This window comes from Micromonospora sp. MP36 (genome assembly GCF_008119785.1).
Classification (GTDB): Bacteria; Actinomycetota; Actinomycetes; order Mycobacteriales; family Micromonosporaceae; genus Micromonospora.
This window is the reverse complement of the sequence record NZ_VSFA01000036.1, coordinates 1-57671: the sequence shown is the minus strand read 5'-3', so window position 1 is coordinate 57671 and position 57671 is coordinate 1. Positions and strand designations below refer to the sequence as shown.

Here is a 57671-nt window from a genome sequence, read left to right as displayed (position 1 = left end):
CAAGATCAACCTGCCGAACAAGGTGATCACCCTGGCCGAGCCGCACAGCGGGGCCAACATGTGGTACTCGGGAGCCGACCAGGACTGGGCCGATGTCAAGCTGAGCCGCACGGTGAACGTCCCGAACGCCGCCGACGCGAAGTTCTGGATGTGGAACAACTACACCATCGAGGCCGACTGGGACATGGGCTTCGTCGAGGTCTCCACCGACGGCGGCGCCACCTGGACCGAGCAGAAGGTCTACGACGAAGCCGGCAAGCTGGTCACGACCAACGACGGCTACGGCGACCCGAACGGGCGGATGGCCGACTACGGCAACAAGAAGTACGGCCTGACCGGTGACACCCACGGCTGGCGGCACGACTACGTCGACCTGTCGGCGTACGCCGGGAAGACGGTGCAGGTGCGGCTGCGCTACTGCACGGACGCGGCGTTCGTGGAGCGCGGCTGGTTCGCCGACGACCTCTCGGTCACCGGCGGCGGGACCACCACCTGGAGCGACGACGCCGAGAACGGCACCAACGGCTGGACCCTCACCGGCGGCACCTTCACCGACACCACCGGCGCGGGCTGGCACACCGACGGCGGCAGCCAGGTCAAGGCGCAGTACTACCTGGCCGAGTGGCGCAACTTCGACGGCTTCGACGCCGGCCTGAAGTACGCCTACGACACGGTCTACTCGCGAGAAGCGTGGAAGGTCGACAAGGTCTCGTACAACGCCCCGGGCATGCTGGTCTGGTACCGGGACACCGTGCTCGGCGACGTCAACCACGTGACCGCACAGCTGACCTCACTGCCGAGCTACGGCGCCAAGGGTGGTCTGCTGATCGTCGACTCGCACAACGAGCCGCTACGCCGGCAGGGAGAGGCGGCCGTCAAGGACCCGTCCGTGCTGGACAACCTGCCCAGCCGCCCGCAGTCCTCGAACGCGGCCTTCTCCCTGAACCCGACGTACCCGTTCAAGGAGTGCCTGGAGGCGGCGGGCGAGCCGTACAGCGAGTACTGCACCAACTTCCGCGCACAGGCTCCGGTGCCGGCGTTCAGCGACGCCCGGGGCTGGTACCCGGGCATCGAGATCCGCGGCGGGGCACTCTACGCTCGGGACAACGACGCCTCCGTCGTCATCCCGTCGCGTGGCAACGCGCCGTACACCACCCGGGTGACCAACCCGGATGGCAGCCCGGCGACCGCGCTGTACGGCACGAATCTCGGATTCACCGTCCTCGGCACCGGCAACCCGGGTGACGCGGGCGTCGCGTACGGCGTCTCGATCACCATCAAGCAGGCGGCCAAGGACAACTCGTACGCCACGGTGTACGTGACTCCGGCTACCCGGTGACCTGATCGGCGCGTCGCAACATCCTGGCGGGGTCCGTCTGGAGCACACTGCTCCGGACGGGCCCCGTCCTTCTTACGCGCCACAGATTTGTCGGTCATGCCGTGTGACATTTTCCCCGGCCCCGGCGCTCCCCTTGGGGGACTTCATAATCGCCGCCACTCTCGGTGATCGTGGCCAAAACGCAATGTGAATCGCCGTCAAATCCGTGCGCCAGTTAGCACCATTTTGCCCCGGTAAGAAGTGCCCACACCGGAGTGATTGACCAGTGACAACGATGGAGGCCTCTGTCATTGTGAGTGACGCATGACATGACGGTGATGGCTTTGGCTGCTCCTGTCATGTAACAGTTCCACAAAGGAGGAGGACCTTTGAGGAGACGAGTCACAGCGGGCCTGGCCTCGGCCGCGGCCGCGCTGCTGGCAGCCGGTGTCGTCACGGCGCCAGCCTCCGCCGCCCCGGCAGCGGAGCCCACCCCCGGCGTCGACAAGGCGAAGCACGGCAAGGACAGCCTCCCGGATCCCAAGTCGGATCAGCAGCGGGAGGTCCGAAAGCAGGCCATCGCCGACCTGCTGAAGGGCAAGGCCAAGCTTCAGACGCGCAACGGCTCGAAGGTCATCCAGGTGAAGGACGACCTGTTCGTCGAGTACCAGCAGGCGCCGAAGGTAGACCCCATCTTCACGATGCTGGTCAACTTCGGCGACAAGACCGACCCGCGCACCGGCGGCACCCCAGGCCCGGTGGTCAACCAGATCCCCGAGCCCGACCGCAACTGGGACGGCAGCCCCACCGACGACAACAGCACCCTGTGGCGCTCCGACTTCCACCGTGAGCACTACATGGACATGTTCTACGGCGAGGGCGAGTCGTTCCGGGACTTCTACCTGAAGCAGTCCGGTGGCCGGTACACCGTTGGCGGCGACGTCAGCGACTGGATCACGGTCCCGTTCAACGAGGCGCGGTACGGCAGCAACAACATCTCCGAGGCCGACGGCTACTGGAACTTCATCAAGGACACCGCCACGTCCTGGTATGACACCCAGGTCAAGGCCGGCAAGTCGGCCCAGGAGATCAAGGACTACCTGAAGCAGTTCGACGTCTGGGACCGCTACGACTTCGACGGCGACGGGAACTTCAACGAGCCCGACGGCTACATCGACCACTTCCAGGCGGTGCACGCCGGTGAGGGCGAGGAGGCCGGCGGCGGCGCCCAGGGCGAGGACGCCATCTGGTCGCACCGCTGGGCGGCGTTCCCCAACCTCGAGGGCAAGGCCGGCCCCGCCGGCAACCTGGCCGGTGGTGTCCAGATCGGCGACACCGGGCTCTGGATCCGTGACTACACCACGGAGCCGGAGAACGGCGGCCTCGGCGTCTTCGCCCACGAGTACGGTCACGACCTCGGTCTGCCGGACCTGTACGACACCGCGGGCGGTGACAACGGCGTCGGCTTCTGGAGCCTGATGTCCTCGGGTTCGTGGCTGAGCCACGGCACCGACGACATCGGTTCGACCCCGGGCTACATGGACCCGTGGTCGAAGCTCTTCCTGGGCTGGCTGAACCACTCGACCGTCGACTACGGCTCGGGCACCACCCAGGTGACCCTCGGCCCGGCGGGCGACAGCGACGGACCGAAGGCCCAGGCGGTCGTGGTGAACCTGCCCCCGACCACCCAGACCACGAACTACAACACGCCGTTCGGCGGGTCGTACGAGTGGTGGGGCGGCAGCGCGGACGACCTGAACACCACGCTGACCCGCACCCTGGACCTGACCGGCGCGACCTCCGCGTCGATCACGGCGAAGGCCCAGTGGGACATCGAGGAGGACTACGACTACCTCTACGCCGAGGTGTCGACGGACGGTGGCGCCACCTGGTCCTCCCTGCACAACTCGCTGATCGACGCCGGCGAGACCGGTGTCGACGGCTCCACCAGCGGCAACTGGGTCGACCTGACCTACGACCTGTCGGCGTACGCCGGCAAGAGCGTGACGTTCCGCTACCGCTACGCCACCGACGGCGGCGTGCACCTGGCGGGCCCGTTCCTGGACAACATCGCGCTGACCAAGAACGGCACCGTGGCGTGGACCGACGACGCGGAGACCCTGGCCGCCGAGTGGACCGCGAAGGGCTGGACCCGGATGGGCGGCTCGGTGACGGCCACCTACCCCCGCTTCTACATCGCCGAGAACCGGACCTACTTCGGTTACGACGACACGCTGCGCACCGGTGGGTACAACTACGGGTTCCTCAACACCCGCCCGAACTGGGTGGAGCGGTTCTCGATTCACCCTGGCATGCTGGTGTGGTACGTCAACTACGCGTACGGCGACAACAACACATCGCAGCACCCGGGCTACGGCCTCAACCTCCCGGTTGACGTCCGCTCGCAGAAGATCAACGTCCCGGGTCAGGGCGTGATCACCAACCGGCGCGGCGGCTACGACGCGACGTTCAGCCTCTACGCCAAGCCGGCCCAGACCTTCCACAAGAACGGTGTGGCGGTCACGGTCCCAGCGCTCGACCCGCAGCCGGTCTTCGACGACAGCGGCATCGGGACGTACTGGAACTCGGGCAACGCGTGGAACTCGGTGAAGGTGGCCGGCACCGGCACCAAGATCCAGATCCTGCAGCAGGGCACCACCCCGACCAGCGACATGGTCGTCAAGGTCACCAACTGATCGGGTAGCACCAGACCGGAAGGGCCGGTGGCGGCAACGCCACCGGCCCTTTCGCGTACCCTCGCCTCGGTCGATTTGCCCGATCGACCGATGCGGATGTGACGGTGAGGAGTATTCCCATCAAAAAACTGCTACATATCGACGTGCCTGTCTTCCCACCCGTCACGGGAGTGTTTATCTTCACCAGTGGTCCCACTAGTGGGACGTCTCACCGGCCCGTACCCCCGTTGGGCCGGTTCCCTCACACCGGAGGTACCACGTGCGCAAAGTCGCAGTGGGTCTGCTCGGGCTTTCGCTGACGGCGACGGGACTGGTGGCAGGCACGGCCGCCAGCGCCGCGCCGCAGCCGAAGTTGCCGGCCGCCGCTCCGTCGGTGGCCGAGCCCGCGCAGGCTGAGCATGATCTGCCGGACAAGTTCGAAGAGAAGCGCCGCGCGCTTCGCCAGGAGGGTCTCAGCGAGGTCCTGTCCGGCAAGGTCACGCCGCAGAAGATCAACGGCAGCACGGTCGTCAAGGTCGGCGAGACCGCCGGCGGCGCGGCGACGGCGGCCGGCGCCCGGACCGCAGCCCCGGGCAAGGGCGGCAAGAAGAACCAATACGTCGAGTTGGCCCGGGAGCGGACCGACAAGATCTTCGTGATCCTGGCCGAGTTCGGCGACGAACGGGACCCCGCCTACCCGGACAAGGACATGAACCCGGACATCCCGGGTCCGACCCGGTTCGACGGGCCGCGGCACAACGAGATCCCGGCGCCGAACCGCGCGGTCGACAACTCCACCGTCTGGCAGGCCAACTACAGCCCGGAGCACTTCCGCCAGCTGTACTTCGGCACCAAGCCGGGCGACGAGTCGCTCAAGCAGTACTACGAGGCCCAGTCGTCCGGGCGGTACAGCGTGGACGGCATGGTCACCGACTGGGTGAAGGTCAAGTACAACGCCGCGCGGTACGGCCGCTCGGACGACCCGATCGCGGACGACGACGTCGACAACCCGGCCAACGACCCGGCGGTCTGCGACAGCAACGTCTGCCAGAACACCTGGGACCTGATCCGGGACGCCGCCACTCAGTGGGTCGCTGACCAGAAGGCCAAGGGCCGCACCGACGCCCAGATCAAGGCCGACATGCAGTCGTTCGACCAGTGGGACCGGTACGACTACGACGGCGACGGTGACTTCAACGAGCCGGACGGCTACATCGACCACTTCCAGATCGTCCACTCCGGCGGCGACCAGGCGGACGGCGACCCGCACCAGGGCGAGGATGCGATCTGGAGCCACCGCTGGGCGGCGTACAACACCTCGCAGACCGGCCCGGCGAACTTCCCGATCGGCGGCACCGAGATCGGCGACACCGGCGTCTGGATCCGCGACTACACCATCCAGCCGGAGAACGGTGGCCGCAGCGTCTTCTACCACGAGTACGGCCACGACCTCGGCCTGCCGGACGACTACAACGTCCTGAGCGGTGGCGACAACAACAACGAGCACTGGACTCTGATGGCCCAGAGCCGGCTCGGCGACAAGAAGGACCGCGGCATCGGCGAGCGCGGTGGCGACCTGGGCGCGTGGAACAAGCTCCAGCTCGGCTGGCTCGACTACGAGGTGGTCAAGGCCGGCCAGAAGCGCACCCTGGACCTCGGGCCGCAGGAGTACAACTCCAAGAAGCCCCAGGCCGCGGTCGTGGTGCTGCCGCCACGGACGTACACCTTCGACAACGGCAAGCCGTTCGAGGGCGCCAAGCAGTACTTCTCGGGTAACGACGACGACCTGGACAACACCATGACCAGGACGATCGACCTCACCGGGAAGTCGACGGCCGCCCTGTCGATGAAGGGCCGCTACTCCATCGAGTCCGGCTTCGACTACCTCTTCTTCGAGGCGTCGACCGACGGCGGCAAGACCTGGTCGGCGCTGCCCGGCACGGTCAACGGCAAGGCGCTCCCGCCCGTCTCGGGCAGCGACCCCCGTCCTGCCCTCAGCGGCAGCAGCGGCGGCAAGTGGGTGGACATCAACCTCCCGCTGGACGCGGTGGCCGGCAAGGTGGCCCAGTTCCGGTTCCACTACGTCACGGACGGCGGGCTCTCCGCGGGCGGCTTCTTCGGTGACGCGATCACCGTGACCGCCGACGGGCAGACCCTGCTCAGCGACGGTGCCGAGAACGGTGCCGGGGACTGGGCGCTCAAGGGCTGGAGCATCGCCGAGGAGACCTACACCCGAGACTTCGCCAACTACTACATCGCCGGCAACCGGTCGTACGTCTCGTACGACAAGTACCTGAAGACCGGCCCGTACTACTTCGGCTACCTGAACAGCCGGCCCGACTGGGTGGACCACTACGCCTACCAGACGGGTCTGCTGATCTCCTACTGGAACCTCCGGTGGGCCGACAACGACACGTTCGCCCACCCGGGCGAGGGTCGGAACATGATCATCGACGCGCACCCGAGGCCGATCTACAACCTGACCGGCAGCCCCTGGCGGGCCCGGGTCCAGGTCTACGACGCCCCGTTCAGCCTGCAGAAGGCGGACTCGTTCACGCTGCACATCAACAGCCAGCCGCAGTACATCCGCGGTCAGGCCGCGCAGCCGCTGTTCGACGACACCAAGCAGTACTGGTACCCGGAGCTGCCGAACCACGGCGTCAAGCTCCCGGCCACCGGCACCAAGATCAAGGTCCTGCAGCAGAAGGGCACCTCGATCAAGGTGCAGTTCTCCTGAGCCACTGATCACCGCAACACACGACGCGATGCCCGGGCAGGTCACCCGCCCGGGCATCGCCCGTTCCCGGCCCGACCCGCAGCGGTCGGCAGCGGCGCAGCTCGCCCGGGGACGCCGGCAGCCCTGAGCAGCGCCGGCCCGACGGCGCGCGGCGGCCGGATCGTCGCAGCGCCTACGCTGTGGCACATGACCGACCAGCGTGGCGGACCCGTCGACGAGTCCTGCGTCCTCCCCGACGGGCCGTGGACGCACCGGTTCGTCGGCGCCAACGGCAGCCGCTTCCACGTCGTCGAGGCCGGCGCCGGGCCGATGGTGCTCTTCCTGCACGGCTTCCCCGAATACTGGTACGCCTGGAAGGACCTGCTGCCGACGGTCGCGGACGCGGGGTTCCGGGCGGTCGCGGTCGACCTGCGCGGGTACGGCGCGAGCGACAAGCCACCCCGGGGGTACGACGGCTACACCCTCGCCGCCGACGTCGCCGGCCTGATCCGGGCGCTCGGCGAGCGGTCGGCGACCCTGGTCGGCTCCGGGGCCGGCGGCCTCATCGGGTGGACCGCCGCCTCGTTCCACCCCAGCCTGGTCCGACGGCTGGTGGTGCTCGGGGCGCCGCACCCGCTCCGGCTGCGGGCCGCCATCTTCGCGGACCCGCGCGGCCAGTTCGCCGCCTCCACGCCGACGCTGAAGTTCCAGCTCCCCCGGTACGAGCACGTGCTGACCCGGGACGACGCCGCCGAGGTGGAGGCGATCCTGCGCCGCTGGGGCGGACCCCGCTGGGTCGACGGCCCGGAATTCGCGGCGTACGCCCGGTGCTGCCGGGAGGCGATGCAGATCCCGCAGGCCGCCTTCTGCGCCATGGAGGGCTACCGGTGGGCGTTCCGTTCCGTGCTGCGGCTGCACGGCTACCGGTTCGTCAAGCTGATGCAGAAGCCGCTGGTCACGCCGACCCTGCAACTGCACGGCGCGCTGGACCGGGCGTCCCTGCCGCGTACCGCCCAGGGCTCCGGCCGCTACGTCATCGCGCCGTACGAGTGGCGGCTGCTCGACGGCGTCGGCCACTTCCCGCACGTGGAGGCCCACGACGTGGTGCTCGGCGAGATCCTGCGCTGGGCGAAGTCCTGACTCAGACCCGCTGCTCGCGCAGGTCGGAGACCTCGTGCGCCGGCGCCCAGCCCTGGTAGACGCCGAAGTCGAAGGCCTCCAGACCCATCGCGCGGGCCACCGGCCAGCGGCCGCCCGTGTACTCCACCCGCAGCCAGCCCTCGTGCTCGGCCAGCACGATGAACGGCTGCCCCTGCCAGGTGCAGGTGGTCCGGACGTACGCCAGGTCGTCGACCTCGGCGGCCGGCACCACCCGGACGTGGCGGCCGGGGCGTACCTCCGCGAAGCCCTCGCCCGGTTCGGGCTGGTAGAGGCGGACGTCGTCGCCGTCCGGGCTGGCCTGGTATTCGCGGCCCCGCCAGCGGGCCACGTACCCGTCGCGGCTCACGACTCGTCACCGACCCGGCGCCAGCGCAGCGCGTCGGTGTCGAGCGCCGCGACCACCCGTTCGCTGCCGTCCGCGCCGATCCGCCACAGCTGCGCGCCGTGCGGCAGCCGGGCACTGTCCACCTTGAACTCGGCGACCACGTCGCTGCTCTCGCCCGGCGCGAAGCCGTTGCCCCGGAACGGGGGCCGCTCGATGACCCAGCCCTCCATCGCCCGCATCGCCGCCTCGTTCTGCCCGCCGTAGGGGATGCGGTAGAGGCTGGGCCGGTACGCCGGCCAGCGCAGCACGTAGATCTCCTCGGCATCCCGGGTGAACGGCGAGTCGGGATGGCCGAGGCCGAGCGCGTCGTACAGCTCGGCCGGGGTGCTCAGGTGAGCCAGCTCGCTGGCCCGGTGCACGAAGCCGGACACCCGGTCGTAGCCGCGCTCCAGGTAGTAGGCGAGCTGGCTCGGGGCGACCGCCTTCTGCATGGTCACCGGGCGGGTCGGGTCCACCGGCGGCGCCGCGGGTCGGGACGGGGCGACCGCCTCCGGCTCTGCGGCCGGCGGCTCCGGCTCGCCCTCGGGGTCGTCGCCGAGCCCCACCTCGGCGGCCCAGTTGGCCAGGGCGAGGACCTGCTCACCGGGGTACTTCGCGCCGACCGGGGTGCCCGGGTTCACCGCGAACGACCAGTTCTCGTCCGGCCAGCGCCGGATGAGCTGCACGAACTTGACCCGTACGGTCTCGACCGGCCCGTCGACCCGGTCCGCCAGCCGCTCCGGAGAGGTGTAGACCACCACGTACGTCTCGCCGTCGAGCTCCTCGGTGCGCCAGACGAACGCGGCGTCGCCCGGTCGGCTGCCCGGCGCGGAGTCGGCCGCGACCGGCAGCAGCACCCGGGCCAGCAGGAGGGTGGAGAGAAAACCGTCCGTGCTGCCGCTGCCCACGGCACCGAGGAGTTCCTCCTCGACCTCGTTGGCCGGCACGAAGTCGGCCGGCACCGGCCCCGGCGCCGTACCGGCCGGGGCGGCGTCCGCGCCGCCGGCGGGTTCCCGGCCGGTCGCCGTGGTCGCCTCGTCCGGTGCCGCCGGTACGCCCACCCGCGCGGTGGCCTCGTCGGGCACGTCGGGCGAGACAGCCGGCGTGGTGCGCTGCTCCGGCGAGCCGGCGGGCTGGAACAGCGACCCGGTGGGCGGCTTCGCCGATGCGCCGGGCTGGAACAGCGACACGGTCGGCTCGGCGGACGACGCGGCCGGCTCGAACAGCGAGGCGCTCCGCGCGCCGGCGGCGGCCTGATCGGTCCGTTCCGCGGCCGAGGCGGCCCGGGCGGTCCCTTCTGCGGCCTGGGCGGCCTGGCCGGCCCGTTCTGCGGCCGGAGCTGCCCGGTCAGCCGGGGACGCGGGCGGGACCGCCGGTCCGGCGGACGACGACGGGTCGACCGTGAGCGGCACGGTGAGATCGGCGGGGCCGGCCCAGGGCGCGGGATTTCCGTCGCCGTCGGCCCGGTACGCCAGCGGCACCGTCGCGGACGCCATCGCCGAGGCGGCGGCCGGGACCGTCGGCACCGCGTACGGCTCCGGCACCGCCGACGGCGGACCGCCGGCCGGAGGTGCCGAGGGCTCGTCCGGCTCGGTCAGGTCCCGGGCCTCGATGACGGTGCCCTCGATGACGATCGGCGAGAAGCCCCGGCGCGGCGCGGGCGGGCCGGAGACCGGTTCGGCGATCGACGGGGGCAGCTCCTCCGCGGCTGGCCGCTCGACGCCGGTCCGGTCAGCGGATTCGGCCGGGTGGGCGCGACCGGGGATCGGCTGGGTGGGCTCCTCCGGACCCGGACCCGGACCCGGACCCGGGCCGGGGCTGGGGCTGGGGCGCCGGCGAGGCAGCGCCTGGGTGGCCTCCTCGGCGCCGACCGGGCCGGCCGGCCGGAACGGTCGGGGCGGCTCCGCCGGACGGATCGCCTGGGTGGCCTCGGCGGCGTCCAGCCGGAACGCCTCGGTGGGGTCCGCCGGCACCGGCTCGCTGAGCGGGCGGCGACGCGGGAACGGCTGGCTGCCGCCGGCGAACCGGGACGGCGGCACGGCCCGCTCACCGCTGCGTGGTGCCGGATCCGGCGACGGGCGCCGCACCGCCCGATCCGACGCGGGCTCGAAGAAGGACCGGGCGGGCGGCGGCGGTGCGGGCTCGCGGCCGGCAGGGACGGTCGAGCCCTGCTGCTCCTCCGGGCGGCGACGCGGGTCGGTGCGCCAGCCGGACCGGCCGTCGGAGCCGGGGTCGGCGGCCGGCCGATCGCCGACGCGGGCGGAGCCGGCCGAGTCGCCGGGCCAGCCATCGCGAACCGGCCCCTCCGCCGCGCCGGGCCGGCCGAGCGGCGCCGGGGCACGGTGGCCGTTCGCCGGCTCCGGCCGACGGGCGATCGGTGGTCCGGGCGGCGCCGCCGGGCTCGCTGGCCACGAGGCGGGGGCCGGGACCATGGGGCCGGTCGGCCGTCCATCGGGCGGGGCCGGCACGCGGCCGCCCGGGAGGGGTGTCGCCGCAGCACGTCCCTCGGCAGTGGGAGCACCGGCCACACCCCGACCGGGCGCGGTGGCCCGGGCCCGGGCCGCCTCCACCCGCTCCAGGCGGGCGCGGGCACCCATGGTCCGGCCCGGCAGCCGGACGTCGCCCCGGGCGAGCTGCGCCACGAACCAGGCCGGCAGGTAACCCTCGATGGGCAGGCCGGGATTGACCGCCAGCCACCACTCGTGGTTGGGCCAGCCGGTGGCCAGTTCGGCGTACGGGACGCGGCGGGTGGCGCCGGCGTTCTCGCCCAGGCAGGCCCGCAGCGCGGTGGTCGAGGTGAAGGCGAGGATGTGCGTCCGGCCGCCGGTGGTCCAGGTGCCCCAACCCGTCGAGGGCTGCCCGGCGACCGGCTCCGCGGCGACCGGCAGCAGCAGGTCGACCCGGGTCAGGATGCGGAAGTAGAGCTGCTGGTCCTGAGCCCGCAACGCGTCCCGCATCGCCACCTCGGCCTCGGTGGCCGGCTCCCATCCGGTCACGGCCACCTCTCCTTCCGTGCACAGGCCACAGGCATCGCCTACAACCTACAAGGTGGTAACAGGATCACAATGGCTGGCCGTCGGCGGTCCGCCGGACCACGAGCGAGGCGTTAACATCCGGTTCCGGAGTCGGCACGATACGGAGGCGGTCGATGTCCCGGCCACTGCGCACCCGGCCTGGCCGTCCTGGCGACCGTTCTCGCGCCGTGCCGCCAGCCGTTCTCGGCGCCGCGCCACCACCCGCCCTCGCCGCGCCGCCACCCGCTCTCGCCGCGGCGCCGTCCGCGGTCCGCGCCCCGCAGGGCTGCGCCACGCCCCTCACAGCGGCCCGCCCGGTGGCCGACCAGCCCTGGCCGCAACAGCGGTACGCACCTGACCGCCTCGACCCGCTCGCCACCGGCGCCGGGGTGGTCGTCGCGGTGGTCGACTCCGGGGTGGACCGGACCCACCCGCAGCTCGCCGGACGGGTGCTGCCCGGAGCCGACTTCCTGGACCGGGGCGGCGACGGCACCCGGGACTGCGCCGGACACGGCACCGGGGTGGCGAGCATCATCGCGGCGACACCCCGCCCGGGCGTGGCGTTCCGGGGCTCGCGCCGGGCGCCCGCATCCTGCCCGTACGGGTCAGCGAGCAGCAGGTCGTCGAGGGGCGGGAGTCGGGGCGTACGGTCGGCGCGGCCGATTTCGCCCGGGCCATCCGGTGGGCGGTCGACCACGACGCCGACGTGCTGAACCTCTCCGTCGTGCTGTACGCGGACCATCCCGCCGTCCGCTCCGCGATCGCCTACGCGGTGCGCCGCGACGTCGTCGTGGTGGCCGCCGCCGGCAACCTGCACGGCACCGGCGACCCGCGACCGTATCCGGCCGCGTACGACGGGGTGCTCGGGGTGGGTGCGATCGGGGCGGACGGCACCCGCTCGCCCTTCTCCCAGACCGGCCCGTACGTGGACCTGGTCGCGCCCGGCGGGGACGTGCTGATGGCGGCGCCCGGGCAGGGGCATCACCGGGCGGAGGGGACGAGCTACGCCGCGCCCTTCGTGGCCGCGACGGCGGCGCTGCTGCGGCAGTACCGCCCCGGGTTGAGCGCGGTCGAGGTCGCCCGGCGACTGGTGGCGAGCGCCGACCCGGCCCCGGGGCGCGGGGACGGCTACGGCGGTGGCGTGCTCAACCCTTACCGGGCGGTCACCGAGTCACCCGAGCCGGTGGCGGACCGCCCGGCTCGGGGCGCGGCGCTGGCGGTGGACCGGCCGGACCCGGCCGCGGCGGCCCGGCAGGCGCGCCGGGCGACGGCCCGAGAGCGGGCGCTGCTGGTGGCCGGCGCGACCGGAGCGGCGGCGACGGCCGTGCTGCTGCTCGCCGTGGTGCTGCCCCGGGGTGTCCGGCGCCGCTGGCGCCCCGCCGACCCGGCCTGACCCGCCAACCGCCGCAGGCCCTCACGCCCCGACGCCCCAACGCAACAACGCGTCCACGCCCCACGTGGCATGTCCCACGCCCCACGCGCCAACGCGCCAATGCGCCAATGCGCCAATGCGCCAATGCGCCAATGCGCCAGGATCCGCACAACCTCGGGGAGAGCGTGGCCTCGGTCGAGCCGGGGAGGCCCCGATCTCCGGGACGTTGTGCGGATCCTGGACGCGAGAACGGCGGCGACTACTGGAACAGGTTGACGTTCCGCTTCTCAGTGTCGAGGTAGTCGGCTGCGGACTCCTCCACCGCCAGCTTGATGTCGCGCAGCATCGCCTGGAGGTCCTGCGAGGCGGCCCGCCACCGCGCCTGCCGCTGCTCGTACGCCTGGCGGGCCTCACCGGTCCAGCTCGCCACCAGCGGCGCGGCGTCCCGTTCGAGCTGCCCGAGCTGGCTGTCGAGCGTGTTCAGCGCCTTCTGGATGTCCGCGCCCGCCTGCTGGAGGGCGGCGAAGTTGACGACCAGCACACCATGGTCCATGGAATCGGTCCTTCCGTGCGTCAGAGCGGCAGCTGGATGCCGCGGTGGGTGCCGGCCACCCGGCTGGCGGCGTCGGTGTCGGAGACGTCGTACTGCTGGCCGGCGGTGCGGATGGCGGTCGCGGTCTCCCGCAGGGCCCGCTGGAGCGCCGCCTGGTCCTGCGCCCACTGCTGCTTGACCTGCTCGAAGGACCGCCCACCGGCACCGCGCCAGGCCTGCTCCAACACCTCCAGCTCGGCCATCAGGCCGCTCAGCATGGTCTGCAACGACTGGTCCACCTGCTCGAACTTCGCGGCGGTCTGCTGCATCACCGCGGCTTCTGCCTGGGTCTGGGACACCCCGGACGTCACCTCGTCTCCTCGGTCGTGGCTGGTCGCCGGAGCGACCATCGTGGACTCGCCGGAGCGCGCAGCCGGAGTGGTGGGGCGGGGGGACGGCGCGCGCACGCGAAACTCGTCGCTGACGGTAGCCGCCCGAATGCACTTCTGCTACCCCTTCGGGCTCCCCTGTGGACAACGTGACCTTACGATGAGCCACGCCACCATCACCGGACGAGCAGGCGGAGGAGGCACCGTGAGCGCGAGGAGTGAGCCGGGCCTGCGAGCCCCGCAGTCGCGAACCAGGAATTCCCGGTGACGGCGACCGCCACCGGGAGACGGGCGCCCACGATCGCCCGAGCACCACAGTGGACCACGGCCGGCGTACGGGCCGGGCAGGTGGTGGCGGCGCAGGTCACGGCGGCGGTGCTGGTCGCGGCCGCCGGCCGGGGGGTGGCGACGACGGCGGCCGCCCTGCTGCTGGCCACGCTGCTGCTCCCCGCCGCCTGGGTGCGGTTCCGCGGCCGGTGGCTCTACGAGTGGCTGTTAGTGGGGCTGGGGCACCTGACCCGGCGCCGCGCGCTCCCGGCGACGTCCGGGCCGGCGGAGCTGCTGGACCTCGTCGCGCCCGGGACGGCGGTGCGCTCGGCCGAGCTGGCCGGCGGTCCGGCCGCCGTGCTGGACGACGCCGCCGGGATGACCGCCCTCCTGGAGATCGGCGACCCCGCCGACCTGCTCGGTGACGGTCCGCAGGCCCTCCCCGCGCCGCTGTCCCTGCTGCCCCCACCGGGGCCGGACAGCCCACCGGTCCGGATCCAGCTCCTGCTCGCCGCGTCGCCCGCGCCGACGCCGACCGCCGGGGTCGGCACGGCGGGGACGTCGTACCGCTAGCTCACCGACGGGCGGCTGGCGGGCCGGGCCCGGGCGGTGCTCGCCGTCCGGGTGTTGCGCGTCGACGGTTGGTCGGACGCGGAGCTGCAGCGCGCCCTCGCCGGCACGGTCCGGCGGATCGTCCGCCGGCTCGGCCCGCTGACCGGGCGCCCGCTGGGCGGTTCGGCGGCGCTGCGGGTGGTCGCCGAGCTGGCCCACCACGACGCCGGAGCGCCGGTTCGGGAGAGCTGGCCGGCGATGACGGCGGGCGGGTTGGCGCAGACCACCTGGCGGCTGCGGCGCTGGCCGGGCCGCCGGACCGGCGCGGGCCACCGGCTGGTGTCCCGGCTGCTGGCACTGCCGGCCACCGCCACGACCGTCTCGCTCTGCGTCGGCCCGCGCGCTGGCGCCGACCCCGCGCCGGTGCCGGCCGAGCTGACCGTACGGCTGGCCGCCTGGACCGCCGCGGAGCTGTCGGCCGCCGAGCGGGCGTTGCGCCGGCTCGCCGGGGACCTCGGCGCGGACGTCCGGCGGCTCGACGGCGAGCACCTGGCCGGCCTGGCCGCCACCCTGCCGTTCGGGGTGGCCCCGGCGGGCACCACCTCGGACCCGACCGACCTGGAGCTCTCCCTCGGCGAGTCGGGGCTGATGGTGGGCACCAACCGGCACGGCGGCGCGGTGACCGTACGCCTCTTCCGGCCCGGGACGACCCGACTGCTGCTGGTGGGCGGCGTACCCGCCGCGCAGCTCGTGGCGCTGCGGGCGCTGGCGTTGGGCGCCCGGGTGGTGGTGCAGTCCGCCCGACCCCGGAGGTTCGTGCGCGGCGTGGGCGCACCCGGCGGGGCGGTGCCGCTGATCCCGCCCGGGCGGCCGGTGGGCGGCGCACCGGGGTCACCACTGCAACCGTTGTTGCTGGTGGTCGATGCCGGGCCGGTGCCGCCGAGCCCGAGCCGGAGGTGCCCTGGCGGTCCGTCCTGGTGGTCCGGGACGAGCTCACCCCGGCGGACTCGGCGGCCCTGGCCCGCGCCGACCCGGCGATCCTGCAACCGCTCGACCCGGCGGAGGCGGCGCTGGCCGGCGCAGCCCTGGGCCTCGGTGGCTCGGCGGAGTGGCTGACCCGGATCCGCGACGACATGGTCGCCGTGGTGAACCGGCGGGCGTTGCGCTGGGCGCTGCTCTCGCCGACACCGATCGAGTCGCAACTGGTCGGTCGGCCGGTACGCCGCTGAGCCGGCCACGATTCGTCGATCTTCCCGGGTTCCGCCGGTGGACGGACCGTGGCACGATCCCGGCCATGGATTTTCTGAAGGGTCTCCTGATCCGGCTGGCCACCACGGCGGTGGCCTTCTGGTTCGCCACGCTGCTCATCCCGGGCATCACGCTGAACACCGAGTCGGTCACCGAGAAGGTGATCACGCTGGTGCTGGTGGCGGCCATCTTCGGCGTGGTCAACGCGGTGCTCCAGCCGATCATCAAGACCGTCGGCTGCGGCTTCTACCTGCTGACCCTCGGCCTGATCGCGCTGGTGGTGAACGGCCTGCTCTTCCTGCTCACGAGCTGGATCGCCGGTCAGGCAGGGCTGCCGTTCCACGTGGACGGCTTCTGGCCGGCCGCGGTGCTGGGCGCGCTCCTCGTCGGCATCGTGACCTGGATCCTCGGCGCCGTCCTCGACCGCGACTGACTTCCGCCCGCCGATTCCCGCCCACCGGCCAGACCAGTGGGCGGGAATTGGCTGGTGGCCGGTGGGTGGACAGGGCCTAGCGTGGCAGGGGTGTTCGCTCTGACCCGCCCTGACGGCTACCACATCAGCACCGACCCGGCGCGGCTCGACCTCGACCGGGTGCACCACTGGCTCTCCACCGACGCGTACTGGGCGCTGGGGCGGGAGCGGGATACGGTCGAGCGGGCCTTCGCCGGGTCGCTCGGCTTCGGCGTCTACCGGCCCGGTGACGGGCAGCAGGTGGCGGTGGCCCGGGTGGTCACCGACCGGACCACCTTCGCCTGGCTCTGCGACGTCTACGTGGACCCGAGTGAGCGCGGCCGGGGGCTGGGCACCTGGCTGGCCGGCGCGGTCCGCGACCACCTGACCGAGCTGGGCGTACGCCGGATCGTGCTGGCCACCAACGACGCGCACGGGGTGTACGCCAAGGTCGGCTTCACCCCAGTCGAACCGGACCGCTGGATGGAGTTCGACCAACGGGTGAACCGGGTCACCGGAAAGGACCAAAGCCCTCCTTCACCACTTACGTTGGAGGCGTGAACCAGACCCGCCTCGGCTACCTGTACGGCTTCGGCGCGTACCTGCTCTGGGGTTTCTTCCCGATCTACTTCAAGCTGCTCCGTCCGGCCGGGCCGCTGGAGATCCTCGCGCACCGGGTCGTCTGGTCGGCGGCCTTCGTGGCCCTGCTGCTGACCGCAATGCGCAACATCGGCTTCCTGCGGGCACTGGCCCGCCGGCCCCGGGCCCTGGCCGGCATCGCCGCCGCCGCCGCACTGATCGCCGTCAACTGGGTCACCTACATCTACGGGGTGAACTCCGACCGGGTGGTGGAGACCGCCCTCGGCTACTTCATCACCCCCCTGGTCGTGGTGCTGATCGGGGTCTTCGCGCTGCGCGAGCGGCTGCGCCCGGCACAGTGGGTGGCGCTCGGCGTCGGCGCCCTCGCGGTGGCGGTGCTCACCGTCGACTACGGCCGACTGCCGTACCTGGCGCTCTGCCTGGCCTTCAGCTTCGCCGGGTACGGCCTGGTCAAGAAGCGGCTCGGGCTGCCCGCCGCGGAGGGGCTCTTCGTCGAGTCGGCGGTGCTCTCGCTGCCGGCGTTGGCGTACCTGGCCTGGCTGGCCTGGCACGGTGCGGCAACGTTCGGGCACGTGTCGACCGCGCACACCGTGCTGCTGGTGCTGGCCGGCGCGGCCACCGCGATCCCGCTGCTGCTCTTCGCCGGGGCGGCGAACCGGCTGCCGTTCACCGGGCTGGGCATGCTGCAGTACATCGCGCCGATCCTCCAGCTCGGCTGCGGCGTGCTGATCTACCACGAGCCGATGCCGCCGGCCCGGCTGGCCGGCTTCGCCCTGGTCTGGCTCGCCCTGATCATCTTCACCACCGACGCCATCCGCCAGGCCCGCCGGACCCGGGCCGAGGCGCGCGCCACCGCCACCGCCCCGGTCCCCGCCCCGGCCCGCTGACCCGCCGTCAGCGGAAGTCGTAGGCGAGAACGGGGGTGCCGTCGGCGCGCAGCAGTTCGAGGCGGACCAGTTCGCCATGGGTGAAGTGGGTGGCACCGGTCATGCGGAGGTCGTCCCCCGGAGCGGCCAGCCAGGTGGCGACCTGTTCCGTCGCGCCGTCCGGGCCGTGCGCCACCAGCCGGAAGGTGTACGCCTCGCGGTGACCGGTCCGCTGGTCGTACCCGCAGCGCAGGGTGACCTCGGTGCCCCACTTCTTGTCGGTCAGCCCGACCTCGGCGTGCAGCGGGACCGGACCGTCGACCGGCCGCATGGCGGTCAGGGTCACCTGCGGCGCCGACGGGGCGGCCGGGCGGGCCAGGGTCGCCCCGACGCCGGCCAGCACGGCGAGGGCGGCTGCGGCGAGCGCGGTCAGCGCGTACCGCCGGCGGGACCGGAACCGCTCGCGGCGCCGCTGCTCCCGCGCGGCGTCGAGCAGCGCGGGCACCCGGGAGGCCTCCGACGCCGACGGCAGGAACTGCTCCAGCCCGGCCGGGTCGAGCCGCCCCAGCAGGCCGGGCAGCACCGCGATCTCGGCGACCGCCTCCCGGCAGGCCGCGCAGCCGGCGAGGTGCCGCTCGTAGGCGGCCCGCTCGGCGGGGGCGAGGGCGCCCAGCACGTACGCGCCGTCGTCGTGCGCGAACTCGCAGCGGCTCATCGGGTCACCCCCATCTCGGCCAGGACCAACCGTAGTGAGCGCAGCGCGTAGTGCGTACGCGACTTCACCGTGCCCGGCGGCACACCCAGCCGGGCGGCCGCCTCCGCCACCGACCGCCCCTGGTAGAAGCACTCCACCAGGACTTCACGATGGGTGGGGCTCAGTCGGTTCAGCGCTTCCGCCACCGTCCACGCCTCCACCGCGCGCTCCGTTTCGTCGACCGTCTCGGACGGTTCGGGCAGGTCGTCGGTGTAGATCTCGCCGACCCGGGAGGACCGGCGCCGCCAGGCGTCGATGGCCAGGTTCCGCGCGGTGGTGAAGAGCCAAGCACGCACCGACCCGCGGGCCGGGTCCAGCGACTCCGGGTGCCGCCAGGCCCGCAGCAGCGTCTCCTGCACCAGGTCCTCGGCGCGCGTCCGGTCGCCGTTGACCAACCGTAGGGCGTGCGCGAAGAGCGCGTCGGCATGCTCGTCGTGCAGCGCGCGCAGCAGTTGGGCGTCGTGGTCGCTGATGGCGCTCTCCTCGCTCTCATACGACGAGTCCGGCGATGCGTTCATTCCTGGATACGTGCGGTGACGCCGTTCGGTTCAGCCCAGCTCACGCCGCGGGTGTTCACGCATGGTTCAGCCTGCGGCCGACGCGCGCTCACCGCACCCTGGCAGGGTCCGGCCGGTACGCGCGCGCGGACGACCCGGGCGCGCGCCACCGACATCTTCCCCCCAGGAGGCACCTCCGATGAGCGACCGTCCCCGGCTGCTCCCGCTGCTGGGCGCCACCCGGCACGGCTCCCGCGACGCGATGACCTGTCGGTACCGGTGCGGCAACGCCTGCGACCACCCGGTACCGAACCCCTCCGACAACCCGTACTTCGGGGACCTGGTCGAGGCCGAGGTGTCCCGGCGCGGCGTGGTCCGGGCCGGTGCCGTCGGCGCCCTGGTGCTCGGGTTCGGCGGCAGCGTCGCCGGTGCGCTGGCCGGCGCGGTCCCGGCCGCCGCCGCGCCGGCCGCGCCGGCCGTCCCGGCTGCGGGCGGGGCCGCCGCCCCGCAGGGCGGGGTGGGCAGCGGCGCGCTGACCTTCAAGCCGATCCCGCCGAACAAGCTCGACACCCTGGTCGTCCCGAACGGGTACGACCACGCCGTCGTGATCAAGTGGGGCGACCCGGTGGTCCCCGGCGCGCCGGAGTTCGACGTACGTGCGCAGACCGCCGCGGCCCAGGCCAGGCAGTTCGGCTACAACAACGACTTCGTCGGCGTGCTGCCGATCGACCGGAAGCGGGCACTGCTCGTGGTCAACCACGAGTACACCAACGAGGACCTGATGTTCCCCGGCTTCACCAGCCAGGACGCGCTCTCCGTGGAGCAGCTGCGGGTGGCGATGGCCGCGCACGGCATGTCCGTGGTGGAGATCGAACGGGTGGAGAGCACCGGCCAGTGGCGGCCGGTGCGCAGCGGGCGGCGGCAGTACAACCGGCGGGTGACCGCGCTGGCCACGACGTTCGAGCTGACCGGCCCGGCCGCCGGCTCGGCCTGGCTGCGCACCGCCGCCGACCCGAAGGGTCGTACGGTGGTCGGCACGCTGAACAACTGCGCCGGCGGGGTCACCCCGTGGGGCACGGTGCTCTCCGGTGAGGAGAACTTCAACCAGTACTTCGTCGGCGGCGACGGCGCGCCGGCGGAGCTGAAGCCGAAGCTGGCCCGCTACGGCATCCCGACCGACGTGCGCCACCCGAGCGGCAGCCGCAAGTGGGAGCGCGCCGACGAGCGCTTCGACCTCGCGAAGCACCCGAACGAGGCGCACCGGTTCGGCTGGATCGTCGAGATCGACCCGTTCGACCCGGACAGCAAGCCGCGCAAGCACACCGCGCTGGGCCGGTTCAAGCACGAGGGCGCCAACGTCATCGTGGCGAAGGACGGCCGGGTGGTCGCGTACATGGGCGACGACGAGCGGTTCGACTACCTCTACAAGTTCGTCTCGGACAAGAAGTTCCTGCCGGGCGGCTCCTCGGTGGCCCGCCGGCACAACCTGACCCTGCTGGAGTCCGGCACGCTCTACGTGGCCGCCCTGGTGGGCAACAGCGCCGCCGAGATCGACGGCAGCGGCAAGCTCCCCACCGACGGGGCCTTCGACGGCCGGGGCCGGTGGATCAAGCTGGTCAGCGGCAACCGCTCGTACGTCGACGGGATGACCGCGGCCGACGTGCTCACCTTCACCCGCCTCGCTGCGGACAAGGTCGGCGCGACGAAGATGGACCGCCCGGAGGACGTCGAGCCGAGCCAGCTCACCGGCAAGGTGTACGTGGCGCTGACCAACAACACCGACCGGGGCAAGGCCGGCAAGGCGCCCGCCGACGAGGCGAACCCGCGCAACCTCAACAAGCACGGGCAGATCCTGGAGCTGGTCGAGGACCGGGGCGACAACACCGCCGAGACGTTCGCCTGGTCGCTGCCGATCGTGTGCGGCGACCCGGCCGACCCGTCCACCCACTTCGCCGGGTACGACAAGAGCAAGGTCTCGCCGATCTCCTGCCCGGACAACGTGGCCTTCGACGCCACCGGCAACCTCTGGATCGCCACCGACGGCAACGCGCTGGGCAGCAACGACGGCCTCTTCGCCACCGCCGTGGACGGCCCGGAGCGGGGGCACCTGAAGCAGTTCCTCACCGTGCCGCTGGGCGCGGAGACCTGCGGCCCGTTCGTCACCAAGGACAACCGCTCGGTCTTCGTGGCCGTGCAGCACCCGGGCGAGATCACCGGCGCGTCGGTGGAGAACCCCGCCTCCACCTGGCCGGACGGCGACTTCGCCAAGCCGGGCGTGGTGGTGACCTGGCGCCTCGACGGCGGCCCGATCGGTAGCTGACCTCATCCCCCGGGCGGTCCGACGCTGGGCCGTCCCCGAAGGGCCTCTCCCCGCCGGGAGGGGCCCTTCGGCGTACTCAGGTGTCGGCGGCGATGCCGTCGGCCACGGCGCGGGCCACGGCGAGCAGCTTGGCCCGGACCACCCGGGCGGAGGTCATCATCTCGCTGGCCGGCAGCGCGCAGGCCAGCACCACCCGGCGTTCGATGTCCTTGTCCGGGGTCACCAGCACCGCCGCGCAGGCCACGCCCTGCCGGAACTGCCCCAACTCCAACTGCATGCCGCGCCGGTCACCGGCCGCCAGGTCGGCCTCGAACGCCTCGGGGCTGGTCAGGGTGGCGCTGGTGAACGGGCGCATGCCGTACTCGCGCAGGTAGCGGAAGCGCTGCTCGGGGGTGAGCGTGGCGAGCAGGCTCTTGCCGAGGGCGGTGGCGTGCGCCCCCTCGTCGAAGCCCGGCACCAGGTCCTCCAGGTAGGGCGAGCGGGGCCCCTCGGCCACCGCCGTGACCGCCACCTGGCCGCCCACGAAGCGCCCCAGGTAGTGGCTCCAGCCGGTGTCCGCAGCGGCCCGCCGCAGCGACTCGCCGACCGCCGGCGGCCCCCGGAAGGCGGTCACCAACTCCCGGTACCGGTCGGCCACCTCCAGGCCGACGATGTACGTCCCGTCCTCCCGCCGGATCACGTAACCCTCGTACGCCAGGGTGCGCACCAGGTGGTACGTGGTGGCAACGGTCAGTTCGCAACGGCGGGCGATCTGCTTGACGGTGAGTCCCCTCGGCGCACGGCCGACCGACTCGAGGACTCGAAGCGCGCGGGAGACACTTCGGATCAGGTCCGAAGGTTCCGCCAAGGGGTCACGCACAACCACCTCCGCCGCCGGGGACTTACACCATATGAAAAACAGGCCGCGCGCGAAATGCCTGTTCGGATCGAGGATGCCAGATCACCGGGCACAGACCGTGCACCGACAGACACGATCAGCTGCCAAAACGTGACGGCCGCCGCCGAAATATGGCCGGCGTAGGTTTGGCTGGCCATGACTGACACCGTGCTGCACCCCGCGCCGCCCACGTCCCGCCGTACCGTCCGCGCCAGCGCGGGCGCCATCGCCACCACCATCGCCTGCGTCCTGCCCGTCTTCCTGGTCGGCGGCCTCGCCGTCCAGATGGGCGACGAACTGGGCTTCTCCCCCGCCGGGCTGGGCCTGGCCGTCGCGGTCTACTTCGGGATCAGCGCGCTCGCGTCGGTCCCCTCCGGCGCGCTGGTCGAGCGGTACGGCTCCGCCGTGGTGGCCCGCGCCGGCATCCTGCTCTCCGCCGGCTCGCTGCTGGCCGTGGCGGCGCTGGCCCGGTCCTACCCCGTGCTGGTCGCCCTGCTCGGGCTCAGCGCCGCCGCGAACGCCCTCGGGCAACTCGCCAGCAACGCGGCACTGGCCCGGCACGTGCCCGCCAACCGGCAGGGACTCTCGTTCGGGGTGAAGCAGGCCGCCATCCCGGTCTCCACCCTGCTGGCCGGGGCGGCGGTGCCGACCATCGCGCTGACCGCTGGCTGGCGCTGGGCGTTCGTGGCCGCCGCCGGGGCGGCGCTGGCCGCGCTGCCGGCCGTACCCGAGCAGGAGCGCGGGCCGGCGCGGCCGTCCGCCACCGGACGGGCGGGCCGGGCCACCGTGGCGCTGGTGGTGATCGGCCTGGCCGCCACCCTGGCGTCCGGCGCGGCGAACGCGCTGGGCACCTTCCTGGTGGACTCGTCCGCCGGCCGGGGGCTGTCACCGGCCCTGGCCGGCCTGACGCTCACCCTGGGCAGCGCGGTGTGCGTGCTGGCCCGGATCGGCGCCGGCTGGCTTGCCGACCGCCGGGAGACCGGACACGTCGCGCTGATCGCCGGCATGCTGGTGGTCGGCGCGGTCGGGCTGGCGCTGCTCGCGGTGGCCGGCCGGGCACCGCTGGTCGCCGGCGTGCTGCTCGGCTTCGGGCTCGGCTGGGCGTGGCCCGGGCTGATGAACTTCGCGGTGGTCCGGCTCCATCCACAGGCTCCGGCCGCCGCCACCTCCATCACCCAGACCGGGGTGTACGCGGGCGGCTGCGTCGGCCCGCTGTGCCTGGGCGCCCTGGCCGGCGCGCTCGGCTACCCGACAATGTGGGCGTCGGCCGCCGGGTCGATGCTCCTGGCCGCCCTCCTCATGCTCACCGGCAGCCGCCTCCTGTCCCGCTCCACCCCCTAACCCACCCCCGCGGGCCCGATCCGCCCGTCCCGCCCGGTGATCATGAAGTTGTTGCCCGCCAGCACGGCGTGTCGTGACAACAACTTCATGATCGAGCGTGCGGTCGGGGGGTGGGGGGAAGCGGGGGGGGTTAGCTGGTGCGGTCGGCGATGTAGTCGCAGAGGGATTCGAGGGCGCGGCGGGCCGGGCCCTCGGGGAGCGGGGCGAGCTGGGCTCGGGCGTCCTCGGCGTAGCTGCGGACGGTCTCCCGGGCGCGCTTGAGCGCCGGGGACTCGCGGAGCAGGCCGAGCGCCTCGGCGTGCAGCGCGTCGTCGACCAGCGGACCGGTGGCCAGGATCTCCCGCAGGCGGACGCTCGCCGCGTCGGAGTCGTCCGAGGCGAGCGCGTAGAGCACCGGCAGGGTCGGTACCCCCTCCCGCAGGTCGGTGCCGGGCGTCTTGCCGGACTGCACCGACTCGGAGGCGATGTCGAGCAGGTCGTCGGAGAGCTGGAAGGCCACGCCGATGATCTCGCCGTATCCGGCGAGGGCCTCGATGTGCTCGGCGGAGGCGCCGCCGAACATGCCGCCGAACCGGGCCGAGGTGGCGATCAGCGAGCCGGTCTTCTCGGCGATCACGTGCAGGTAGTGCGCGACCGGGTCGGTGCCGCGCGGGCCGACCGTCTCGGCGATCTGCCCGTGCACCAGCCGGGCGAAGGTGCGCGCCTGCAGCCGCACGGCCTCCGGGCCCAGGTCGGCCGCGATGTCCGCGGCCCGGGCGAAGAGGTAGTCGCCGACCAGGATCGCGACCGAGTTGGTCCAGCGGGAGTTGGCGCTCGGCGCACCCCGCCGCACGGCCGCCTCGTCCATGACGTCGTCGTGGTAGAGCGTCGCCAGGTGGGTGAGCTCCATCACCACGGCGGCCGGTACGACGTGGGCAGCGTTCGGGTCGCCGAACTGGGCGCCCAGCGCCACCAGCAGCGGGCGGAACCGCTTGCCACCGGCCTCGACCAGGTGCCGGGCCGCCTCGGTGACGAGCGGGTCGGCACTGGCCACACTGGTCCGCAGCTCGCTCTCGACCCGCTCTAGGAGGCCCAGCACCGACGCCTCGACGCGCGGGTCGGCGAGGTGCAGGCCGAGCGCGCCGAACTGACCCGTGCCCTCCGGACCCCGACGACCGCCGGAGCCGGTGGCACCTGAACGCTCGCCAGCCGGTTTCACCACGCCTTCAACCATGCCACACCCGTTCGACCTGCCCGAAGAGGGGATACGACCGGGGGCCGGTACGCCAGGCGTACCGGCCCCCGACGGGAGAACCTCGGTCATCGCACGAATTCGGCGGCACCGTTGGCCAGGTCGAGCAGGGGTGCCGGGGCGACCCCCAGGACCAGAGTGGCCAGTACTCCGATGACCAGCGCCGCCGAGGTGAGAGCGCCCGGCACGGCGACCGTCGGGGTGGCGTCGCCCGGCTCGGAGAGCCACATCATCACCACGACCCGCAGGTACGGGAAGGCCAGCACCATGCTGGTCAGCACACCGGCGATCACCAGCCAGGCCTGGTTCGCATCCAGCGCCGGGGCGAAGATCGCGAACTTGCTGGTGAACCCGCTGGTCAGCGGGATACCGGCGAAGGCCAGCAGGATGAAGGTGAAAATCGCGGCGAAGAACGGCGACCGGCGACCCAGCCCGGCCCAGCGGGACAGGTGGGTGGCTTCCCCGTCGGCGTCCCGGACCAGGGTCACCACCGCGAACGCGGCGATCACCGAGAAGCCGTACGCGACCAGGTAGAACATCGTGCCGGAGAGCCCGTCCTTGCTCGGCGCGAGCACGCCCACCAGCAGGTAGCCCGCGTTCGCGATGGACGAGTAGGCCAGCAGCCGCTTGATGTCGGTCTGGGTGACCGCCAGCACCGCGCCGATCAGCATGGTCAGCACCGCCACCGCCCCGAGCACCGGGGTGAAGTCCCAGGCGGCCCCGGAGAAGGCGACGTGGAAGACCCGCAGCAGGGCCCCGAACGCGGCGACCTTGGTGCAGGCGGCCATGAAGCCGGTCACCGGGGTCGGGGCGCCCTGGTAGACGTCCGGCGTCCAGACGTGGAACGGCGCGGCGGCGGCCTTGAAGAGCAGGCCGATGGCGAGCAGCGCCATGCCGGCGAAGAGCAGCACCTGGCTCGACGAGGACTCGGCGACCGCCGCGTGCACGGTGGCGAAGTCGACGCCGGCCGCGCGGTTCGGGATACCGGAGGTGAAGCCGTACACCAGCGCCACGCCGAAGAGGAAGAACGCCGAGGCGTACGCGCCGAGCATGAAGTACTTCAGCGCGGCCTCCTGGCTCAGCAGCCGCCGGCGGCGGGCCAGCGCGCAGAGCAGGTAGAGCGGCAGCGAGAAGACCTCGAGCGAGATGAACATGGTCAGCAGGTCATTCGCCGCCACGAAGATCAGCATGCCGCCGATCGCGAACGTGGTCAGCGGGTACACCTCGGTGGTGCCGCCCGCACCCGCGGCCTGCCGGCGGTCGTCGACCGACTCCGCGGTCACCGCGGCGTGGGCCACGAAGGCCCCGCCCCGCTCCACCGCCCGCTCACCGATGAGCAGCAGCGCCATCGCCGCCAGGATCAGGATCGCGCCCTGGAGGAAGAGCGTCGGCCCGTCCACCGCGATGGCGTGCCCGGCGGTGATCAGCCGGTCGTCGGCGTTGAGGATCACCATGGTCAGCGCCGCGAGCACCGCCACCAGGGCGAGCAGCAACTGCACCGGGTTGCGGAGCCGCCGCGGCACGAACGCCTCGACCAGGACGCCGACCAGGGCCGCACCCAGCATGATCAGAATGGGAGCCAGCGCCGCGTAGTCGATCGACGGCAACTTCAGCTCGGTCATTTTGCGGCCTCCTGGACGCTGCCGACCTCCGGGGCGGGATCGGTCCGACCCACGTCCTGCATGGTCGCCTTCACGGCGGGGTTGATGACATCGGTGACCGGCTTGGGATAGAAGCCGAGCAGCACGATCAGCGCGATCAGCGGGGCGACCACGACCTTCTCGCGCAGGCTCAGGTCACGGCGCATGCCGTCGACCTCGGTCAGGGCCGGGTTGAGCGTGCCCTGCGTGGTGCGCTGCACCATCCACAGCACGTACGCCGCCGCCAGGATGATGCCCAGCGTGGCGATCACCGCGACCGGCTTGTTGGTGGTGAACGTGCCGATCAGCACCAGGAACTCGGAGATGAACGGCGCGGTGCCGGGCAGCGCCAGCGAGGCGAGACCGGCGAAGAAGAGCACCCCGGCCAGCACCGGGACCAGCTTGCCCGCGCCGCCGAAGTCGCTGATCAGCGCCGAGCCACGGCGGGCGATGAGCATGCCCACCACCAGGAAGAGCAGGCCGGTGGCCAGGCCGTGGTTGAGCATGTAGAGCACCGCGCCGGTGCCGGCCTGGGTGGTGAAGGCGAAGATGCCGACCCCGATGAAGCCGAAGTGGGCGATCGACGTGTACGACACCAGCCGCTTGAGGTCGTTCTGCCCGACCGCCAGCAGCGCGGCGTAGATGATGCCGATCACGCCCAGCGCCAGCGCCCACGGAGCGAACCACTTCGACGCCTCGGGGAAGAGCGGCAGGCAGTACCGCAGGATCCCGAAGGTGCCGACCTTGTCCAGCACGCCGACCAGCAGCGCCGCCGCGCCGGCCGGTGCCGCGCCACCGGCGTCCGGCAGCCAGGTGTGGAACGGGAAGAACGGCGCCTTGATCGCGAACGCGAGGAAGAAGCCGAGGAAGAGCCAGCGGGCGGTGTCGGTCGGGATCTCGGCCTGGCTCAGCGCCTGCCAGTCGAAGGTCTTCCCGCCGACCACCCACAGGCCGATCACCGCGGCCAGCATGAACAGACCGCCGACCAGCGAGTAGAGGAAGAACTTCACCGCCGCGTACTGCCGCTGGTGGCCGCCGTAGCTGCCGATGAGGAAGTACATCGGCACCAGCATGACCTCGAAGAACACGTAGAAGAGGAAGACGTCGGCGGCGGCGAAGACGCCGATCATCGTGCACTCGAGGACGAGCAGCAGCGCGAAGTAGACCGGCACCGAGCGCTTGGACGACTCGGCGTCGTGCCAGGAGGCCAGGATCACCAGCGGCACCAGGATCGCGATCAGCATCAGCATGACCAGCGCGATGCCGTCGGCCGCGAAGGTGAAGTTGACCCCCCAGTTGGGGATCCACGCGTACGACTCGCGGAACTGGAACCGGTCGCCGTCGACCTGGAAGGCGATCCACATGGCCACCGAGAGCACCAGCACCAGCAGCGACCAGGCGAACGCCACGAGCTTGGCGAGGTCCGGGCTGCGGCGCGGCAGCAGGGCCACCACCAGGGCGCCGACCAGCGGCGCCACCGTCAGCACCGAGAGGAACGGGAAGTTGGACATTATTCGGCCTTACCTCCGTCGTGACTGCGTGGTCCGCCGGCGGGGGCGGCCGCGTTGAGGTCGATCACGCCAGCCACCCCGCCTGCACCGCCAGGAACGCCGCCACGACGAGCAGCGCGCCGGTCAGGATCGAGGTCGCGTACGACCGCACGAAACCGGTCTGCAGCCGCCGGAGCCGGCCCGAGCCCCCGCCCACCGCGGCGGCCAGGCCATTGACCAGCCCGTCCACGCCCCGGTTGTCGAGGAAGACCAGCGCCCGGGTGAGGAAGATGCCCGGCTTCTCGAAGACCGCCTCGTTGAAGGCGTCCGTGTAGAGGTTCCGGCGCGCGGCGGTGACCAGCACCCCGGCCGGCTGCGGCTCGGTGGCCGTGCCGTTGCGGAACAGCATCCAGGCCAGTCCGGCGCCGAGCACGGTCACCAGCAGCGAGAGCGCGGTGATCAGCCAGTGGGCGAGGACCGGCTCGTGCTCAGGGTGTTCACCGCCGAGGCCGGCGGTGGCGGTCAGCCAGTCCGGTACGGAGGTGGAGAGCAGGAAGCCGGCGCCGACCGAGCCGATCGCCAGCAGGATCAGCGGGATGGTCATCAGCTTCGGCGACTCGTGCGGGTGCTCGATGTCCTCGGTCCAACGGGCCGGGCCATGGAAGGTGAGCACGAAGAGCCGGGTCATGTAGAAGGCGGTCAGCCCGGCACCGAGCAGCGCCGCCCCGCCGAACAGCCAGGACGTCCAGTCCCCCCGCTCGAACGCCGTCGCGATGATCGGCTCCTTCGAGAAGTAGCCGGAGAGCGGCGGGATGCCGATGATGGCGAGCCAGCACATCATGAAGGTCAGCCAGGTGACCTTCATGTACTTGGCCAGGTTGCCGAAGCGGCGGATGTCCACCTGGTCGTTCATGCCGTGCATGACCGAGCCGGCACCGAGGAACATGTTGGCCTTGAAGAAGCCGTGCGCCAGCAGGTGCACGATGGCCAGCGCGTACGCCCCGCCGCCCAGGCCGACGCCGAGGAACATGTAGCCGATCTGGCTCACCGTGGACCAGGCCAGCACCCGCTTGATGTCGTCCTTCGCCGCGCCGATGAGGCAGCCCATCAGCAGGGTGACCGCGCCGACGCTGACCACCACCAGTTGCAGGGTGGCGTTCGCCGAGAAGATCGGGTTGGACCGGGCGATCAGGTAGACGCCCGCGGTGACCATGGTGGCCGCGTGGATGAGCGCGGAGACCGGGGTCGGGCCCTCCATCGCGTCCGGCAGCCACGCCTGCAGCGGGAACTGGCCGGACTTACCGGTGGCGCCGAGGAGGAGCAGCAGGCCGAGCACCAGCACCGTGGTCTGGCTCAGCGCACCGACGCCGCTGAACACCTCGTCGTACTGGGTGGTGCCTAGCTGGGCGAACAGCACGAAGATGCCGATGGCCAGGCCGGCGTCGCCGACCCGGTTCATCAGGAACGCCTTCTTGCCGGCCGTGGCCGCGCTCGGCCGGCCGTACCAGAAGGAGATCAGCAGGTACGACGCCAGACCGACGCCCTCCCAGCCGAAGTAGAGCATCACGTAGTTGTTGCCGAGCACCAGCAGCAGCATGGCGGCGACGAAGAGGTTGAAGTACCCGAAGAACCGTCGCCGGCCCTCGTCGTGCGCCATGTACTCGACCGCGTACAGGTGGATCAGGAAGCCCACCCCGGTGATCAGCAGGACGAACACCGCGGCCAGCGGGTCGAAGAGCAGACCGAAGTCCACCTTCAGGTCGCCGACCGTGATGAACTGCCAGAGGCTCAGCTGAACCTGCTTGTTCTCCAGACCACGGAGCTGGAGGAAGTAGGTCAGGCCGAGCACGAAGGCGGCGCCGATCGCGCCCACCCCCAGCCAGTGGCCCCAGCGGTCCGCACGTCGGCCGAGCAGCAACAGGATCGCCGCGCTGACCAGCGGGATCGCCACCAGCAGCCAGACGCTGCCGAGGAGCCCACTCGCCGGAGCGAAGGTGACGGCTCCGGTCGGTTCGGCTGCCGCGTACGTCAGAATCTCGTCCACCGCAGGCCCCTCAGTACTTCAGCAGGTTGGCGTCGTCGACGCTCGCCGAGCGTCGCGTCCGGAAGATCGACATGATGATCGCTAGCCCGACCACGACCTCGGCCGCCGCCACCACCATCACGAAGAACGCCATGATCTGGCCGTTCAGGTCGCCGTTGATGCGGCTGAAGGTGACCAGCGTCAGGTTGGCGGCGTTGAGCATCAGCTCCACGCACATGAACAGCACGATCGCGTTACGCCGGATCAGCACGCCGACGGCACCGATGGTGAACAGCACCGCGGCGAGGATCAGGTAGTAGTCCGGGGTCACTTTTCCGTCCCCTTCAACGAGGTCTCCTCAGCGGTCAGCTCCCGGACCGGCAGGATCTCCGGGATGCTCCGGTCGGTCAGCCGGCCGTCGGGCAGGCGGGCCGGGGTGGCCACCGAGGACGAGGTGGCGAAGATGCCCGGTCCGGGCTTCGGCCCCGGGTAGTTGCCGGGGCGGAACCGGGCCTTCATGGTGGCGATCTGGTCCATCCGGTCCTCCTTACGCCGCTCCACGTGCGCCAGCACCATCGCGCCCACGGCCGCCGTGATCAGCAGCGCGGAGGTCAGCTCGAAGGCGAAGACGTACTTGGTGAAGAGCAGCCGGGCGATGCCCTGGACGTTGCCCTCGGCGTTCGGCTTGTCCAGGCCCACCGCCTGGACGCCCTCCAGCGCCCGGTAGAGGCCGCTGCCCACCAGGCCGGCGAAGCCGACACCGAGCACCACCGCGGCGACCCGCTGCCCGCGCAACGTCTCGATCAGGGAGTCGGAGGCGTCCCGGCCGACCAGCATCAGCACGAACAGGAAGAGCATCATGATCGCGCCGGTGTAGACGATGATCTGCACCATGCCGATGAACGGCCCGGCCTGCAGGACGTAGAACACGCCCAGGCAGAGCATGGTCAGCACCAGCCAGAGCGCGGAGTGCACCGCATTCCGCGCCCAGACCATGCCGATCGCGCCGATCAGCGCCAGCGGGGCGAGGATCCAGAAGGTGACCTCCTCACCCCCGGACACCTGGCCCGCCGCGGCGAGCACTGTCTGACTGGTCATGCTCCTGCTCCCTTGCCCGCCTCGGCCCGCTGCGCGGCCTGCTCGGCGCCGGGGAAAGTCACCCCGGGGTGCTCGTCCACCTGGTACCGGCCGGGGCCCATCGGCGAGTGCTCCGCGCCGGCGGAGGTGCCCGGGTTGGTTAGCCCGCCGACGTAGTAGTCCTTCTCGCTGTCACCCAGCCGCATCGGGTGCGGCGGCTGCTCCATGCCCGGCAGCAGCGGCGCGAGCAACTGCTCCTTCGTGAAGATCAGGTCCTGCCGGCTGTCCCGGGCCAGCTCGTACTCGTTGCTCATGGTCAGCGAACGGGTCGGGCATGCCTCGATGCAGAGCCCGCAGAAGATGCAGCGGGCGTAGTTGATCTGGTAGACGCTGGCGTACCGCTCACCCGGGGAGAAGCGCTGCTCCTCGGTGTTGTCGCCACCCTCCACGTAGATCGCGTCCGCCGGGCAGGCCCACGCGCACAGCTCGCAGCCGATGCACTTCTCCAAGCCGTCCGGGTGCCGGTTGAGAATGTGCCGCCCGTGGTAGCGCGGCGCCGAGACCGGCGGCTTGAACGGGTAGTCGGTGGTGACGACCTTCCTGAACATGTGCGAGAAGGTGACCCCGAAGCCCTTGAACGTTCCGGTGATCGCGCCCACGTCACACCTCCCTGGAGTCCGAGCCGACGACGTTGGCCGGCTCCCGCTCGGCGACCACGCGCCTGGTGCGCGGGCTCGGTGGTACCTGAAGATCCATCGGCGGCAGCGGGAAGCTGCCGTGCGGGCGGCTGTTGACCTGCTCCTGGAGCGACGGCCGCAGCTCCTTCTTGCGGCTCGGCCAGAAGAGCGTGGCCAGCAGCAGGACGCCCGCGCCGATGCCGGTGGCGACGAGGCGGTCCTTGGTCTGCCAGTCCTCGATCGAGCGGAGCCCGGACAGGACCAGGATCCAGACCAGGTTGATCGGCAGCAGGACCTTCCAGCCGAAGCGCATGAACTGGTCGTAGCGGAGCCGGGGCAGGGTGCCCCGCAGCCAGACGAAGACGAAGACCAGGATCAGCACCTTGGCGAAGAACCAGAGCATCGGCCACCAACCCGAGTTGGCGCCGGCCCAGAAGGTGGTGATCGGGGCCGGGGCCCGCCACCCGCCGAGGAAGAGCGTGGTGGTGACCGCGGACATGGTGACCATCGAGACGTACTCGGAGAGCATGAAGAGCGCGAACTTCAGCGAGCTGTACTCGGTCATGAAGCCCGCGACCAGCTCCGACTCCGCCTCGGGCAGGTCGAACGGCGCCCGGTTGGTCTCACCGACGGTGGCGATGAAGAAGATGATGAAGCTCGGCAGCAGCAGGATCGCGTACCAGCCCGGGGCCGGGACGTCCACGCCGAAGATGTTCAGCTGGGTTCCGTGCGCCTGGGCGGCGACGATGCCGCTGGTGGACATCGTGCCGGCGGTCATGAACACCGCCACGATGCTCAGCCCCATGGCGACCTCGTACGAGATCATCTGGGCGCTGGACCGGAGACCACCCAGCAGCGGGTACGTCGAGCCGGAGGCCCAGCCACCGAGCACGATGCCGTAGATGCCCATCGAGGAGCAGGCCAGCAGCACCAGCACCGCCACCGACACGTCAGTGACCTGCAGCGGCGTCCAGTGGCCGAAGATGCTGACCTTCGGGCCGAAGGGCACCACCGACAGCGCGGTGACCGCGCAGATCACCGAGATGGTCGGGGCGAAGAAGTAGACGACCTTGTCGGCGGCCCGCGGGAGGATGTCCTCCTTGAAGGCCATCTTCAGACCGTCGGCGAGGGTCTGCAGCAGGCCGAACGGACCGACCTGGTTGGGGCCGGGCCGCACCTGCATGTAGCCGACGACCCGGCGCTCGAACCAGACGCCGAGCAGCGTCGCCAGCAGGCCGAAGACGAACGCGAAGACGATCTTGATAAGGACCAGCCACCACGGGTCCTTGCCGAAGTCGGCCAGCGTCGGGTCCTGCGCCGCGAGGTAGAGGTTCACTGGACACTCCCGGAGTTGAGGAGCGGACCCGGGCGACCGGCCGCGTCCGCGGCGACCCGTCCGGCCGGGACGTCGACCGACGCGGCGGAGACCTGCACGACGTCGCCGGACGTCGCGCCGAGGCTGCGCCGGACGGTCGAGCCGGGTGAGTTGGTCGGCAGCCAGACGACGCCGTCCGGCATCTCGGTGATCGCCGCCGGCAGGGTGACCGCGCCGCGGTCGGTGCCCACGGTCACCGGGTCACCGTCGCCGACGCCGATCGCCTCGGCGGTGCCCTTGCCCAGCCGGACCACCGGCGGGCGGGCGGTGCCCGCGAGGTGCTCGTCGCCGTCGGTGAGGCTGCCCAGGTCGATCAGCTGGTGCCAGGTGGCCAGCACGGCCTCGCCCGCGCCGGGCTGCGGCACGGCGGCCGGCTCAACCGACGGCGCGGACGGACGGTCCACCCGGGTCGGCGGCAGCGCGCCCAGCTCCCGGCGGACGCCGGTCACGTCGCCGGTGCCGAGCCGGACGTCGAGGTGCGCGGCGAGCGCGTCGAGCACCCGCCCGTCGCTCATCGCCGCGGTGTCCAGCACCTTCTCGAAGGTGCGCAGCCGGCCCTCCCAGTCCAGGAAGCTGCCAGCCTTCTCCACCACCGGGGCGACCGGGAAGACCACGTCCGCCCGGCGGGCCACGGCGCTCATCCGCAGCTCCAGGCTGACCAGGAACGGCACCGCGTCCAGCGCCTGCTCGGCCAGCCGCGGGTCGGCCACGTCGGCCGGGTCCACCCCGGCCACCACGAGGGCGCCGAGCTGGCCGTTGGCCGCCGCGACGAGGATGCCGTCGGTGTCCCGGCCGGCCTGGCTGGGGATCACCCCGGCCGCGATGTCCCACGCCTCGCCCAGCTCGGCGCGGGCGGCCGGCTCGGTGACCAGGCGGCCGCCGGGGAGCAGGTTGGGCAGGCAGCCCGCGTCGACCGCGCCGCGGTCACCCGCGCGCCGCGGCACCCAGGCCAGCTTCGCCCCGGTACGCCGGGCGACGTCCGCCGCGGCGGAGAGCCCGCCGGGCACCGCGCCCAGCCGCTCGCCGACGATCAGGATCGCCCCCGGCTGGCTCAGCGCCTCGGCCACCGTGGTGTGCTCGGCCAGCACGCTGGCCTCCTCGCCCGGCACCACCCGGGCCAGCTTGGCCCCGAGCTTCTCCAGGCCGCGCGTGGCGAACGGCGCGATCGCGTACACCGTGAGCTTCTTCTTCAGGTACGCCTTGCGCAGCCGCAGGAAGAGGATCGGGCACTCCTCCTCCGGCTCCAGGCCGACCAGCACCACCGCGGGCGCATTCTCGACGTCCGCGTAGGTCACCTCGGTGACCCCGGCGACGTTGCTGGCCAGGAAGTCGGCCTCCTCGCGGGAGACCGGGCGGGCCCGGAAGTCGATGTCGTTGGTGTGCAGCGCGACCCGGGCGAACTTCGCGTACGCGTAGGCGTCCTCGACGGTCAGCCGGCCGCCGGTCAGCACCGCCGTGCCCTGCCCGCCGTCCCGGGCGGCCCGCAGGCCCTCGGCGGCCCGGGTCAGCGCCTCGCTCCAGGACGCCTCACGCAGCTCGCCGGTCCGCTCGTCGCGGACCAGCGGGGTGGTGAGCCGGTCGAACGCGCGGGCGTACTGGAAGCCCCAGCGGCCCTTGTCGCAGTTCCACTCCTCGTTCACCGCCGGGTCGTCGCCGGCCAGCCGGCGCAGCACCTTGCCCCGCCGCCAGTCCGTGCGCTGGGCGCAACCGGCCGAGCAGTGCTCGCAGACGCTCGGGGTGGAGACCAGGTCGAACGGGCGGGCCCGGAACCGGTACTGCGCGCCGGTCAGCGCGCCCACCGGGCAGATCTGCACGGTGTTCCCGGAGAAGTACGAGTTGAACGGGACGTCACCGGCGTCGCCGTCTTCGCCGTACGCGTCGTCCCGGTAGATGTTGATCTCCTCGGCCGACGACCGGTTCATCAGGTCGATGAACTTGTCACCGGCGATCTCCTCGGAGAACCGGGTGCAGCGCTGGCAGAGCACGCACCGCTCGCGGTCGAGCAGCACCTGGGTGCTGATCTCCAGCGGCTTCTCGTACTCCCGCTTGTGCTCGTGGAACCGGGAATCCGTCCGGCCGGTGGACATCGCCTGGTTCTGCAGCGGGCACTCGCCGCCCTTGTCACACATCGGGCAGTCCAGGGGGTGGTTGAGGAGCAGCAGCTCCATCACCCCCTCCTGCGCCTTCTTGGCCACCGGCGAGGTGAGCTGGGTCCGCACCACCATGCCGTCGGCGACGGTCTGCGTGCAGGAGGCGACCGGCTTGCGCTGGCCCTCCACCTCCACCAGGCACTGCCGGCAGGCGCCGGCCGGGGCCAGCAGCGGGTGGTCGCAGAACCGGGGGATCTCGGTGCCCAACTGCTCGGCGACCCGGATCAGCAGCGCCCCCTTGGGCGCGGTGACCTGAACGCCGTCGATGGTGAGGGTGACGGTCTCGGTCTGCTTGGCTACGTCGGTCATCAGTGCGCTCCCACCAGCTGCTTGTCCGACAGCTTCGGTGCGGTACGTCCCTCGATGTAGTCGAGGTAGTCCTGCTTGAAGTACTTCAGCGACGAGGTCACCGAGCTGGTCGCACCGTCACCCAGACCGCAGAACGAGCGGCCGAGGATGTTGTCGCAGGTGTCGAGCAGGGTGTCCAGGTCCTCGTGGGTGCCCTGGCCGGCGAGGATCCGCCGGTAGACCCGGACCATCCAGTAGTTGCCCTCGCGGCACGGGGTGCACTTGCCGCACGATTCGTGGTGGTAGAACTCCAGCCACCGGTAGGTCGCGTACACCGGGCAGTCCTGGTCGGAGAAGATCTGCGTGGCCGTGGTGCCCAGGATCGAGCCGGCCGCCGCCACCCCCTCGAAGTCCAGCGGCACGTCCAGGTGCTCGGCGGTGAGCAGCGGCGTCGACGAGCCACCCGGGGTCCAGAACTTCAGGTTGTGCCCCGGCTGCATCCCGCCGGCCAGCTCGATCAGCTCGCGCAGCGTGATCCCCATCGAGCACTCGAACTGGCCCGGGTTGGCGATCCGGCCGGAGAGCGAGTAGATCATCGGGCCGGACGACTTCTCCGTGCCCATGGTCCGCCACCAGTCCGCGCCACCGAGCACGATGTACGGCACGCTGGCGATGGTGCCGACGTTGTTCACCACGGTCGGGCTGGCGTACAGGCCGTGGGTCGCCGGGAACGGCGGGCGCAGCCGGGGCTGGCCCCGGAAGCCCTCCAGCGAGTCCAGCAGCGCGGTCTCCTCGCCGCAGATGTACGCCCCGGCGCCGGAGTGCACCACCAGCTCCAGGTCGAAGCCGCTGCCGAGGATGTTCCGGCCCAGGTAGCCCTTGACGTACGCCTCCTGCACGGCGTTGCGCAGCCGGCGGGCGGCGTGCACCGCCTCACCGCGGATGTAGATGTAGGCGCGGTTGGCCCGGATCGCGTACGAGGCGATGATCACGCCCTCGACCAGCGAGTGCGGGTCGTGGGTCATCAGCGGCAGGTCCTTGCAGGTGCCCGGCTCGCCCTCGTCGGCGTTCACCACCAGGTAGTGCGGCTTGCCGTCGCCCTGCGGGATGAACCCCCACTTGAGACCGGTGGGGAAGCCCGCACCGCCGCGGCCGCGCAGCCCGGAGTCCTTGATCAGCTGGATCAGGTCGTCCGGGTGCGCCTTGACCGCCTTGCGCAGGGCGGCGTAGCCGTCCAGCTTCTCGTAGGTGCCGATCCGCCAGGCGTCCGGCGACAGCCAGCGCTTGGTCAGCACCGGCGTCAGCTTGGCCAGCGTCTCCGGCCGAGGCGTCGTCACTTCTGAGCCTCCGCTTCCTTGAGGGTGCGCTGCTGCGCTACGGCCCCGTCGCCGGCCGGCTTGCGGTCGGCGGCCGGCGGGTTGGCCGCCGCGCCTGCGGCCTGGGCGGCCTTGGCCTGCTCGGCGGCCTTGTCGGCCTCGGCCTTGCTGCGGATCGGGGTGTTCGGGTCGAAGCCCGACACCGAGATGCCGTGCTGCTCGGCCAGGCGCAGGCCGCGCAGGGTCGGCTCGCCCGGCCCACCGTCGGCGACCGCGCCCTCCCGCTCGTCGGCGAAGCCGGCGAGCTGGACCGACATCTCCTTGAGGCTGCAGAGCCGGGCGCCCCGGGTCGGCATCGGCCGGCCGCCGGCGCGCAGCTCCTCGACCACCCCGAGCGCGGTCTGCGGGTCCACCCCGTCGAAGAAGTCGTAGTTGACCGTCATCACCGGGCCGTAGTCACACGCCGCCAGGCACTCGGCGTGCTCCAGGGTGATCTTGCCGTCCTCGGTGGTCTCGTCGTGCCCGACGCCCAGGTGCTCGGCGAGGGTGTCGTAGACCTCCTGGCCACCCAGCACGTTGCACATGGTGTTGGTGCAGACGCTGACCAGGTAGTCGCCGGTCGGCTTGCGCTTGTACATGGTGTAGAAGGTGGCCACCGCGCCGACCTGGGCCTTGTTCAGGCCGAGCACCTCGGCGCAGAACTCGACACCGGCCGGGGAGACGTAGCCCTCCTCCGACTGCACCAGGTGCAGCAGCGGCAGCAGGGCCGAGCGGGACCGGTCCGCCGGGTACCGGGCGATGATCTCCCGCGCCCGGGCCCGGGTCTCTTCGGTAAAGACAGTCATCGGTCACAACCACCCATCACGGGGTCCAGCGAGGCGCCACCGGCGATCACGTCGGCGATCAGGCCGCCCTCGGCCATCGCCGGGAGGGCCTGCAGGTTGATGAAGCTCGGCTCCCGGTAGTGCACCCGGTACGGCCGGGTGCCACCGTCGGACACCGCGTGCACGCCCAGCTCGCCGCGGGGCGACTCGATGCCGACGTACACCTGGCCCGGCGGCACCCGGAATCCCTCGGTGACGAGCTTGAAGTGGTGGATCAGCGACTCCATCGACTGGCCCATGATCTTGGCCACGTGCTCCAGCGAGTTGCCCATGCCGTCGACGCCGATGGCGAGCTGCGCCGGCCAGGCGATCTTCTTGTCGGCCACCATCACCGGGCCGCGCTTGCTCAGCCGGTCCACCGCCTGCTCGACCAGCTTCAGCGACTCCCGGATCTCCGCGAGCCGGACCTGGTAGCGGCCCCAGACGTCGCCGTCCGGGTGGGTCGGGACGTCGAACTCGTACGTCTCGTAGCCGCAGTAGGGCATGGTCTTGCGCAGGTCCCAGGCGAGCCCGGCGGAGCGGAGCACCGGACCGGTGACGCCGAGCGCCAGGCAGCCGGTCACGTCGAGCACCGCGACGTGCTTGGTGCGCTCGACCCAGATCGGCTGGCCGGAAAGGAGGTCCTCGTACTCCTTGAGCTTCTTCGGCATCATCTTCAGGAACTCGCGGATCTTGACGATCGCGTCGTCCGGCACGTCCTGCGCCACCCCGCCCGGACGCACGTACGCGTGGTTCATGCGCAGGCCGGTGATGGTCTCGAAGATATCGAGGATGTACTCCCGCTCGCGGAAGCCGTACAGCATGATCGAGATCGCGCCCAGCTCCATACCGGTGGTGGCCAGCCAGACCAGGTGCGAGGAGATCCGGTTGAGCTCCATCATCAGCACTCGGATGGTGTTGGCCCGCTCGGTGATGTCGTCGGTGATGCCGAGCAGCTTCTCCACCGCCAGCGCGTACGCCGTCTCGTTGAACAGCGGGGAGAGGTAGTCCATCCGGGTCACGAAGGTCGAGCCCTGGACCCAGTTGCGGTATTCGAGGTTCTTCTCGATGCCGGTGTGCAGGTAGCCGATGACCGAGCGGGCCTCGCGGACCGTCTCGCCCTCCAGCTCCAGGATCAGCCGGAGCACGCCGTGCGTGGACGGGTGCTGCGGGCCCATGTTGACGACGATCCGCTCGTCGTTGATCGGGTCGGTGCCGGAGACGACCGTGTCCCAGTCCCCACCGGTGACGGTGAAGACCTTGCCCTCGGTGGTCTCGCGCTCGGTCGCGTAGTTCGACGTCGTCACTGGTACGACCTCCGCTTGTCCGGCGGCGGGATCTCCGCGCCCTTGTACTCGACGGGCACACCGCCGAGGGGGTAGTCCTTGCGCTGCGGGTGCCCCTCCCAGTCGTCCGGCATGAGGATCCGGGTCAGGTTGGGGTGGCCGTCGAAGACGATGCCGAACATGTCGTACGTCTCCCGCTCCTGCCAGTCGGCGGTCGGGTAGACGCTGGTGACGCTCGGCAGGTGCGGGTCCTCGGCGGAGACCGCGGCCTCCAGCCGGACCCGACGCCGGTAGGTCATCGAGGTGAGCTGGTAGACGACGTGCAGCCGCCGCTCGTCCGCGCCCAGGTAGTCCACCCCGGACACCGAGGAGCAGAGCTCGAAACGGAGCGCCAGGTCGTCGCGCATCACCTGGCAGACCTCAGCGATCCGCTCCGGGCGCACGTGCAGGGTCAGCTCGCCCCGGTCGACCACGACCTTCTCGATCGCGTCGGCGAACGCGGGGTACGCCTCCTCCAGCGCGTCCCGGACCTCGTCGAAGTAGCCGCCGTACGGCCGGGGGCTGTCCTCGATCGCCGAGCGCTGCCGGACCAGCCCGCCGAAGCCGGAGACGTCGCCGGTGCCGTGGATGCCGAACATGCCGCGGCCGGCGGGGCTGGACGGTGGGTGCTCGGCCGGTGCGCCGCTGGTGGCGCCGGCCGGCGGCACTGGCACCGGCACGCCGCCGTTGGTGGTCTTGTCGTCAGGTGCGGTCACTTCGGGCCCCCGTGCGAGTGGAGGTGGTTCTGGGCCTTCATCCAGTTCTCGATCCGCAACTGCTCCTCGCGCCCCTCACGGACCGCCTTGGTCCACTCGGCGCGCCGGGCCTTGTCGTTGCGGTACGACGACGGCATCGAGCCGTACGGCACGACCGGCACGTCACCGCGCTCCTTGCGGGCCTCCAGCATCTTGCGGCCGTTCGGGCCCAGCGGCTCGTACATGATCTTCTCGCGGAGCTTGAGGATCGCGTCGATGAGCATCTCGGGCCGGGGCGGGCAGCCGGGAAGGTACATGTCGACCGGGACGATGTGGTCGACGCCCTGCACGATGGCGTAGTTGTTGAACATGCCGCCGCTGCTGGCGCAGACGCCCATGGAGAGCACCCAGCGGGGCTCGGCCATCTGGTCGTAGATCTGGCGCAGGACCGGGGCCATCTTCTGGCTCACCCGGCCGGCCACGATCATCAGGTCCGCCTGCCGGGGCGAGGCGCGGAACACCTCCATGCCCCAGCGGCCCAGGTCGTAGTGCGGGCCGCCGGCCGCCATCATCTCGATGGCACAGCAGGCCAGGCCGAAGGTGGCGCCCCAGACGGACGACTTCCGCGACCAGTTGACCAGCTTCTCCACGGTGGTGAGCAGGACGCCGGAGGGAAGCTTCTCCTCGATGCCCATCTGCCGTACCTCCCTCAGTCCCAGTCCAGGCCGCCGCGCCGCCAGACGTAGGCGTAGGCGACGAAGACCGCGACGATGAACAGGACCATCTCCACGAAGCCGAAGATCGGCAGGGCGTCGAAGGAGACCGCCCAGGGGTAGAGGAAGATGATCTCGATGTCGAAGACGATGAAGAGCATCGCCGTCAGGTAGAACTTGATCGGGAACCGGCCGCCGCCGACCGGCTGCGGGCTCGGCTCGATGCCGCACTCGTACGCCTCGAGCTTGGCCTTGTTCAGTCGCCGGGGGCCGGCGAATCGGGCGGCGGCCACGGAGAACAGCGCGAACCCCGCGGCGAGGGCGAACAGCCCGATGATGGGTGCGTAAGGAGAGAGCGTCATCGTTGTCTCCTGCTCGTCCTTCCCTGACCTCGGTGGTTGGCAAAAATCACACTATTCACGTCCCTCACGACCTCGGCCGGCGGGGTCGATCTTTGTCGGCTCCCCACGGCCGTCGCCGGCCGCGGGGCACCGTTGTCAGACCGCCGGCGCCACCCGGGTCATCGCGTTGATGATCCGGTCCATCGCGTCCCCGCCGCGCGGGTCGGTCAGGTTGGCCAGCAGCTTGAGCACGAAGCGCATCAGCATCGGGTGCGGCATGCCGTGCTTGGTGGCCAGCCGCATGACCTCGGGCCGGCCGATGAGCTTCACGAAGATGCCGCCGAGCCGGTAGTAGCCGCCGAAGCGGGCCTTCAGCTCCTGCGGGTACGCCAGCAGCGCCCGCTCCCGCTCGGCGCCGGCCGGCCGGGCGAGCGCCTGGACCGCCACCTCGGCGGCCAGCTCGCCGGACTCCATCGCGTACGCGATGCCCTCGCCGTTGAACGGGTTGACCATGCCGCCGGAGTCGCCGACCAGCAGCACCCCGCGGGTGTAGTGCGGCACCCGGTTGAAGCCCATCGGCAGCGCGGCGCCGAGGGTCGGCCCCTCCGCGTTCGCCTCGTCGGTCATCCCCCAGTCCTCGGGGGTGTTGGCCAGCCAGTCGGTGAGCAGCCGGCGGTAGTTGGTCTTGCCGAAGGCGGCGGAGGAGTTGAGCACGCCCAGGCCGACGTTGACCCGGCCGTCGCCGAGGCCGAAGATCCAGCCGTAGCCGGGGAGCAGCGCCTCGCTGCCCTTGGCCCGCAGCTCCAGCCACGACTCGAGGTAGTCGTCGTCGTGCTTGGCGGGCGAGCGGTAGTAGCGCCGGACCGCCACGCCGATCGGCCGGTCCTCGCGTTTGGCCAGCCCGAGGGCGAGCGGGAAGCGGCCGGAGACGCCGTCCGCGGCGACCACCAGCGGGGCGTGGAAGGTGGCCGTCTCCTTGTCCGGGCCCACCTCGGCCTGCACGCCGACCACCCGGTCGTCGGCGTCGAGCACCGGACCGGTCACGTTCACGTTGGTCCGCAGCTTCGCCCCGGCGGCGACGGCCCGCTGGGCGAGCAGGTCGTCGAAGTCGAGCCGGGTCCGGACCAGGCCGTAGTTGGGGAAGCTGGCCAGGTCCGGCCAGTCCAGTTCCAGGCGTACCCCGCCGCCGATCACCCGCAGGCCCTTGTTGTGCAGCCAGCCGGCCTCGGGCGAGGTGTCCACGCCCATCCGGATCAGTTGCCGTACGGCCCGGGGGGTGAGCCCGTCGCCGCAGACCTTCTCCCGGGGAAACTCGGTCTTCTCCAGCAGCAGCACGCGTACGCCGTGCCGCGCCAGGTGGTACGCCGTCGCCGATCCTCCGGGACCGGCGCCCACGACGATGACGTCGGCGTCGTTCTCCACCGCGGTCATCCCTGCGCCTCCTCCCGCATGCTCGTGAAATGCTTCACAAGCCGATCGGGTTGGAGTCTATGACCGGGGTTACACCGGTAGGCCGTGAGGGGTACCTAACTTCGCGGAAACAGGCCGGTAGAGGTCCATTTCTCCGTCCCGGACAGGCGGAGTGTTCTCCGTCACGGACGGGCGGAAGCGGCCGGCCCCAGGCCGGCATCGAGGCGGATCGCCTCGGGGAGGTGCTCGCGCAGCGCGCCGCCGGCCGCCCGGTCGAGCGCGGCCAGCACCTCGGCGACCACCTGACGAACGTCGGCGGGATCCGCCCCGGCCAGCTCCTTGAGCTGCGCGATGAGTTCCGCGGCGTCGTCGTCCGTGGCCACCTGCTCGGGTCCGGTCATGGGCCGAGCCTACGGGACTAAGTGGAACAAAAACGGATATTCACGGAATAGGGTGGTTTGCCGCAGAGAGTGCCCGGCCGACCCGGAGATCAGTCCCGGACCGCCCGGTGCAGCGCCGCCAGCCCACCGGTCAGGTTCCGCCAGGCCACCTTGCCCCAGCCGGCCTCCTGGACCAGCGCCGCCAGCGCGGCCTGGTCCGGCCACGCCCGGATGGACTCGATCAGGTAGACGTACGCGTCGGGGTTGCTCGACACCACCCGCGCGGCGGCCGGCAGCCACCGCATCAGGTACGACAGGTACGCGGTGCGGAAAACGGCGTTGGTCGGGTGGCTCAGCTCACAGATCACCAGCCGGCCGCCCGGCCGGGTCACCCGGGCGAACTCGCGCAGCGCCGCCTGAGTGTCGACCACGTTACGCAGCGCGAAGGAGATGGTCACCGCGTCGAAGGTGGCATCCGGGAAGGGCAGCCGCAGCGCGTCGCCGGCCAGCAGCGGCACGTGCGGCCGGGCCCGGCGACCGGCCTGGAGCATGCCGAGGGAGAGGTCGGCGCCGACCGCGTACGCGCCGGAGCGGCTCAGCTCCTCGGTGGAGACACCCGTCCCCGCGCCGACGTCCAGCACTCGCTCCCCCGGGCGCAGGCCGAGCGCCTCCCGGGTGGCCCGGCGCCAGGCCCGGTCCCGACCGGCGGTCATCACCGTGTTCGTCACGTCGTAGCGAGCCGCCACGCCGTCGAACATCGCGGCGACCTCGTGCGGCTGCTTGTCCAGGCTGGCGCGCTGGCCCTGGGGGGTACGGCTCACCCCTCCACTCTGCCAGCCGGGCGATGGGCGGCGGCCGACGGGTGCCACCGCGGGGATGTCGGCCACGTCACCCCTCGCCGGCACTCCGGGCAGCCGGCGGACGTTCGTCCGCACGGGAGTGACAACAGTGGGGGCGGGATGGTGTGACCCATCCCGCCCCCACTGCCGTGCGTTATGTGAACGGCCCTCGCGGGCCGATGGAGGACGACCGTCAGGCGTTCGGCTTCTCGTCGCCCGGGGTGACCAGGACCACCCGGCGCCGACGGGCGACCAGGAACATCACGCCGCCCGCGAGCAGCACCGCCGCGCCGATGCCGCCGATCAGGCCGGCCTTGGCGCCGGTCACCGGCAGGCCGCCCTCGTCGCCGCCGCCCACGCCACCGCCGCCCGCGCCACCGCCGGTGCCGCCCTTGGCCGCGACGATGACAGCGTAGCCGTCGCTGTTGTCCGTGGCGTCCACATCGCTGGCCTGCATGCCCTCGATGTTCTCCGGCAACTGAGCGACCGGCTTCGCGCGGGTGAGCGCCGGCTGGGCGCCGATCGGCTCGACCGACACCAGGCCGCCGGTCAGGGCGCCCGGCTTCACGTCGGATCCGACGTTGAACAGGTGGAAGAAGCCGTACGCCGAGTACAGCTTGTCGTCCTCGTCGGTGTCCTGGTCCTGAGGGATCAGGCCGAAGTCCGCGTAGGTGCAGGTGAAGGTGGACTTGTCGGCGGAGTACTCGCAGTCCTGCTCGGTCTCGGCCGGGGTCACGCCCTTGGGCAGCTTCACCGTGATCTTGAGACCGGCGGTCGCCAGATCACCCTGGTTGGCGATGAAGTACGTCAGCGCGGACTGGCCGCCCGCGTGCAGGTCACCCTTGTAGACGGGGTTGCCGTCGACGATCGTCGCGGCCTGCTTCACGTCGTCGGCGATGACCGCGAGGTCGGGCCCACTCTCGTCGGAGAGGTCGAGCGTGGCGGACGCGGTGTTGTTCTCCGCGTTGGTGTCGTCCTTCGAGATCAGCTTGAAGGACAGCGGGGCCTGGTAGGCGCCCTCGACATCGAACTTGAAGACGAGGAGCGGCAGATCGGTCGTCTCGCCCGGGCCGGGCAGGCCGGCCTTGGTCGCGTGGCAGGTGAAGGCCGTCGGCTTCTCCTCGGTGCCCTCAACCTCGCAGCCGTCCTCGACGAACGGCACGGCGACGACCTTGCTGAAGTCCACCTTGGAGACGTCGACCCGGACGGCGAGCTCGCTCGGGGCGTTCTGGCCCAGGTTGGCGACCTTGACGAAGGCGACCTTGCCCTGGGCGTTGGCCGCGACGCGCGTTCCCGCGACCTTGAGCTCCAGGTCGGTCTCGGTGCCGGCGGCGTGGGCGGGCGCGCCGAAGGCGGTGATCGCCCCGGAGGCGAGCAGCGTGGCAGCGCCGAGCCGCACCAGCGGCCGGTTACGGAAGATCATGGAAGCAATCCCCTCGTGGGATCGATGAAGGAACGGGGACGAGCGGGCACGCTAGCGGTCCCCGATCACCCTCGCCACCCCACGCGCCGAGGCTTCACCACCTGCACGCCTAAGAGTCACTTAAGGATTGCCCGAATTGATGGGTCTTGCCGCCGACGGACCCGGACAGACCTCCGGAGAACGGCCAGCAGGAATGACCCATCGACAACCAACCATTGGCCGTTCGGCCGACCGTTCGGCAGCTCAGGGCGGTCACCGACCGTGCCCGGGCGGGCGCGGCCGGTGGACGGGACGGGACGCGGGGCTCAGTTGACCTCGACGAGCGGCAGCGACCTGCCGGCCCCGCCACCCGGCAGGGCGATCGAGGAGAAGTGCGAGACCACCCGGTCGTCGCTGGGGTCATCGGCTGGCGTCCGGTGCACCGCGAGCCGGTGGTAGAGGGTGTCCCGTTGCGCGGGGATCCGGTCGGCGCTGCGGATCATGCCGATCAGCTCGTGGAGGTTGGACCGGTGCCGGGCCCCGGCCGAGGAGATGACGTTCTCCTCCAGCATGATCGAGCCGAGGTCGTCCACCCCCATGTGCAGGGCCAGCTGCCCGACATCCTTGCCGGTGGTCAGCCAGGACGCCTGCAGGTGCGGCACCGTCTCGAAGAAGAGCCGGGCCACGGCGATCAGCCGCAGGTATTCCATGGTGGTCGCCTGGGTGCGGCCCTTGAGGTGGTTGTTCTCCGGCTGGTAGGTCCACGGGATGAAGGCCCGGAAGCCGCCCGTACGGTCCTGCACGTCGCGGATCATCCGCAGGTGCTCGATCCGTTCGGCGTTGGTCTCGCCGGTGCCCATCATCATGGTCGCGGTGGACTCGAGGCCCTGCCGATGCGCCAGCTCCATGACCTCCAGCCAGCGCGCGCCCGACTCCTTCAGCGGAGCGATGGCCTGACGCGGCCGGTCGGGCAGCATCTCGGCGCCGGCGCCCGCGATCGAGTCCAGCCCGGCCGCCTTGATCCGGGCGATGGCCTCGTCCAGGCCCACGCGGGAGACCTTGGCCATGTGCAGGATCTCGCTCGGGCCGATCGAGTGGATGGCCAACTGCGGGTACGCCTGCTTGACCGCGGAGAAGAGCTCCTCGTAGTACTCCACCCCGTAGTCCGGGTGGTGGCCGCCCTGGAGCATGACCTGGGTGGCGCCCAGCTCGACCGCCTCGCCGCAGCGGCGCAGGATCTCCTCGGTGGAGTGGGTCCACCCCTCCTTGTGCTTGGGCGCACGGTAGAAGGCGCAGAACTTGCACGCCGTCACGCAGACGTTCGTGTAGTTGATGTTGCGGTCGATCAGGTACGTGACGATGTTGTCCGGGTAGCGCCGCCGGCGCACCGCGTCCGCCGCCTCACCCAGCCCGTGGAAGGGCGCCTCGGTGTAGAGCAGCAGGGCTTCCTCGGGCGTGATCCGCCCGCCGTCCGCGCCGCGCTGCAGGATGTCGTCGATCTCCCGGCTCACCGTCACGCCCCGAGCCTACGTCGCCCCCCACAAGACCCGTCGGCCGTGTCCGCCCGGTGTGACCAACAACGGGACAGGCCACGCTTCCCTCTTCCACGGCGGGAGCCCAGATGCGATCCCGCCCGGGCGTCACGCGTCGTAGTCGACGGTGAGTTTGTCGGTCACCGGGCTGGACTGGCAGGTGAGGACGTACCCGGCCGCCACCTCGTCCGGCTCCAGCGCGTAGTTGCGGGCCATGGTCACCTCGCCCTCGACCACCTTGGCCTTGCAGGTCGAGCAGACCCCGCCCTTGCAGGCGTACGGCAGCTCGCCGCGGACCTTCAGCGCGGCGTCCAGCACCCGCTCGTCCGGCCCCATCGTGAAGCTCGACGAGCGCCCGTCCAGCACGATCGTCACCTCGGCGCCGCTGCCGGGCTCGTCGGCCGGGCGGCGGACCGGCTCCGGCGGGGCGTCGACGTGGAACAGTTCGGTGTGCACCGCCGACTCCGGCACGCCGCGGCCGGCCAACACCGCCTTGGCGTCCACCACCATCCCGTACGGGCCGCAGAGGAACCACTCGTCGATGGCGTCGCCGGGCACGATGGTGTCGAGCAGCCGGGTCAGCCGGTCGGCGTCGATCCGCCCGGACAGCAGCGGGGACTCGCCCATCTCCCGGGAGAGCACGTGCACCAGGTGCAGCCGGGTCGGCCACCGGTCCTTCAGGTCGGCCAGTTCCTCGGCGAACATCACCGAGTTCGCCGTGCGGTTGCCGTACACCAGGGTGAAGGTGCTGGCCGGCTCGACGGCCAGCGCGGTCGCGACCAGCGAGAGCACCGGGGTGATGCCGGAACCGGCGACCACCGCGCCGTAGCGGCGGGCCCGGTCCGGCGCGAACGCCGTGGTGAAGTGCCCGAGCGGGGGCAGCACCTCGACGGTGTCGCCGCCGCGCAGGGCGCCGCAGGCGTACGCGGAGAACGCGCCGCCGGGGATCTCCCGCACCCCGATCCGCAGCCGGCCGTGCCGCGCCAACTCCTCCGGCGTCGAGCAGATCGAGTACGACCGCCGCACCTCCTCCCCGTCGTCCCCGGTGCGCCGGACGGTGAGGTGCTGGCCGGCGGAGAACGTGAAGGTCTCCCGCAACTCCTCGGGCACCGCGAAGGTGACCGCCACGGCGTCGGCGGTGAGCCGGTCGACGGCGGCGACGGGCAGCGGGTGGAAGACCGGCCGGCGACGGACCGGTCGGGTGATCGTGACAGTCACAGCGCCTTCAGGTGGTCGAAGGGTTCGGAGCAGGAGCGGCAGCGCCAGAGCGCCTTGCACGCGGTGGAGCCGAAGCGGCTGACCTGTTCGGTCTCCGGGGAGCCGCAGCGCGGGCAACGGACGGCGAGGGTCAGCGGCACGACGCTGCCGGTACGGACCGGCGCGGGCGGGGCGATGCCGGCGGCGGCCAGCTTCGCCCGGCCGCTCGCCGAGATCCAGTCGGTGCTCCAGGCCGGGGTGTACACGGTGCGGATCTCGGCGTCGGGGTGGCCGGCGGCGGCGAGCGCCCGGCGGATGTCCGTCCGGATCACGTCCATCGCCGGGCAGCCGGTGTAGGTGGGGGTGATGGTGACGACGAGCCGGCCGGTCGCCGGGTCCTCGTCGACCGACCGCAGGATGCCCAGCTCGTCGATGGTGACGACCCGGATCTCCGGGTCCACCACCGCCGCCACGGCCTCCCTCGGCGTGGTCACCAGCGCGCTCCCGGGTGGGCGCGGTGCAGCACCTGCATCTCGGCCAGCAGGTACGAGAGGTGCTCGGTGTGGACGCCCGCGCGGCCGCCGCCCGGGGTCCAGCCGTCCGCCGGTCGGGTCAGCGTCGCCTCGGCCAGCACGGCGGAGACGTGGGCGTCGAAGTCGGCCCGCAGGGTGGCCGGGTCGACCGGCGCCGCGGGGTCCGCCGTGAAGAGCTCGTGGACGTACGGCCACACCTGGTCGACCGCGGCCTGCATCCGGCGGTGGGACTCCTCGGTGCCGTCGCCGAGCCGCTTCACCCAGAGCGAGGCGTGGTCCAGGTGGTACGCGGACTCCTTGCGGGCCTTCGCCCCGATCGCGGCCAGCCGTTCGTCGGCGCACCCGGCCAGCGCGGTGTAGAGCGGGAGCTGGTACGCGGCCAGGAAGAACAGCTTCGCCATGGTGACCGCGAAGTCGCCGTTGGGCAGCTCGACCAGGAGGCGGTTACGGAACTCCCGATCGCCGCGGAGGTAGGCCAGGTCGTCCTCGTTCCGCCCGGCGCCCTCCAGCTCGCCCGCGTACGTGAGCAGGAGGCGGGCCGCACCGAGCTGGTCGAGGGCGATGTTCGCCAGCGCGATGTCCTCCTCCATCTCCGGCGCGCGGGAGGTCCACTCGCCGAGTCGCTGCGCCGCGATCAGCGCGTCGTCGCCGAGGCCGAGGGTGAAGTCGAACAAGGTGCTTCGCTCGCTCACAGGTGGGCCACCCCGTCCGGCACCTGGTAGAAGGTCGGGTGGCGGTAGACCTTGTCGGCCGCCGGGTCGAAGAAGGCGTCCTTCTCGTCCGGGCTGGACGCGGTGATGGCGCTCGCCGGCACCACCCAGATGGAGACGCCCTCCTGGCGGCGGGTGTAGAGGTCCCGCGCGTTGCGCAGGGCCAGCTCCGCGTCGGGGGCGTGCAGGCTGCCCACGTGGGTGTGCGACAGCCCGCGCCGGGCCCGCACGAACACCTCCCAGAGAGGGGACTGCTCCTTGCTCATGCCGCCACCTCGCTCCGCTCGGCGCCGGCATGAGGCACAACCGCGCTGCGCCGACGATTCGCTCGCTGACGCTCGCTCATGCCGCCACCTTCTCCTTCTGCTGTTCCGCCCGCTTGGCGGCGTACGCCGCGGCGGCCTCGCGTACCCAGGCGCCCTCGGCGTGGGCGCGGCGCCGGTGCTCCATCCGCTGCCGGTTGCACGGCCCGTCGCCCTTGATCACCCGCATCAGCTCGTCGTAGTCCGGCTGGGTGTAGTCGTACGCCTGCCGCTCCTCGTTCCACCGCAGGTCCGGGTCGGGGAGGGTGAGCCCGAGGATCTCCGCCTGCTGCACGCACATGTCGACGAAGCGCTGGCGCAGCTCGTCGTTGGAGAAGCGCTTGATCTTCCAGGCCATCGACTGCGCGCTGTGCGTCGAGTCTCCGTCCGGCGGGCCGAACATCGCCAGCGACGGGTACCACCAGCGGTCCACCGCGTCCTGGGCCATCGCGTGCTGCTCGGGGGTGCCGTGGGCGAGGGTGTGCAGGATCTCGTACCCCTGGCGCTGGTGGAACGACTCCTCCTTGCAGACCCGGATCATCGCGCGGGCGTACGGGCCGTAGGAGCAGCGGCACAGCGGCACCTGGTTGACGATCGCCGCGCCATCGACCAGCCAGCCGATCGCGCCCACGTCGGCCCAGGTCAGGGTGGGGTAGTTGAAGATCGAGCTGTACTTCTGCCGACCTTCGATCAGCAGCTCCACCAGCTCGTCCCGCCTCACGCCCAGCGTCTCGGCCGCCGCGTAGAGGTAGAGGCCGTGGCCCGCCTCGTCCTGCACCTTGGCCAGCAGGATGGCCTTGCGCTTGAGGGAGGGGGCGCGGCTGATCCAGTTGCCCTCCGGCTGCATGCCGATGATCTCGGAGTGCGCGTGCTGGGCGATCTGCCGGATCAGCGTCTTCCGGTACGCCTCCGGCATCCAGTCCCGCGGCTCGATCTTCTGATCGGCGTCGATCACGTCCGCGAAGTACGCCTCGAGGTCCTCGTCGGGCGCCGGGCCGCCGCGCCGGGCCCGCGCCGCGGCCTCCCGCAGCGCCGCCTCCGCCGCCTCCACCTCGCCGAGCAGGCCGCCGCCCGGACCGTCCTCGGGCGGGGCGAAGTCGTTGCCATACATGAGGCCAGTGTTACAGCTCGCGACCGATGACACCAGAGGGTGTAACAGGTTTCCGGACACACCTTCCGTCACCCGATGACCGCTTACGGTCAGTGGCACCGATCCCTCGTCACACTGTGATGTCGAACACGTCGGGAAGATGAATCCTCGCAAGCGCGGCACAACGGCGGATTACCCCGCCTTCGCGGCGAGTCGGCCGCTGGCGAGTTCTGGCTTCCGGCCTGTCCGGAAGTAGACTTCCCCCGGCACACCGATCGGCTGCTGACGATCGCCACCGGCTCCAGGCCACTCCCCCGGCCCCGGCGATCAGGCCGAACCCATTCGGAAAAGCCGGTCCCCCCGGCCAGACATCTGGAGTTCACCCACTCATGCGACATCGCGTGACCATGGTGCTCGCCATCGTGGCGGTCCTCCTCGGTGGCGTCATGCTGGTGCCCGCCGCGTACGCCCGCCTCAGTGGCGGCGACGCCCTCGCCAGCATCGGCGGCATCGGCGGCGGCGAGAAGGTCCCCGCCCCCGAGCCCACCACGCCGGCCCCGCCGACGCTGGCCGCCGGACCGGTCTCGGTGGACTTCAAGGGCGAGTTCTTCTCCTGGGCGCTGATGGACCGCGCCACCGGCGAGATCAGCGGCGCGAAGAACCTGGCCGAGACCAACTCCACCGAGTCGATGCTGAAGGCCTGGATCGTCTCGGACTACCTGCGTCAACTCGGCGACAAGGAGCCGACCGCCGCGTTGAAGAAGGCGGCGAGCGTCGCCATCCGGGACAGCAACGACGACGGCGCCAACAAGGTCTACGCGGCGGCCGGCGGGTCGTACAAGCCGCAGCCGGGCGGCAAGCCGGACCCGGTGATCCAGCGCGCCATCAAGATCTGCGGGCTCACCGACACCAAGCGCGGCAACGTGCCCGGGTACGAGGGCTGGTGGAGCTTCACCCGGATGTCCCCGGAGGACGCCGTCCGGCTCGGCGACTGCATCGCCGACGGCAAGGCCGCCGGGCCGAAGTGGACCAAATGGGTCCTCAACGAGATGGCCCAGGTCCGCGGCAGCGTCACCGCGCAGCAGGAGCGCTCCGGCGGCGGCAAGTGGGGCATCGTGGACGGCCTGCCGGCCGAGATCAAGGCGCAGGGCCCGGTGAGCATCAAGAACGGCTGGACCCAGCTCAGCTACGACGGCAACTGGCACGTCAACTGCCTGGCCGTCACCGACAAGTGGAGCCTCGCGGTGATGATGCGCTACCCCGCCAGCACCAGCCTGTCCTACGGCGCGAAGGTCTGCGCCAGCGTGGCCACCCAGCTGGTGACGCCGCAGCCCGGCGCCGCCCTTAAGGTGCCGCAGCAGCCGGGGAAGCTCTGATGGCCGGCGCGCGGCGCCGACCCGGCAGCCACCACCGCCCGCTGGTCTTCGCCGCCGTCGCCGTCATCCTGGTCGGCCTGACCCTCGTCTCGCTCCGGCTGGTGCCCGGCTCACCGCTGCGCCCCGCCGCCGCCTCGCAGTCGGCCGCGACCGGGAACGCCCGGTCCACCGGTACGCCCACCGACCGCAACAGCCGTCCCGCCCCGTCGCCCTCGCCCTCGCCCTCCCTTGAGCCGCTGCCGTTCGTCGCGCAGGATCTCGACAGCCTCGGCATCAAGGGCTGGTACGCGTGGAGCGTCCTGGACAAGCGGACCGGCAAGATCATCGGCTCGGCGAACATGGCCGAGACGAGCACCACCGCGTCGATGATCAAGTCGTGGATCGTCGCGGACTACCTGCGACGGGCGGACGAGAACGGGCAGACCCCGAGCGCCGCGAAGCTGGCCGACGCCACGAAGATCATCCGGGACAGCGACAACACGCGCGCCGAGCAGTTCTACAACAGCGTCGGCCGGTCCGCCTCGATCAAGCGCCTGATCTCGATGTGCGAGCTGACCGACAGCAAGGTCGCCAGCGACGGCGGCTGGAGCCGCACCAACCTGTCCCCACGGGACACCGCCCGGCTCGGTCGCTGCATCGACGACGGCCGGGCGGCCGGGCCGAAGTGGACCAAGTGGCTGCTCAATGAGATGCGGCTGGTCCGGGGCGCCGGCGACTTCGGCATCCGCAAGGCGTTCCCGGCCAACGTGCAGAAGACCATCGCCATCAAGAACGGCTGGATCGACCGGACCAGGGAGCAGGAGATGCACATCAACTGCCTGGCCATCGGCGACACCTGGACGATGGGCGTGATGGTCCGCTACCCGATCGGCATGGGCTACGACTACGGCATGAAGAACTGCCAGAAGATCACCGAGGCGTTGCTGCGCCCCGCCACGTAACCGCCCGTTCCCCCCGCTCGCCGATGCGGCGGCAGCCCGGCTCTCGGGCTGCCGCCGCATCGCCCGTTTCGGCGTCAGCCGAGGAAGAACTCCGGCCCGCCCGCCGGGAGGGCGGGGGCCTCGCCCATCGCGGCCGCCCGGCGGGCGAACTCGCGCAGCCCGGACACCTGCCGCTCGCCCAGGGAGAAGTCGAGGGTACGGAAGTAGGTGGCCAGGGTCGCCGCGTCGAACGGCTCCCAGCGGGCCGCCGCCTCGGCCACCTGGTCCAGCTCGGCCAGGCAGAGGTCACGCGAGCGCAGGAACGCCTGGTGCACCTCCTTAACCAGGCCCGGGTGGGCGGCGGCGAAGTCCCGGCGGACCGCCCAGACGGCGAAGACCATCGGCAGGCCGGTCCACTCCCGCCAGGCCTGCCCGAGGTCGGTCACCTCGAGGCCCTTGCGCGGCGCCTCGTAGAGCGCCCGCAGCGCCACATCCCCGATCACCACACCGGCGTCGGCCTCCAGCAGCATCTGGGTCAGCTCCGGCGGGCAGCGGAAGTAGTCCGGGCGCACGCCGTACCGCTCACTGAGCAGCAGCTGGGCTAGGAGCACCCCGGTACGCGAGGTCGAGCCGAGCGCCACCCGGGCCCCGTCCAGCTCGGCGAGCGGCTTCGTGGAGACCACGTTGACCGAGAGCACCGGGCCGTCGCTGCCGACCGCCAGGTCCGGCAGGAGCAGCAGCTCGTCGGCGTGCCGCAGGTATTCCACCTGCGAGATCGGCCCGATGTCGAGGTCACCGGCGACCAGCGCGGCGTTCAGCCGGTCCGGCGAGTCCTTGTGCAGGTCCACGTCGATCAGCGCGCCGGACCGCATCAGCCCCCAGTAGATCGGCAGGCAGTTGAGGAACTGGATGTGTCCCACCCGGGGGCGGGCGACGCGGTCAGCCATGCCCCGACGTTATCGCCGCGCCGGATCGTCGGCTCACCGGGAGGGCAGTTGAGTGGCCAACTCCGCACCGTCGGCCACCTGCCACGGCCCGGCCGCCTTCGGGTCGACCGGTCCGGCCTCGGCCACGCCGCCGGGCCGGAGCGCCGGTGATTCGGCGGGCCGAGCCGGAGGTACGCCGACCGATGCCCGCTCGGCCCGGACGGCCCGGGTGACCGAGGGTACGACCAGCGCGATCACCAGCAGCCCGGCGACGCCGCAGCCGGCGACCAGGAGCCGGGGGGTGGCCGCCTCGAGCAGGAGACCGCCGAGCAGGAAGCCGACCATGGAGGCACCCTGGACGGACCCGCCGAGCGCGGCGTACGCCCGGCCGCGGCTCGCCTCGGGCACCCGCCGGGCCAGCAGCACGTTGTCGAAGACGTTCGCGCCGCCGTTGCCCACGCCACCGAGCAGCCATACCGGCACCAGCAGCAGTGCGGAGGGCACCGCGGCGGAGAGCAGGATCATCAGGCAGCATCCGGCGAGCAGGACGAGGTAGCCGACGAGCAGCCGCCGGTCGTCGATCAACCGCCGGGCCAGCCGGGCGAAGATCCATGCCCCGATCAGGATGCCCAGCGTCCATGCGCCGGTGACCAGGCCGTACACGGTGCTGGAGCTGTGCAGGGTCTCGCGGATGAAGAAGACCTCGACCACGTTGATCGCCCCGACGGCGGCGATCACGCCGGCGATGGTGACGATCATCGCGACCAGCATCGGGTCCCTGCGGAGCCGCCAGGCGACCGCGGGTGCGGCGGAGGTGCCGGGTGCCGTCGCCGGGGCCGACCGCCGGCGGCCACCCCGGCGGGTCCGGACCAGCAGCGCGGCCGCGACGAGCGCTAGGTAGCTGGCGGCGTCGAGGAGCAGCGGCAGCCGGGTGCCGAAGCCGCCGACCAGCACCCCGGCCAGGGCCGGGCCGGCCAGCGCGCCGAGCGTCCCGGCGGTCTGGTTCAGCGCGGCGGCCCGGGGCAGGTCCTCGGCGCGGACCATGGCCGGCACCAACGCGGCGAGCACGGGCTGGGTGACGGCGAGGCCGGACGCGAGCAGCGCCACCAGCGCGATGACCAGGGCCGGGTGACCGGCGTAGGCGAGTGCGAGGCAGACGGCGGCCTGGCCCAGCCCGGCGACCACCAGCAGCAGCCGGCTGTCCACCCGGTCCGCGAGCCGGCCGGTCAGCGGAGCGAGCGCCACCAGCGGCGCGGTGGCGGCGAGCATCAGCCCGGACACCGCGAGCCCGCCCGCGCCGGCGGACTGGAGAGCCAGGGTCAGGGCGGTGGCGGCGAGGAAGTCCCCGCAGGTGGAGACACCGCGCGAGGCGGTGGCCAGCCAGACGTCGGGCCAGCGCGAAGGGCCAGTTGCGAAGGACATACTTCGAAAATAATTCTTCACAACTCGTCGGCGCAATCCCGGACGTCAATTGAGGGGCAACGCCCGGTACTGCACGGCGACGCTTCGGGACCCTTCGGGCGGGTTGGTCCGCAACCGCCGTCGGTACGGCTCGATCAACTTCTGGATCGCGTTGTTGAGCCCGGCCAGTTCCTCGGCGTTCAGCAGCAGCACGCTGTCGCTGAACCAGGCCGCCTCGTACCACTCGCGCGGCTCGTCGGGGGCGCGCTGGATCCAGTCCCGCACGCGCTGGCTGTCCCGGGCCATGTGGGCCTCCACCAGGGCCGCCTCGGCGGCGCGGGCCTCCGAGTCGGCGTCCGGCCCCGACTCGATGTAGTACGAAGGGCTGAACGCCTGCCAGACCCGTTCCCGGGCGTCACCGCGGCTGGGAGCCTCCTCGATCAGCCCATACCTCGCCAGCTCCCGGAGGTGGTAACTGGTCGCGCTCGGGGAGAGACCGGCGATCCGGGCGCACTCGGTGGCGGTCGCACCGCCCTCCACCGTGCTGAGATGTTCCATGATCGCCATGCGGGCCGGGTGGGCCAGCGCCCGCATCACCTGCGGGTCGCTGATCGTCACCCGACGCTGTTCCGGACGCTCCTCGGTCATGCCCCCCATGATCCCGCGCCGGGACCGGCCCGACGATATTCGGTTGCCCGCCGCCCCGGCCGGAGTAAGCTGCTCTGTCCCGCCCGACGGCCGAGGTGAGTAGCACCGCACAGGACGTCCCCGCGCCGACCCGTGGTCGGAAACGCGAGCGGCAGCGTTTTTCCCCGTGACGAGGAGTACGTGGATGACCCTGCACGCCCCCGAACAGACCCTGGACCTCGAACTCGCCGCCGAACGCGCCCACCTGGAGACTTCCCGGGCGGCGCTGCGCCGGATGCGGGAGCGCGCCGAGGCCCTCTTCGCCACCGGTGACAAGGTCGCCGGGGACGCGTACACCGCCGAACAGCTCGGCCGGCACATGGCCCGGCGGGTCAAGGAGCTGGCCGACGACCCGACCACGCCGCTCTTCTTCGGCCGGCTCGACTTCAGCGGGACCGCCGACAGCCGGCACAGCGGCGGGACCGCTGACGGCCGGCACAGCGGGGACACCGATCCGCACGACGACGTCGTCGGGGTGTACCACGTCGGGCGGCGGCACGTCACCGACGACCTCGGCGAGCCGCTGGTGCTGGACTGGCGGGCCCCGGTCTCCCGGTCGTTCTACCGGGCCAGCGCCCGCGACCCGCAGGGCGTCGCCGTCCGGCGTCGCTTCGGGTTCAGCTCCGGCCTGCTGACCAGCTTCGAGGACGAGCACCTGGACCGGGGCGAGGAGCTGGGCACGGCCAGCCGAATCCTCACCGCCGAGATCGAGCGTCCCCGCGTCGGCCCGATGCGGGACATCGTCGCCACCATCCAGCCCGAGCAGGACGAACTGGTCCGGGCCGACCTGGCCGACTCGATCTGCGTGCAGGGCGCCCCCGGCACCGGCAAGACGGCGGTCGGGCTGCACCGCGCCGCGTACCTGCTCTACCTGCACCGGGAGCGGCTGCGCCGGTCCGGGGTGCTGATCGTCGGGCCCAACCGGGCGTTCCTGTCGTACATCGCCGCCGTGCTGCCCGCGCTCGGTGAGGTCGAGGTCGAGCAGGCCACGGTGGAGGACCTGGTCGCCCTGGTGCCGGTCCGCGCGGTCGACGACCCCGCCGTCGCCACCGTCAAGCACGACGCCCGGATGGCCGCGGTGCTCCGCCGCGCGGTCGACGCCCACATCGGTACGCCCACCGAGCCGATCATGGTGTCGGACGGCTCGTTCCGCTGGCGGATCGGCCTCGACCCGCTGCACCGGGTGGTCGAGGAGACCCGCCGGGAGGGGCTGCCGTACGCGACCGGCCGGGAGCGCGTCCGGGCCCGGGTGGTGGGGCTGCTGCAACGCCAGGCCGAGGCCCGCCGGGCGGAGTCGCCCAGCGACGCCTGGCTGCGCCGGATGGGCCGGGCCAAGCCGGTCACCGCCTTCCTCGACGCGGTCTGGCCGGCGCTCACCCCGGACGGGCTGCTGCACCGGCTCTGGTCCGACGCCGACTTCCTCGCCGTGGTGGCCGACGGCCTGCTCGACGCCGAGGAGCAGGGCCTGCTGCTCGGGCGCCCGGCTGCCGGCGGCCGGCCGGGCACCGGAGACGCCGACCTCGGCGACGCCGGTGCCAGCGGGCCGCAGGGCACCGCGGCCACGGGGCGGCGGGGCGGGGCGCCGGCCGCCGGGACGAAGCTGGGCCGTACCCCGAAGGCGACGAAGTGGACGGCCGCGGACGCGGTGCTGATCGACGAGGCGGCCGGGCTGATCGAACGGCCGGCCGGCTTCGGGCACGTGGTGGTCGACGAGGCGCAGGACCTGTCCCCGATGCAGTGCCGGGTCATCGCCCGCCGCAGCGAGCACGGCTCGATCACCCTCCTCGGCGACCTGGCCCAGGGCACGGCGCCGTGGGCCGCCACCGACTGGCGGGAGTCCCTGACCCACCTGGGCAAGCCGGACGCTGTCGTGGTGCCGCTCAGCGTCGGCTTCCGGGTGCCGGCGGCGGTGGTCGCGTTCGCCAACCGGCTGCTGCCGGCGCTCGCGGTCGACGTACCCCCGGCCGAGTCGCTGCGCCGCGACGGGGCGCTCGACGTGCGTACGGTCGAGGACCTGACGGCGGCGACGGTGGCCGAGGTGCGCGCGGCGCTCGCGCACGACGGCTCGGTCGGCGTGATCGCCGCCGACGACGCGGTCGCTCCGCTCCGCGCGGCGCTCGCCGACGCGGGCGTGGCGACCGCGACCGCCGACGACGTGGAGACCGCGGCGCGGGTCACCGTGGTCCCGGCGACCCTGGTCAAGGGCCTGGAGTACGACCACGTCGTGGTGGTCGAGCCGGCCGCGATCGTGGCGGCCGAGCCCCGCGGCCTGCACCGCCTCTACGTGGTGCTGACCCGGGCGGTGTCCCGGCTGGCGGTGCTGCACCGGGACCCGCTGCCCGCTCCCCTGGCCGACTGACGGCGGCTCGGCGCCCCCCGCCTCCGGCAAGAGCACGCTGTATCCGGGATGTAGTGGCCTCCCGGACTCCGGTAGGCCACTACATCCAG

At 71.9% G+C, this 57671-nt stretch carries 46 protein-coding genes and 3 pseudogenes (1 of these 49 running past the window's edge); 14 read left to right on the top strand and 35 right to left on the bottom strand.

The annotated features are described in order from the left end of the window. From FXF52_RS22565 to FXF52_RS22550, 4 genes are all read left to right on the top strand, one after another. A protein-coding gene (locus FXF52_RS22565) for an immune inhibitor A domain-containing protein (RefSeq protein WP_148799742.1) crosses the window boundary here: on the top strand, window positions 1-1339 show its 3' end. 1451 nt of this gene lie to the left of the window's left edge; only the last 1339 of its 2790 coding nucleotides appear in the window; the start codon falls outside the window, past its left edge; its stop codon occupies window positions 1337-1339. Between the two features lie 368 nt (window positions 1340-1707). Beyond that, window positions 1708-4014, top strand: coding sequence for an immune inhibitor A domain-containing protein (locus FXF52_RS22560; protein ID WP_148799740.1), 2307 nt, complete (start codon window positions 1708-1710; stop codon window positions 4012-4014). 274 nt (window positions 4015-4288) lie between these two features. Beyond that, window positions 4289-6730 (top strand): immune inhibitor A domain-containing protein, encoded by a 2442-nt coding sequence (locus tag FXF52_RS22555; protein WP_148799760.1) that lies wholly within the window; start codon window positions 4289-4291, stop codon window positions 6728-6730. Window positions 6731-6916: 186 nt separating this feature from the next. Beyond that, on the top strand, window positions 6917-7849 hold the full coding sequence (locus FXF52_RS22550; RefSeq protein ID WP_148799738.1) for an alpha/beta fold hydrolase: 933 nt from the start codon (window positions 6917-6919) through the stop codon (window positions 7847-7849). Between the two features lies 1 nt (window position 7850). Here FXF52_RS22550 and FXF52_RS22545 read toward each other — a convergent pair whose 3' ends face one another. Beyond that, window positions 7851-8216 carry a hypothetical protein gene (locus FXF52_RS22545; protein WP_148799736.1) on the bottom strand — a complete coding sequence of 122 codons (366 nt, stop codon included), beginning with the start codon at window positions 8214-8216 and terminating at the stop codon, window positions 7851-7853. Continuing rightward, window positions 8213-11230, bottom strand: a complete 3018-nt coding sequence (locus FXF52_RS22540; RefSeq protein ID WP_148799734.1) for an SseB family protein — start codon at window positions 11228-11230, stop codon at window positions 8213-8215. Before FXF52_RS22540 ends, FXF52_RS22545 begins: the two co-directional genes overlap by 4 nt. A 152-nt stretch (window positions 11231-11382) precedes the next feature. On the opposite strand from FXF52_RS22540, the pseudogene mycP reads away from it, so the two are divergent. Next, a pseudogene (gene mycP / locus FXF52_RS22535) lies at window positions 11383-12641 on the top strand (type VII secretion-associated serine protease mycosin). A gap of 238 nt (window positions 12642-12879) precedes the next feature. Here mycP and FXF52_RS22530 read toward each other — a convergent pair. Beyond that, window positions 12880-13173 carry a WXG100 family type VII secretion target gene (locus FXF52_RS22530; protein WP_148799732.1) on the bottom strand — a complete coding sequence of 98 codons (294 nt, stop codon included), beginning with the start codon at window positions 13171-13173 and terminating at the stop codon, window positions 12880-12882. 20 nt (window positions 13174-13193) lie between these two features. After that, window positions 13194-13511, bottom strand: coding sequence for a WXG100 family type VII secretion target (locus tag FXF52_RS22525; RefSeq protein ID WP_148799758.1), 318 nt, complete (start codon window positions 13509-13511; stop codon window positions 13194-13196). 294 nt (window positions 13512-13805) lie between these two features. Here FXF52_RS22525 and eccE point away from each other — a divergent pair. From eccE to rarD, 4 genes and pseudogenes are all read left to right on the top strand, one after another. Further along, window positions 13806-15589 (top strand): annotated as a pseudogene (eccE, locus tag FXF52_RS44110) (type VII secretion protein EccE). 65 nt (window positions 15590-15654) lie between these two features. Further along, the gene (locus FXF52_RS22515; RefSeq protein ID WP_148799729.1) at window positions 15655-16041 is read left to right on the top strand and encodes a phage holin family protein; all 387 of its coding nucleotides are present in this window, start codon (window positions 15655-15657) and stop codon (window positions 16039-16041) included. A gap of 90 nt (window positions 16042-16131) precedes the next feature. Next, window positions 16132-16620 carry a GNAT family N-acetyltransferase gene (locus FXF52_RS22510; RefSeq protein ID WP_148799727.1) on the top strand — a complete coding sequence of 163 codons (489 nt, stop codon included), beginning with the start codon at window positions 16132-16134 and terminating at the stop codon, window positions 16618-16620. Next, a complete protein-coding gene (rarD, locus tag FXF52_RS22505) occupies window positions 16617-17546 on the top strand; it encodes an EamA family transporter RarD (protein ID WP_148799725.1) in 930 nt (309 codons plus the stop codon). Before FXF52_RS22510 ends, rarD begins: the two co-directional genes overlap by 4 nt. Before the next feature lie 7 nt (window positions 17547-17553). On the opposite strand, the gene FXF52_RS22500 is transcribed toward rarD, so the two are convergent. Both FXF52_RS22500 and FXF52_RS22495 read right to left on the bottom strand, forming a co-directional pair. Then, a complete protein-coding gene (locus tag FXF52_RS22500) occupies window positions 17554-18240 on the bottom strand; it encodes an anti-sigma factor (RefSeq protein ID WP_148799724.1) in 687 nt (228 codons plus the stop codon). Continuing rightward, the gene (locus FXF52_RS22495; RefSeq protein ID WP_255472231.1) at window positions 18237-18731 is read right to left on the bottom strand and encodes a sigma-70 family RNA polymerase sigma factor; all 495 of its coding nucleotides are present in this window, start codon (window positions 18729-18731) and stop codon (window positions 18237-18239) included. The genes FXF52_RS22500 and FXF52_RS22495 overlap by 4 nt, the downstream gene beginning before the upstream one ends. 244 nt (window positions 18732-18975) lie before the next feature. Between FXF52_RS22495 and FXF52_RS22490 the strand changes: the two genes are divergently transcribed. Continuing rightward, complete coding sequence (locus FXF52_RS22490; RefSeq protein WP_148799721.1) at window positions 18976-21096, top strand: PhoX family phosphatase; 2121 nt, start codon at window positions 18976-18978, stop codon at window positions 21094-21096. A gap of 76 nt (window positions 21097-21172) precedes the next feature. Here the strand turns inward: FXF52_RS22490 and FXF52_RS22485 are convergent, their stop codons facing one another. Further along, window positions 21173-21955, bottom strand: coding sequence for an IclR family transcriptional regulator (locus FXF52_RS22485; RefSeq protein WP_148799720.1), 783 nt, complete (start codon window positions 21953-21955; stop codon window positions 21173-21175). Between the two features lie 174 nt (window positions 21956-22129). Here FXF52_RS22485 and FXF52_RS22480 point away from each other — a divergent pair, with 174 nt between their 5' ends. Continuing rightward, the gene (locus tag FXF52_RS22480; protein ID WP_148799718.1) at window positions 22130-23314 is read left to right on the top strand and encodes an MFS transporter; all 1185 of its coding nucleotides are present in this window, start codon (window positions 22130-22132) and stop codon (window positions 23312-23314) included. 130 nt (window positions 23315-23444) lie between these two features. On the opposite strand, the gene FXF52_RS22475 is transcribed toward FXF52_RS22480, so the two are convergent. From FXF52_RS22475 to paaA, 25 genes and pseudogenes are all read right to left on the bottom strand, one after another. After that, the gene (locus tag FXF52_RS22475; RefSeq protein ID WP_148799716.1) at window positions 23445-24527 is read right to left on the bottom strand and encodes a polyprenyl synthetase family protein; all 1083 of its coding nucleotides are present in this window, start codon (window positions 24525-24527) and stop codon (window positions 23445-23447) included. A gap of 86 nt (window positions 24528-24613) precedes the next feature. Next, on the bottom strand, window positions 24614-26167 hold the full coding sequence (gene nuoN, locus FXF52_RS22470; RefSeq protein ID WP_148799714.1) for an NADH-quinone oxidoreductase subunit NuoN: 1554 nt from the start codon (window positions 26165-26167) through the stop codon (window positions 24614-24616). Beyond that, on the bottom strand, window positions 26164-27696 hold the full coding sequence (locus FXF52_RS22465; RefSeq protein ID WP_148799712.1) for an NADH-quinone oxidoreductase subunit M: 1533 nt from the start codon (window positions 27694-27696) through the stop codon (window positions 26164-26166). The genes nuoN and FXF52_RS22465 overlap by 4 nt, the downstream gene beginning before the upstream one ends. A gap of 64 nt (window positions 27697-27760) precedes the next feature. Further along, a complete protein-coding gene (nuoL, locus tag FXF52_RS22460; RefSeq protein WP_148799710.1) occupies window positions 27761-29719 on the bottom strand; it encodes an NADH-quinone oxidoreductase subunit L in 1959 nt (652 codons plus the stop codon). Between the two features lie 10 nt (window positions 29720-29729). Further along, window positions 29730-30029, bottom strand: coding sequence for an NADH-quinone oxidoreductase subunit NuoK (nuoK, locus tag FXF52_RS22455; protein WP_073834091.1), 300 nt, complete (start codon window positions 30027-30029; stop codon window positions 29730-29732). Then, the gene (locus tag FXF52_RS22450) at window positions 30026-30796 is read right to left on the bottom strand and encodes an NADH-quinone oxidoreductase subunit J (protein ID WP_148799708.1); all 771 of its coding nucleotides are present in this window, start codon (window positions 30794-30796) and stop codon (window positions 30026-30028) included. Before FXF52_RS22450 ends, nuoK begins: the two co-directional genes overlap by 4 nt. Then, window positions 30793-31434 (bottom strand): NADH-quinone oxidoreductase subunit NuoI, encoded by a 642-nt coding sequence (nuoI, locus tag FXF52_RS22445; RefSeq protein WP_148799706.1) that lies wholly within the window; start codon window positions 31432-31434, stop codon window positions 30793-30795. Before nuoI ends, FXF52_RS22450 begins: the two co-directional genes overlap by 4 nt. Before the next feature lies 1 nt (window position 31435). Beyond that, window positions 31436-32788, bottom strand: a complete 1353-nt coding sequence (gene nuoH / locus FXF52_RS22440; RefSeq protein WP_148799704.1) for an NADH-quinone oxidoreductase subunit NuoH — start codon at window positions 32786-32788, stop codon at window positions 31436-31438. Then, complete coding sequence (locus FXF52_RS22435; RefSeq protein WP_148799702.1) at window positions 32785-35286, bottom strand: NADH-quinone oxidoreductase subunit G; 2502 nt, start codon at window positions 35284-35286, stop codon at window positions 32785-32787. The genes nuoH and FXF52_RS22435 overlap by 4 nt, the downstream gene beginning before the upstream one ends. Next, entirely contained in the window at window positions 35286-36602 is a 1317-nt protein-coding gene (gene nuoF, locus FXF52_RS22430; RefSeq protein ID WP_148799699.1) for an NADH-quinone oxidoreductase subunit NuoF, read from the bottom strand. The genes FXF52_RS22435 and nuoF overlap by 1 nt, the downstream gene beginning before the upstream one ends. Continuing rightward, window positions 36550-37426: pseudogene (nuoE, locus tag FXF52_RS22425) on the bottom strand (NADH-quinone oxidoreductase subunit NuoE); the annotation flags it as partial. The gene nuoF and the pseudogene nuoE, both read right to left, overlap by 53 nt. Continuing rightward, window positions 37423-38751 carry an NADH-quinone oxidoreductase subunit D gene (locus tag FXF52_RS22420; RefSeq protein ID WP_148799695.1) on the bottom strand — a complete coding sequence of 443 codons (1329 nt, stop codon included), beginning with the start codon at window positions 38749-38751 and terminating at the stop codon, window positions 37423-37425. The pseudogene nuoE and the gene FXF52_RS22420, both read right to left, overlap by 4 nt. Next, entirely contained in the window at window positions 38748-39485 is a 738-nt protein-coding gene (locus FXF52_RS22415; RefSeq protein ID WP_148799693.1) for an NADH-quinone oxidoreductase subunit C, read from the bottom strand. The genes FXF52_RS22420 and FXF52_RS22415 overlap by 4 nt, the downstream gene beginning before the upstream one ends. Continuing rightward, window positions 39482-40159, bottom strand: a complete 678-nt coding sequence (locus FXF52_RS22410) for an NADH-quinone oxidoreductase subunit B family protein (protein WP_148799691.1) — start codon at window positions 40157-40159, stop codon at window positions 39482-39484. Before FXF52_RS22410 ends, FXF52_RS22415 begins: the two co-directional genes overlap by 4 nt. Window positions 40160-40173: 14 nt before the next feature. Next, on the bottom strand, window positions 40174-40539 hold the full coding sequence (locus FXF52_RS22405) for an NADH-quinone oxidoreductase subunit A (RefSeq protein ID WP_073834101.1): 366 nt from the start codon (window positions 40537-40539) through the stop codon (window positions 40174-40176). Between the two features lie 135 nt (window positions 40540-40674). After that, window positions 40675-41949 (bottom strand): geranylgeranyl reductase family protein, encoded by a 1275-nt coding sequence (locus FXF52_RS22400; protein ID WP_148799689.1) that lies wholly within the window; start codon window positions 41947-41949, stop codon window positions 40675-40677. Window positions 41950-42110: 161 nt separating this feature from the next. After that, window positions 42111-42329, bottom strand: a complete 219-nt coding sequence (locus FXF52_RS22395) for a hypothetical protein (RefSeq protein WP_148799687.1) — start codon at window positions 42327-42329, stop codon at window positions 42111-42113. Between the two features lie 89 nt (window positions 42330-42418). Further along, window positions 42419-43129 (bottom strand): demethylmenaquinone methyltransferase, encoded by a 711-nt coding sequence (locus FXF52_RS22390; RefSeq protein WP_148799686.1) that lies wholly within the window; start codon window positions 43127-43129, stop codon window positions 42419-42421. A gap of 211 nt (window positions 43130-43340) precedes the next feature. Further along, window positions 43341-44570: a cell wall anchor protein gene (locus tag FXF52_RS41775; RefSeq protein WP_187413631.1), complete on the bottom strand. Its 1230-nt coding sequence runs from the start codon at window positions 44568-44570 to the stop codon at window positions 43341-43343. Between the two features lie 305 nt (window positions 44571-44875). After that, a complete protein-coding gene (gene mqnC, locus FXF52_RS22380) occupies window positions 44876-46066 on the bottom strand; it encodes a cyclic dehypoxanthinyl futalosine synthase (RefSeq protein WP_148799681.1) in 1191 nt (396 codons plus the stop codon). Window positions 46067-46189: 123 nt separating this feature from the next. Continuing rightward, window positions 46190-47299 carry a 1,2-phenylacetyl-CoA epoxidase subunit PaaE gene (paaE, locus tag FXF52_RS22375; RefSeq protein ID WP_148799679.1) on the bottom strand — a complete coding sequence of 370 codons (1110 nt, stop codon included), beginning with the start codon at window positions 47297-47299 and terminating at the stop codon, window positions 46190-46192. Then, entirely contained in the window at window positions 47296-47772 is a 477-nt protein-coding gene (gene paaD, locus FXF52_RS22370; RefSeq protein ID WP_148799677.1) for a 1,2-phenylacetyl-CoA epoxidase subunit PaaD, read from the bottom strand. The genes paaE and paaD overlap by 4 nt, the downstream gene beginning before the upstream one ends. Further along, window positions 47769-48503 (bottom strand): 1,2-phenylacetyl-CoA epoxidase subunit PaaC, encoded by a 735-nt coding sequence (gene paaC, locus FXF52_RS22365; RefSeq protein ID WP_148799675.1) that lies wholly within the window; start codon window positions 48501-48503, stop codon window positions 47769-47771. The genes paaD and paaC overlap by 4 nt, the downstream gene beginning before the upstream one ends. Continuing rightward, on the bottom strand, window positions 48500-48787 hold the full coding sequence (paaB, locus tag FXF52_RS22360; protein WP_148799673.1) for a 1,2-phenylacetyl-CoA epoxidase subunit PaaB: 288 nt from the start codon (window positions 48785-48787) through the stop codon (window positions 48500-48502). Before paaB ends, paaC begins: the two co-directional genes overlap by 4 nt. 76 nt (window positions 48788-48863) lie before the next feature. Continuing rightward, window positions 48864-49934 (bottom strand): 1,2-phenylacetyl-CoA epoxidase subunit PaaA, encoded by a 1071-nt coding sequence (gene paaA / locus FXF52_RS22355; RefSeq protein WP_148799671.1) that lies wholly within the window; start codon window positions 49932-49934, stop codon window positions 48864-48866. A gap of 368 nt (window positions 49935-50302) precedes the next feature. Here paaA and FXF52_RS22350 point away from each other — a divergent pair, with 368 nt between their 5' ends. Beyond that, window positions 50303-51289, top strand: a complete 987-nt coding sequence (locus tag FXF52_RS22350) for a hypothetical protein (protein ID WP_148799669.1) — start codon at window positions 50303-50305, stop codon at window positions 51287-51289. Then, window positions 51289-52230 carry a serine hydrolase gene (locus FXF52_RS22345; RefSeq protein WP_148799667.1) on the top strand — a complete coding sequence of 314 codons (942 nt, stop codon included), beginning with the start codon at window positions 51289-51291 and terminating at the stop codon, window positions 52228-52230. The genes FXF52_RS22350 and FXF52_RS22345 overlap by 1 nt, the downstream gene beginning before the upstream one ends. 74 nt (window positions 52231-52304) lie before the next feature. On the opposite strand, the gene FXF52_RS22340 is transcribed toward FXF52_RS22345, so the two are convergent. The 3 genes from FXF52_RS22340 to FXF52_RS22330 are packed head-to-tail and all read right to left on the bottom strand — an operon-like array spanning window position 52305 to window position 55184. Then, a complete protein-coding gene (locus FXF52_RS22340) occupies window positions 52305-53156 on the bottom strand; it encodes a menaquinone biosynthetic enzyme MqnA/MqnD family protein (RefSeq protein ID WP_148799665.1) in 852 nt (283 codons plus the stop codon). 33 nt (window positions 53157-53189) lie between these two features. Further along, on the bottom strand, window positions 53190-54557 hold the full coding sequence (locus FXF52_RS22335; RefSeq protein ID WP_148799663.1) for an MFS transporter: 1368 nt from the start codon (window positions 54555-54557) through the stop codon (window positions 53190-53192). A 45-nt stretch (window positions 54558-54602) separates the two neighbouring features. After that, window positions 54603-55184, bottom strand: coding sequence for a winged helix-turn-helix domain-containing protein (locus FXF52_RS22330; RefSeq protein WP_148799661.1), 582 nt, complete (start codon window positions 55182-55184; stop codon window positions 54603-54605). A gap of 184 nt (window positions 55185-55368) precedes the next feature. Between FXF52_RS22330 and FXF52_RS22325 the strand changes: the two genes are divergently transcribed. After that, a complete protein-coding gene (locus FXF52_RS22325) occupies window positions 55369-57582 on the top strand; it encodes an AAA family ATPase (protein WP_148799659.1) in 2214 nt (737 codons plus the stop codon). Window positions 57583-57671 lie beyond the last annotated feature (89 nt).

Bases quoted from the DNA above. Each gene is read 5' to 3' on its own strand.
- FXF52_RS22550 (WP_148799738.1), top strand. From the start codon at position 6,917: ATGACCGACCAGCGTGGCGGACCCGTCGACGAGTCCTGCGTCCTCCCC.
- FXF52_RS22530 (WP_148799732.1), bottom strand. From the start codon at position 13,173: ATGGACCATGGTGTGCTGGTCGTCAACTTCGCCGCCCTCCAGCAGGCG.
- FXF52_RS22515 (WP_148799729.1), top strand. From the start codon at position 15,655: ATGGATTTTCTGAAGGGTCTCCTGATCCGGCTGGCCACCACGGCGGTG.
- FXF52_RS22500 (WP_148799724.1), bottom strand. From the start codon at position 18,240: ATGAGCCGCTGCGAGTTCGCGCACGACGACGGCGCGTACGTGCTGGGC.
- FXF52_RS22490 (WP_148799721.1), top strand. From the start codon at position 18,976: ATGAGCGACCGTCCCCGGCTGCTCCCGCTGCTGGGCGCCACCCGGCAC.
- FXF52_RS22480 (WP_148799718.1), top strand. From the start codon at position 22,130: ATGACTGACACCGTGCTGCACCCCGCGCCGCCCACGTCCCGCCGTACC.
- FXF52_RS22475 (WP_148799716.1), bottom strand. From the start codon at position 24,527: ATGGTTGAAGGCGTGGTGAAACCGGCTGGCGAGCGTTCAGGTGCCACC.
- nuoN (WP_148799714.1), bottom strand. From the start codon at position 26,167: ATGACCGAGCTGAAGTTGCCGTCGATCGACTACGCGGCGCTGGCTCCC.
- FXF52_RS22465 (WP_148799712.1), bottom strand. From the start codon at position 27,696: ATGTCCAACTTCCCGTTCCTCTCGGTGCTGACGGTGGCGCCGCTGGTC.
- FXF52_RS22450 (WP_148799708.1), bottom strand. From the start codon at position 30,796: ATGACCAGTCAGACAGTGCTCGCCGCGGCGGGCCAGGTGTCCGGGGGT.
- FXF52_RS22435 (WP_148799702.1), bottom strand. From the start codon at position 35,286: ATGACCGACGTAGCCAAGCAGACCGAGACCGTCACCCTCACCATCGAC.
- FXF52_RS22410 (WP_148799691.1), bottom strand. From the start codon at position 40,159: ATGGGCATCGAGGAGAAGCTTCCCTCCGGCGTCCTGCTCACCACCGTG.
- FXF52_RS22405 (WP_073834101.1), bottom strand. From the start codon at position 40,539: ATGACGCTCTCTCCTTACGCACCCATCATCGGGCTGTTCGCCCTCGCC.
- FXF52_RS22400 (WP_148799689.1), bottom strand. From the start codon at position 41,949: ATGACCGCGGTGGAGAACGACGCCGACGTCATCGTCGTGGGCGCCGGT.
- FXF52_RS22395 (WP_148799687.1), bottom strand. From the start codon at position 42,329: ATGACCGGACCCGAGCAGGTGGCCACGGACGACGACGCCGCGGAACTC.
- FXF52_RS41775 (WP_187413631.1), bottom strand. From the start codon at position 44,570: ATGATCTTCCGTAACCGGCCGCTGGTGCGGCTCGGCGCTGCCACGCTG.
- paaB (WP_148799673.1), bottom strand. From the start codon at position 48,787: ATGAGCAAGGAGCAGTCCCCTCTCTGGGAGGTGTTCGTGCGGGCCCGG.
- paaA (WP_148799671.1), bottom strand. From the start codon at position 49,934: ATGTATGGCAACGACTTCGCCCCGCCCGAGGACGGTCCGGGCGGCGGC.
- FXF52_RS22350 (WP_148799669.1), top strand. From the start codon at position 50,303: ATGCGACATCGCGTGACCATGGTGCTCGCCATCGTGGCGGTCCTCCTC.
- FXF52_RS22345 (WP_148799667.1), top strand. From the start codon at position 51,289: ATGGCCGGCGCGCGGCGCCGACCCGGCAGCCACCACCGCCCGCTGGTC.
- FXF52_RS22340 (WP_148799665.1), bottom strand. From the start codon at position 53,156: ATGGCTGACCGCGTCGCCCGCCCCCGGGTGGGACACATCCAGTTCCTC.
- FXF52_RS22335 (WP_148799663.1), bottom strand. From the start codon at position 54,557: ATGTCCTTCGCAACTGGCCCTTCGCGCTGGCCCGACGTCTGGCTGGCC.
- FXF52_RS22330 (WP_148799661.1), bottom strand. From the start codon at position 55,184: ATGACCGAGGAGCGTCCGGAACAGCGTCGGGTGACGATCAGCGACCCG.
- FXF52_RS22325 (WP_148799659.1), top strand. From the start codon at position 55,369: ATGACCCTGCACGCCCCCGAACAGACCCTGGACCTCGAACTCGCCGCC.